Source organism: Kouleothrix sp. 19917, from assembly GCF_057073505.1.
Genome location: NZ_CP097100.1, coordinates 57,672 through 115,342, shown reverse-complemented (window position 1 = coordinate 115,342; position 57,671 = coordinate 57,672). Strand labels below are relative to the sequence as shown.

Here is a 57,671-nt window from a genome sequence, read left to right as displayed (position 1 = left end):
ATGTACTGGCGGACCTGGCCGTGGTTCCATTGCGACGCCCGGCCCCAACCTCGGCGCGCTGCACCGCCAGCTCTACCAGGCGCAGCTCGACGGTGAGATCACCACGCCGGAAGAGGCGCTCGCCTGGGCGCGCGCGCGTCGCGTAGGATCGTCACGAACAAGAGCGCGCTTTCGGCGCGCTCTCCAGCCGTCGCTGGTGTGCCAGGCGCTCCTACGCTTATGTCGAGCAAAATCATGCGTATTCGCCGCGTTACGCCGTTCCAACGGCCCAGATGTTGCGGCGATTGCGCAGTGTTTTCTGCTTGACGAGCGCGCCTATCACGGCATACTATGTATATATTCGACCACACAGAAGAAAGAGACCGCCTTGACCGCGACACCTATGTGGCCTCCGTCTGGCCAGAGCTGGCGTGATGCTGTGGCGCAAGAGCATGCGCTGGTCGGGGAGTGCCGTTTCAATGAGGCGCTGAAGGTCTGCGAGCGTATCTACGCCGCGGCTGAGGCCGCCGCCGCTCCGTCCGGGGTCCTCGCCATGTTATGGGCCCACCGCGGCGATATGCTGCGCCACCTCGAAGACCTCTCAGGCGCCGCGGACGCGTACGCCGAGTGCGTGCGCCGGCTCCTACCCATTGCCAAGCAGGCCGATTGTCCGCAGATCTTAATCATCCCGCTGCACACGTGGGCCGCCATCCAGTTGCGGCGGGGCCGCATCGATGATGCGCGCACCCTGCTGGACCAGGCCGACGAGGCGCTCGACCGTGCCGATCGGAGACTGAACCGCCGCCTTGTCCAGCTCCACACAACCCTGCTGCGTGCGTGGTCCGCGGTGGCAGCCGATGACCTCGCGTCGGCGCGCTATCTCTACATCCTGGCGCGCCAGAGTGCCGATCTCCTGCGGCTCACGCCCTCGCATCGGTTTCGCCAGGCGATCGATGACGGTTTTGGCTGGCTGGAGTGCCCGGCGGCGCTCCCACCCGATCCGTTCCTCTGGGATGAGCCGCATCTCGCGCGGCCGGCTCAGACGCTTCTTGCGCGCTGCGCCTGAACGTCGATAACAACAGAGCGGCCCGCGCAGAACGGCACAGGCGCCTGTGCCGTTCTGTTGTTGCAGCAGCATTTCTTCTGGCCTCCGTCAATTGTGGCCATCCGACAGCGCCTCAAACGTATTGGCTCTGTGTGCAAGCGCATCACGCCACGACGCACAACTGAGTCCAATGTGTTGGAATGACGCGTTGACGGCGTCAGAACACGTTGAATCGCATTTCTACCATCCTCATCACTTTTCTCCTTAATTTTCCTGGCTTCTAAGCTCACACAAAGTGCTCATGATATGCTACAATCTCCATCAGCAACTTATGTGTATCACACTGCCTCCAAACGTATCGGTCTTTGCACGCGAGCGCGCCATGCCGCTGCGCAGCAGAGTCCAATGTGTTGGAATTATGGGTTCACGGCGCCAGAACGCGGTGAACCACGAGTCAGGGTACGTTGAACGGCGCACACTATCGCGCCAAGAAAGGTACGGTGAACGATGCATGTTTATGCGATGGCGCTGGAGAAGGGTGGTGTTGGAAAGACATCGATCTCGGTCAATCTCGCGGCGGCGTTCGCGCGGCTGGATCTCCGCGTCCTGCTGATCGACCTGGATGCGCAGCGCCATGCCTCGCGCTGGCTCGGCGTCGACACAGAGGCGCTAACTGTTGAGGACAGCTTTTTAGGTGTCGCCGTGCAGCACCGGCAGCTTGCCGACTGTATCCGACCGACCGCCGAGGGGATAGATGTCGTCCCGGGCCATAAAGAATTGGTCGCGCTGCCCGACGTATTGAACCGCAGCATGGGCGGCGGGATCTACGTGCTGAAGAAGGCGCTTCAGGGGCTCGCCGAGACAGGCCGCGTCTACGACATTGTACTCCTGGATCTGGCGCCGGCGCGTGGCCCCGTGCTGGCAACGGCACTCGCCGCAGCGACTCGCTGTGTCGCCCCGGTGCAGGCCGCTGACCTGGTGCTACAGTCACTGCGCGATCTTGCCGAGTCCATCGTCCAGGCCCAGGAGTTCAACCCACAACTCCGCGGCCTCAGCGTGCTGCGCAACAACTACACGCCCCGCGCCGCGCTCGACCGGGTCTATGACCAGGCGCTCGGCGAGGGCTACTCCCCGGCGCTACTCCAGACTATTATTCCTCCGCGGGCGATCATCCGCCTGGCGAGTGGCGCGCAGCAGAGTGTGTTCTCCTACCGCGGGCCGGACGACACAGCGGTGCGCGAGGCGTTTCTCAAGGTCACCGAGGAGTTACTGGTGCTGGATGGGGTGCCGTCGTCATAGTCCTACCGGCATTCAGCCGAGGGCTTGTGGGACAATCCACAAGCCTGTCTATGACCAGACCATCCGCCTGAGCCGCAGGACACGGCGCTGACGGCGGAGCGTTGACCAGAGGTTCAAGACCGACGTTGGAATGCTGCTTCAGTTCCAACCTCTCGAAGCTCCGGTTGCAGACACCCTTCAGGGAAAGGACGAAACGAACCGGAGCGGGATGCCGCTGATCAACACGGTCGAGGAGAGCCGCCGAGGTACGTCCACCTCGGCGCGTCACCAGCCCCGTAAGGGGTTCCGTAAGGAAGGAACAGATGTGGTCTTTGTACTCGACAAACACAAGCGGCCGCTGATGCCCTGCACAGAGAAACGGGCGCGCCTGCTGCTTCGGCAGGCGCGAGCGGTGGTGCATCGCAGGGCGCCGTTCACTATCAGGCTCAAGGATCGCTCCGTCGCGGACAGCGCACTCCAGCCAGTTGTCCTCAAACTCGATCCGGGGTCGAAAACGACGGGCGTGGCCCTGGCGCGTGCTGCGGATACACCCGACGGTTCGGTTCACCACGCGCTGCATTTAGCCGAGATCACGCACAAAGGCGCGCTTATTGCCGAGCGGATGCGGAAGCGTGCGCAGGCCCGCCAGCGGCGGCGCACAGCCAATCTCCGCTACCGGGCTCCTCGATTCGACAATCGCCGCAGATCAGCGGGCTGGCTCACGCCGTCCATGCGCAGCCGCCTCGACAATCTGCTGACCTGGGCGCGGCGCTATGGTCGCTGGGCGCCGATACACAGCATTGAGCTGGAGCATGTGCGCTTCGATACGCAGTTGCTCCAGAACCCAGAAATCTCCGGCGCGGCGTACCAGCGCGGCGATCTCTACGACTACGAGCTGTGGCACTATCTGCTCGAAAAATGGGGCCGGGCGTGCGTGTACTGCGGTGCAACCAATCTGCCCCTGGAGCGCGATCACATCATCCCCCGCAGCAGGGGCGGCTCTGATCGGGCCTCTAATCTTACGGTCGCGTGCCGAAGGTGCAATCAGGACAAGGGCGACCGGACGGCGAGCGAGTATGGATACCCGGAGGTGCAGGCCCGTGCGCGAGTACCGCTCGCGGATGTGGCGGCGGTCAACACGCTGCGCTGGGCGCTGAGAAACCGATTGCAGGCGCTGGGTATTACCGTCGGCTGCTGGAGCGGCGGGCGCACCCACTGGAACAGGGTGCGGTTTGGCTTGCCCAAGACGCATGCCATCGACGCGCTGTGTGTGGGCAAGCTGGTGGGCGTGCGCGGGGATGATGTGCCTGTCCTGGGCGTGCGGGCGATGGGACGCGGGGCATATTGTCGCACCCGATACACCCGGTATGGGTTCCCGCGCGGCTACCTGCTGCGCCAGAAGCACGTTCACGGCTTCGCAACCGGCGATCTGGTGCGGGCCGAACTACCAGCCGGGAAGCATGCAGGGGTTCATATCGGACGAGTCGCTGTGCGAGCGAGCGGATCATTTCGTGTTGGCACCGTTGATGGGATCAGTTGGCGGCATTGCCGACTGCTCCAGCGGGCGGATGGCTACGAATATGCCTGGAAAGGAGGGGTGGCGCTGCCTCCCCAGCCGTGATCGGCGGGGTTTCTGCGCTACTAATTGAGATGAGCACAACAAAACGACAGCTCGATCAGATTGCCGCGATCAAAGCGCGCGTGGGGGGCCTCCCATCTGCTCCCCCCAAAGATGGGCAGCCGGCTGCTGCTTCGGCAACGGCCGCACAGCAGGAAAGCGAGATCGACCGGGCTGCACAGGCCCGCAGCCACTTCACCGGGCGGGTCGAGCACCTAGTGGCGAACCGGGCGATCGAGCACATCCCGACTGGCCACATCGCGCCCGACCTGCGGCCCGAGATGCGCCAACCGCGCATGGTGCCGCTCCCAGAGGAGCTGGTTGTGCGGGGCGCAGTGCCGCCAGCCTACCAGGAGTTGGTCGCCGAGCTGCGCGACCTTGGCGCTTCCCTCACGAGGCGACAGCTCCAACCGATCGTCGTTTACCCTGGCAGCAGCCAGCAATACCCCGCCGCGCGCTACCTGATTCTGATCGGGCAGCGGCGTTGGACCGCCGCGCACCTCGTCGGAATGCTGTCAATCGACGCGGTGGTCATCGATCCACCGTCGCCACTCGACCGGGTGAGCCTCCAGTATGCCGAGAATGAAGACCGCGAGGACTTCAGCGATATGGAGCGCGCCTGGGCTCTCCAACAGTTCCGGCAGGCGATGGGCGACGAACAGACGCCCATCACTGACGCGATGACGCACCTGGGCATCAAGCGATCGCGGGCCTACCAGCTCCTGCGGCTGCTGGCCTTCACGCCGGCACAGCAGCAGACGATCGCCTTGCTCCGCCTCCAGGAGCGGCAGATTTTGAGTCTGACCGACGCGTTCCACCAGGGGAAGCTGAGCCAGCCGCAGGTGAGCGAGATCCTGCAACGGCTGAGTGAGATCGCGGCCGAGCGGGCGCTTGCCAACACGACAGCCGCGGACCAGGAGACCACGCAGGTCGGGGAAGCGCCGCGGCGGAGCGGCATCGACGCGGCGACGGTGGCGCGACTTGTCGCGCGCATGATCGACCAGCAGACGCCGCCCTCGAACACCGTTATCCCGCGTTGGTACGCACCACTTCGGCAGAATGTCAGCGGCGCTACGCGCAATCTGCGCCGGGCATTCGATCGGGTGGACAAACTTGGGCCGCAGGAAGCCCGCGAGCTGCGCGACGATTTGCACAACCTCCAGATGCAGGTGGGGCGGCTGCTGGAGCGGGTCGGGCAGGTACAGACCGACAATGCCGAGAAAGAAGTAGCGAACGGATAGTTGCGAACGTTTCACGGCGACGGGCACCACGTATCTGCTACGCGATAGCCAGTCTGTCCCACGCCACCTCCAAAACACTAAGAGCGCCTGATACCAGGCGCTCTCGGTATGTCAGCAAGCCACCCCATCAACACGACATAACGTACATCAATCGAGCAGCAAGCGCGGATAGATTTCTACTCCGAGCGCGTCCCAGCGCACGCCCTGCCGATCGGGGGTCAGGCGCCAGCGGGCGCGCTCGTCGACCGGCGCCGCCATCAGCGGTTTCCAGCGCGCCAGGTAGGCGCTCACCGTCACGCCGTTCGTGAGGTCGAACGTCAGCCGCACATCGTCGAACCGCACGAACCGGACCGACCAGGTCGAATCGCGGAACGGAACCGTGTGGGCCAGGACGCCGGAGACATCGGTGTTCAGGACTGCGCAGACCGCCGCGAGCATCGGCAGATCAATCTGTGATGTTCCGGCCTTAACGCGATTCCACCTGCTCCACGAGATACCGGTCGCCTTTTCAAGCGCCGCCGGCGTGTACACCTGAAGACGCTCGGGGATGTTATTCGTCAGCGGGTAGACGTTGATCTGGCGTGGCGGGATCTCGTCCCGCCGGACCGCGTTCGGACTCAGGCGCGGCAGTGACTGGCCCGGCGCGCGATAGCGCAGCAGCTCGCCCGGCAGGCAGATGAACACGCTACAGAGGGCGGCGACGGTGCGCAGCGCAATGCGGCCCTGATACGGGACCAGCTCCGTTTCCGCCGCAGCACCCCCCAGCGCATGCGCCTGAACTCGCCGCGGCAGCAATTCGTTGATGGTCGAGCGGCTGAGGCCGCTGATACGCGCCAGTTCCTGCTGCGTGAGCGGTGTGCGCCAGCGCTCGGCCGCGACCAGCAGCAGCTCGTCGAGACCACAGATGACGTCGCCGATACTCTCCACAGCCTGCTCCCCATGCGTCGGTGATCGCGGCAAGACGCGTCGTCCAAGCCGTCCAGCCAGCCAACACCATATCAAGATCGCTATTTAGGCGACAAATTGTAGCACGTTTAGTGATTCTCCGCCGCCGGAGGAGCTTCCTGCGACCCGTTTTCTTACCTGTTTCACAACCTGTTTCACGGCTGTTTCACAGCACCCTGACGCCGTGAACATGCATCGCCAGAAAGTGTAAAACGCTTCTCGAAACCTCCGTTTGCGACTCATCCGGCCGCGATTGCCAAATAAGTGCATTGGGAAGCCGCAAAGGCGCATTTTGGCCGTCTCACGGCTATCGTCGAACTTCGGCTGCCGGCGGCCGTGTTTGCCGCATTGGGACGCGCTCTCCGCTTGTAACGTACAGGACGCCTCACGTGCAAGAGATATGTGCGAAGGCGCCGCGGCACCGCAGTCGCTGCATCGGCTATGCAGTGATAGCCGTTGTCATCGGTGGAGCTGCGCCAGCCTGGAGTGGCCAGAGTAGGTGCGCGGCAGGCCGCTCCGTCGGCTGCTCCGCCTGGCAGCGCTGCCACAGCGCGATCCGCGCATCCAGCTCGGCGCCCAGCAGCGTCAAGTGCCCACGGGAAAGCGCTGTCGCCTCTTCCTGCGGGAGATAACGGAGCGCCGCAGCTACACGCAACAGCGAGGAGATGATACCGCCGTCGACCTGGTCCAGTTCATACACCGCGCCGCTCATTGCGTCGAGGTAGACGAAATCAAGCGCATACTCCGAATCCCCCTGTGTCCCATCGCCCAGAAGATGCAGCACATAGCCCGTCCCAAACATATTCGGCAGCACGCGCGCCAGCATGCCCCTGATGACGCCGCCTGAACGCTCGATTGCGTCGAGCTGGACAACGGCATCTGCTTGCAGTTCGATTGGCTGCCGTGGTTGTTGGTTTGACATAATAAAACTCTGTTCCGGGTACCCGAGCCCGACGGCCGTCTTGACCGGTCTGGTATGACTCGGTATACTGACCATGGCCTGGTTCGCCAGGCTGAGCAACAGCGAGGAGGGACTGGGCAGTCCCCACCACAGCGTCCTTGTATCGGTTCGTGTTGCGGTGGCCATCCCCACGGATCGTTTCAAGGGCGTTGTGCTGTGTCCTCACCAATCCAACACTCAAGCGACGCCTCCCACCGCCCCAAACAATCCTGGCTTAGCGCAGCGGTGTCGGCCCAAATACCGCCGGCCAATCCTGCTGCGGGATCTGCTGTTTCACAAGCAACGCAAACGCAAAATACCAGTCCGGCTCACTCGCTAGGATTTTCGCCTGCTGCGCCAGGGCCATGCAATGGCGCATGCCAAGTCGTCCGATGATGCGTGGAATCTGCGCCGCTGCCGCGGGGTTCCTACATCGCAGCGTCGTGATGATCTGCCGGGTCGCAGATTGGAGGTCCCCCGCCGCGGCCGGCCGCATGGTTACCGGTTTCTCCGGCGCCCGCTGCGCAGCGAACGCAAGCGCATCCTGGAGTTCGCGGATGAGCGCCTGGTCGTCATCGCTGTAGCGGACGTGCTGGGTGTCCGGCAGGCGCTCCAGCAGCCAGGCGATCCGCGCGAGAGTCCGCGCAAGATCCGTGTCCGGCAGCGGCTGCTGCCCGGCGAGAATACCCGCCAGCAGCGCCGCGCGCTGTTCCTGCGCGGCCGCATCGTATTGGCGCTGGGCCTCCTCCGCTGCCTGGCGCGCCTGCTCGACCGCGACTTGTTCCGCCGCCAGGCGCTCCAACTCCGCGCGGTGACCCTCCTCAGCCAGTCGAGTCGCGTTCGACACGCGCGCCAGGGTTTCCGCATCCGGGGGTGCGTAGAGGTAGTCGCGCAGCGCGTCAACGATAGCCCACTCGCCCGACGTGTAGCTGAAGCTGTGGAGGTCCGGGAGCCGCAGCAAGAGCCGGTGAATGCTCCGCACCACAACACCGGCATCGACCGGATTCCATGGCTCGTCCTCCGTGAGTGCCGCTGCCTCCGCCTGGGCGATCGCGCGGCGCTCAGCTCGCTGCCGCCGGCGCGTCGCGGTCGTCTGGTCAGCGGGCTGCTGCGTGAGCCAGGCGCGCAAGTGTGCCCGCTCGGCGGCAAGGCGATCCAGCGCGCGTTGCGCCTCTTTCCGATCGCCGGCATCACCTTGCGGATCGCTGGCTCGCTGGTGAAGGAGCGTTGATGCCTGCTTAATCTCCTGAAGCCGCTCACGCGCCGCCACAGCCGATGCCGGCACCTCGAACACGGGCCGGACTGCAATGATGGGATCAGGGAACTGCGCCGGGGTGCCCACCAACACATCGCGAATCAGGTCGGTCAGAGCGTACTCGTCAGCGGAAAGCGTGACTCGGCTCGCCTTTGCCAGGCCCACAAGCAGACGGTAGGCCGCGCGCAGGAGGCTTTCCGAGTTGGTGCGATCGACTGGCTCGTCGTCGTTCAGGGCAGCGATCCGGGCCATCAGCGCCACGTGCTCTTGGCGGCGACTCTCGTTACGGGCCTGTCGTTCGCGCTCCTGGAGTGTCTGGAGCCACGGAACGAGCGCGTTTCGCTCCTCGGCCAGCGTCTCGATCGCCTGGCTGGCCCGGCGCCGCTCAAGGTAGGGTCGTTTGGTATCTGTCACGATGGCCTGGTGCTGCCGAATCAGCGCCCGGATCGCCTTGAGCCGTTGTTGGGTTTCGGCAAGCGTCGCCGGCCGTTCGATGACCCGGCGCGGCCGGCGACGCATGTTCGCTGGACGCAACCACTGCTGATCTTTGGGCGCTTGCGGCATACCATGCTCCTTCTCTGCGCGGCGGCATCGCCATGTGCTCAGCCGCACGATCAGCTCACAGGCGTTTCCCGAAAGGCTTTCCAATCCGGCCGGACGGCAAACGGGTCGTCCAGGCCGAGGATCAGGCGAAAGACAATATGGCTCAGCGTTGACTCTTCCAGCCGGCGATCCCGCCGGTATGATTTGACCGTCCACTCTTCTGTGAGCGCCCGATCGCCCATGCGCTCAAGGGCGCCGACCGCGGTGTTCGCGGCATGCTGCGGCGCAATCGGCTCGCGGCGTATCCGTGCGCCCGCGTCACGCGCGGCTCGCCAGATGAGGTTGTGGATCTGCCCGATTGTGAAGTGTTCCAGCAGCTTCGCAATGGTATGGTGTGTTTTTTCACCTGCATGAAACGGCAGGGCATGGTCCGCGAGCGCGAGTTCGAGGTAAGCCACACACTCCATCTGCGCCAGCCAGGCCCAGAGAAGTGGCAGCTCGACATACCACTGCTCGACCCACGGCCGCTGCGCCACGCGCTGCTCGATGGCCGCCATCAGGCGCTGCGGCGTGGGCGCGTCGGCAGGCAACACAAGCCGCCAGACAACCGAGTTGAGGTAGTGTGCGGTCGGGACGAGGCCATCCCAATCAAACGCGTCGATCGGCGAGCTTGCGTCAATGCGCAACCAGCCCCGCTGCCACAGCTCGGCGACCAACGCATCGTCCGCGTCCGCCAGCGGGGTCAGCCACAGCGTATGCTCGCGAATCGGGGCAATGACGTCGAGCGTCTCTCGGGGATTATTTCGCAACAACGCTAATACGAACAGGCACTCAGCTAAGCGCGCCGCCGCAACAGGGGGCGGCGCGACCTCTGCCAGGTCATAGCGCGCGATCGCGGCACGCCTCACGGCATCCCCGTTCCCCGGCGCCTCGTGGGCGCGGGCGTCCGGGGTGGGCGGTGGCGGTGTTCGCTCCGGCGCCATCCGAGCAGGCGGCGGGGAAGAGACTCGTTTCGATCGCTCGAAATAGTAAAAGCGCTCGATTGCCGTCTGGGCCGCTCCCTGTAACGCTGCGAGCGACCAGCGATCGGGAGCGCGCTTGGCCATTTCCGCCGGTCCTGACCGCGCGTACGCAGTAGCCTCCTCAGCGCTCCGGGCAGCGAAGGCCGCCAGGTAGATCCAGCGACCGGGGCGCCAGACGCGCAGCCAGAGTGGCGTCCCGTCCGCCGCCTGACGTCGCGTGGCGATAACCAGAATGAGGCCGTCGGCAAGCTGCTGCGCGATCGGGGCACTATGCTCATCCGTGATCTCGCTCAGCTCACACGCTAATACTGTGACGGTGCTTGTGTCTCGCACACCATCCCTTCGTGGCATGGCATCCTCTTTTGGCGTTGACGATCGGGCCAGACTTGACACCACTACCCGCTAGGCCGCGGGTGTCGGGTCTCCGCCTCCACGACGTCCGCGCAACACGGCAGGCGCCTGAGGAGAATCTCCACGATCAGGCGGGCGGCGAAGCCGCTCACGGAGCGCGTCTGGCATATCACTGACTTCAAGCATCAAATACTGGAGCAGCCGCGTGGCCGTAAACGGCTGGGGGTCGCCCGGTGGTGCAACAAGAAACCCCAGAAGTCCGGTTGCCTCTATCTGGCGCAGGAGCGCGTGACTTACGGGATCGTCGAGGCGAAAGATACACTCGACCGACCCGCGCGCCGGCTCCTGTATATCTACGACCAACCCCACGAATCCCCCCGGTGTGGGTGGCGGCGGCAGCCAGGCGCGCCAGGATGTTGTAATGTCCCCGGCTGTGCCCCCGGCTTGTGCCTGGGCCGAGCGCTGGCGGGCCAGCAGGGTTGTTTCAGGATCGAGCGGGAGCACGCACGCAGCGCGGCCGTGCAAGGGTGGACCGGCCAACTCAGAGGACAGCTCAAAGATCTGCCCTCCAGCAAGCCGCAAACTACGCTCATAGGCATCACGGAACGCCGGTGTCCCGCCCAACAGATATACCAGGTCATCCGGTACGCATGACCATGGTAGCGGCGTGATTGCTGAGGCGCGCGCGGCAGCCACATGCGCCGCCCACTGGCGCGTGGCGGGCAGTGTGGCCGGCGGCTCGGCCATCTGCTCCGTGACGGAGAGCGCTTCATCCGGCATGCCCAGCCGCAACAGAGCCTCGGCCAGTATCGCGCGCCGGCCGATCGTATCCGCGGGGTCGGGGTCAATGGCGAGTGCATAGCGCAGGAGGTCAACCGCACGCGCAAAATGCCGTTGTGCCAGCGCATGGCTGGCACTAAAGGTGCATAGCGCGGCAGTCGCCGCGTCGCTCCGCGCCCGCGACCATTGCAGGACTCGATCGATCTGTGGCCAGATTCTGTCCGGGATCTGGCCGGACGCGGGCTCGCGAGCGACCATGTGGAGAAGACTATGCTCCAGCGCCTGGCGCGCGGCTGCGAGAAATTCACCGGAGGTCGGCGCCTGGCGTGCCGTCTTCCGGTCGATGAGCACGAATGAACGATCGCTGCCTGGCCCAGCCCGCAACTGCCGGCGGGCAAGCAGCCAATCACGTGCCTGCTCCAGCTCGGAAACAGTAAGCGTATCCCCTCGTCCGTGCAGCGCACGCACAGCCCCGGCGAGCAACTGATGCGGAATCGGCGCGTCCGGCGCCAGGAGCATAGCACAGCCGAAATAGAGATCCACCAGCGTTGCGGCGGCCATGCGATGTTGCTTCGGCATCAGTCACTCCTCCTTGCTGGATCGGACTCAGGCGGGGCCTCTTGGCCTGCCTGCCGGGATTGTGCGCGTATGAACGCCGCCTCAATCAGCGCGCCGGCAACATCCTCGGCGGTCAGCTTGTCGTTGCCCATGGTGTGTAGGGCATGTGCGCGGAGATGCGGCGTGTTCTTCGCGGCCAGAGTGAGCAGCCAGCGATACTGCTCGCGCGTGATGACAACCGCAATCCGCATCAGTTCTTCATCAGGACCCGGAACCACAGGTCACTCCCCTCTACGGTGGCGTGAGCATGGCCACAGCCACCACTGCTCTAGCTAAGCAGTTGCTACTCCTCACTATCGGCAGGCTCGTCGCCGCGATGGCGTCGATAGATGCGATATGTTGCTCAACAGTAGTCACGCCGCGGCCCACTCCTCGGCCTCAAGCGCCGCGCGGTCGGTGATGTCGAACGCCTCAGCCACGACCATCGCGCAACTATGGATAAGCGCCATCTTGTTCTGAAACAATGCCGCCAGGTGTTGGACGTCTTCGCCCTCCGCAGCGCGGGCATACGCGCCAAGAAGCCCGCGGGCGAGGGCCGCGGCGCTGGCGTGCGCTGGGCCTATCTCCCCCGTGCAGACCTTGCCCATGCGGTATAGATCGCTCCAGAGCTGCGTACACACAATTCTGAGTGCCTGCTTCGGCATAATCGCCAGCCCATCCCTCTGCGTCAGGAGGCCGACAGGCGCCCCAATACCGCGGGCGACCATCGCGGCGATGACCTGCGCGCCGCCGCGTGCTGCCGTGAGCCCCCGATCCGGGCACGCTCCGGGATCGACACTGCACATCTGCCGGTGGTGTGTTACAAAATCTATCGTCTGGCATGCCGCGAGAGGAAGATCGCGCTCCAGCATAATTTCCAGTGTGTGGTTGCCATTGTAATAGTGCTGGTTCGTCGCCCTATCGTACCACCAGGGGCCGTCACGCTGCGTCGGATCGTATGGCGTTAAATCAGCGAGAACCGGATCATCGACAGCTCGATCGGTGAGCAGGATACGGCACGCTGGTACACGGTAGGGGATGACCTCGACCCAGTAGGCCCGCATGCCGGCAGTCAGGGTCGGCCAGTCGTAGGTATACTGAACATTGCCGTACCGAAAGCCGTTGGCCCAATAGTTGGGCGACAGCCAGGTGACACGGATGCGCGAGGTGTTCAGCCGGCTTTCGTCAAAGACCAGCCCCGCACGCAGCACGCCTTCGCGCATGATCGTGAGCGCAGGCTCTCGATGCGCGACATGGGACATCGTGGAGAATGGCGCACAATCCGGGGCAAACCTCGGCGGGCGCTCTGGGGCGCCGACCCGAAAGCGCACCCATTCAGGAGCGGGGCGATCCTCCATCAGCGCTTCTCTCCGGCGCGTGCGGCGCCAGCATCAGCCAGGACTGCGCGACAATAGACGTACATATCGTTGCGCCGCGTCATGCCTGTAAGCCGCAACAATTCATCGTGAACCAGCATGCGCTCACTGCTCAGGCGCTGCCACTCGTCGCTGTCAGCATACTGGCCACCACGCATGGCGTCGACATACGCGACATATTCTTCGGCCAGTGCTTGCAAACGAGAGGTCCGGCCATCCATAACACCACCGCGACTAGGGCAACATCTCCCGCCGACCGATCGCATCGCCAACCATGCGCAATCAGGCGGAAGCAGGGCCTTACAGCTTCACGAAGCCTCTTCAGATCCACGAGCTGCGCCGTCGTCAGGAACCTCGACGAATAGCACCTTGAAGGCATCTTCGTCCGTGACTCCCGCTGCCGCCGCATACACACGCGCGATACCCCACGCCTTGGAGCGGCGCAAATCGCCGCGGCGGTGCGGTTGCGTGGCCGGATTGAGCCAGCCAAAGTACGCCGATCGGCTGATTGGGGCCCGATCGATAATATCTTTGGGCTCCAGGCCGGCGCGTGCTATGAGATCCCGAAAGTTTTCAGCAGGGCGCAGCATATGTGCTTCACTCGACATCGCCACGGTATAATACTAAGTGAGACTACTATAGACCCACCCTGGCCAAAACGTCAAGCAACAGTCGGTCGAGGCGGGCATGAGCTTTCTTATCTGGGTGGCCCAGCGGCGTTGGCCGTGGTCGCCACAATGGTTCCAACAATGGCAGCATAAGCAGCGAATCCGCTGGCTGCAAGCGCGGCAGATACCAGCGATGCTGGCGGCACAGGAGGCCGGTGCCGGTCTCTCTGAAGCGTGGGCTGGAGCGGGTACCAGCAGTGATGAGATTCTGCAACTGAACGCCGTCGGCGCGGTCTTCGATGCTCCACTCACCGCGCCGTTTGGCGAGCATTACGGCACTGGATAGCCTCAGTGTTAACAATATCTGTGTTTCTGGTATTGTTTTGTAGTATTATAGCGCGCCGGCTTTACCATAACCCTTAACACCTTGATGAAACAACAAAACAATATACGCGCTCTATAGCATTATTATGCGGTAGAGCGCGTATGTGGGCTAGAACGGCGTTCTGTCACCCTGAAGCGAGACGAGATCGCGGCGACAGCGGCCCTAGCACCTGTCTGGCGCAGCCTCCGCGGCTGTTCTGTCTCCGCTGCGAAGATCGACCCGTGCGTAGACAACCCAGCCATGGCCGCCTGCCGCGAGGCGCGCCCGCTGGTCGATGACGGACTGCCGGCCAGCATTCGTACGGACAAACTCGGCCGCGCGCGCGGCCAGCTCCGGTGTGGCGGCGTGCATCGTCAGATAGACCAGGTCGCCCACAACCTGGTCGAGCGCGCGCCCGAGTGCGGTCGCGTCGCATCCGAACCGGCGAGCAATCAGCGCCAGGTCGCCGGCCCACTGCTCCGCGCGCGGCAGCCGGCAGAGCTTGATGCGCGCGAGCGCCGCGACGTCGCAGCGCAACAGAGCGGCCAAGCCGGCGTCGTCAAGGCCGGCCCGGCGCGGGGCTTCGCCCTTTGGCCTCGCGGGGAATGCATCCTATCGAGAGTGCTTTCTGCGCGGGCGAGTGCCGTCCGCAGGACCGCGCCGGCGATGAGTCCGGTGTCGCGCAGCTCGGCCGCCTGAACCAAGCGTTCCATCCGTGGGGATGCGCGATCGTTCATATCTGCCTCCTGCCATTGTCAACATACCCCTACTAAATATTCCCTCTCAGCAGGGCAAAGTGCGACATGTTTGGGGCGCGCAGTTGCGTGAGCCACACAATCACTGGCGGCAGAAAGGCAGAAAGACAGAAAGGCAGGAAGGCAGGAAGGCAGGGATGCGGTGATACGGCACACAACAGCGCGCGGCGCGCACGTCAAAACGTGCGCGCCGCGCGTTGCTCGTCTGTTGCTCTGCGGGCTTAGGCCGGGCGCTGGAGGCCCATCGCGGCGCACCAGGCGTCGCGGATCGGCTCATCCACACCTTCGAGCGCCCACATCCGCTCGACGTCCTCGCCCAGGTCGGCCGGGTCGCTCGCATTGCGGAGCCGGGTCAGCGGGAGAGGCAGGCTGACGGTCAGCGCCTGGCGGGTCGTCGGCAGCGCCGCATCCAGCTCGTTCCGGTAGACGAAGCTGCGCAGGTAGAAGGGGCGATCGAACGCCAGGTCGACGCCTAGCTGCTCGGCGTTCAGCATCGCGAGCAGGTGGCGCGCCAGGCCGACGCGCAGCGGGAAGTTGACCGGCTGCACGAAGTTCAACGGCATCGGCACATTGACCTGGATCGGGTCGCCCTCCGTGATTGTGTAGGGCATGCCCTCATCGTCATTGAACTGGACATAACCCATCAGCGTCGCGTCGTCCTGCTGGGCGGCGGGCGCGCTGAAACGCACCTGGCCGGTCCACCCGTCGCGGAACCACCAGGCGTTGACCTCCGGGAACACGTCGGCGAACATCAGGTTGTACCAGAAATCCCACGCGGACGGCGCCTGGTGCGGCCGCTCCACGCGCATCTCGCCCCCCATCCAGAGCCTCGCCACGCGCTGGGTCAGCTCAATCCCGGTGCCGAGTCGCGGCATGTACACGTGGCCGGGGGCCACGATCTCCTGTTTGCTTTGTTGAGACATAGTGCTTTACTCCAGATTATTGTTCTGGGGCGCGAGTATGACACGCGCCCCGCGGCTTGTCAAGGGTTATCGCTGCGCCAGCCGGTTGAACAGCGCCGCCAGACGCTGGCCGACCGCTTTGGGCATTTCGTCAAGTGAGTTGATCGCGGTCCAGTTGCCGGCTCCCCACAGCTCGTCCATCAGCTCCTTATTGGCGCCGTGGCCGAGGAAGATACCGAATGTCACGACGCCGCGCTTGCGCGCGTCTTTCAGCACGGCAGCCGTCTGCGCCTGATCTTCCACCTGGCCGTCGGACAAGCCGACGAACAGCCGGTTGGCCTCCTCGCCGCCGCGCAGCGCGGTGACCGCGAGGCCCGCCGTGCGCGAGAGCGACGTCCCGCCCAGGTTCACCTCAGTCAAGGCGGCCGCGCGCCCCGGGTCGAACGATGGCTCGTCCATCGCCTTGAACTGCGCGTCCGTCGAACCGAACCCGCGCGACTCGTATGGAATATCCAGCAGCTCAAACGTATCGCCGAGCACCATCATCGAGTCGTAGAGCGCGCCCGATTGGATGTGGTAGCCCATACTGCCCGAGAGGTCCACGGCCACCGACGCGCGGAACGATGTCTGCGGCAGGGTCTTGGATTGCGTGCGGACGTTCTGCTGGCCCGCCGCCGCGCGCACGATCCGCCGCCTATCGAGCTGCCCCTCCGGCAAATTGCGCAGGCGCCTCTCGACGTCGGCGCGAATCGCCTGGAGCACCGTAGCCATCTTCCCGGCGACCTTCTTGTGCTCGGGCCTGCGGCCCTTCCACTTGTTGACGGTCGTCGCACCGGCCCTGGGCATGCCGACTTGCACGCCCTCGATCCGGCCATCGACTGTCTTGTAGCGCTGCTTGGCCGAGCTGCGGTTGCCCAGCGGCTGGTGCAGCGCCGCGCCCAGCACCTCGACGCGCGATTCGACCCGGATACCCGAATCGAGCGCCGAGACCGCCTCGCGCTCCGCCGCGGCAAGCACGTCGGCGAGCTGGGCCTTGGTGAATGGCGCATTCGCGTCGCGGAACGGGCTGCCGCCCTGCCGGGTCGGCGCCTGGCCCCGGCCGCCGGCGCCGTTGCTCTGCCCGCTCTGCTGGCCTGCATCGCTCCCGATCGCGTCCTGCGCGCTGTCCGCGTTCCAGTCGCGCCAGTACCCCTCCATGTCGGCGTCTTCGACATCGCTGCCGTTGCCGCGCGCGCCCGGCTGCTGCCCACTCACATCGCCAGCGCCGTTCGCGCTCTGCTGGCCGGTACCGTCGCCATTGGCGTTCTGGCCCGGCTGGCGGCCCTGGCCGCTCTCGTCCTCACCCTGGCCCAGCCCCTTCCGCCAGCCCTTGCCGCGGCCGTTCGTGTCGTCGTCTTCACCCTGGCCCTGCTGGCCGCCACCACCGCCACCCTGCTGATCGCCCTGGCCCTGCTGACCTTGCTGGCCGCCCGCTCCGCCGCCCTGCTGATCGCCATGCTGGCCGGCCTGCTGGTACTGGCGATCGCCGCCGCCTCCGCCTCCGCCTTGCTGCCCCTGCTGGCCCTGTGCGCCCTGCTCGCCGCCTCCGCCTCCGCCTTGTTGGCCGCCCTGTTGGCCCTGCGGGCCAGACTGTCCGCTGCCGCTACCGCCACCTTGCTGGCCGGACTGCTCGCCCGACTGCCCCTGACCGCCGCCCTGCTGGCCGTTCTGTTGGCCCTGCTGGTTCTGCTGGCCGCGGTTCTGGGCCGGCTGATACTGCCGGCCGCGGTTTTGCTGCTCCTCCTCGTAGGTGACCCCACCGGAGAAGATGGTCTGGCCGCCGCCGCCCTGGCCGTCACCATCGGGCATCTGCCCCTTGACGGTCACATGGCCCTTGAACTCGACGTCCATGTCCATCCCGCCGCCACCACCGCCGCCGCCCTGCATCTGGCTGGCGTCGATGACCTGGTCGCCCTCGATGACGATCCGCGGCCGCCGCGCGTCCGTGCCGGGAGGCGGGTTGCCCGGGTCGGTGCCCTTGAAGCCATCGGGCATCTTGACGCCTTCCTGCTCCATGCGCGCGGCCATATAGACCGCGGCGGACCAGGCGTCCTCTGGCTTCCCGTTGACCGCGGCGCGGACGACGGGGGCCAGCTCATTGAATAGCGCCCTGGACTTGGCGTCCATCTTGGCGTAGGTCGAGGGCCGCACGTTGAAGAACGGCAGTGCCTCGTACAGGAGCGCCCAGGGCACCACGTCCTGGGGCGGCAGCGGCGTGCCGTCCGGCCGCCGCACGGTTTCGGGCCAGCGCGGATTGATCGCGGCGTCGGCCGCCAGGATCTCGCCGGCGCCGGCGTATCGGTCGTCGACGCGCCGCTCCATGCGCCCGTCCTCGACGATGTTGTAGGCGTCCTTGACGAAGGTGCGGCTCGTATCAAGGCGCACCGTCTGGACCCCAAGCCCGGCGAAGCGCATGTCGACCTCGACGTCCTGCGGCCCCTTGCTCTGCATGATGTCCAGGATGCCGGCCCACAGGTCCATCGGCGTGAACTGCTCGTGCCCCAGCTCGTGGTAGATACCCGCCTTGATGGCGACGAGCTGCTGCGCGTGCGGCGCGTCGGGGCCGAGCGGCTGCGGATCGGCAAAGATCTTGCCCTGCATATCGGTCGCGAAGCCGCTGCCGGGGTCCTTGAACACGACCCGCCGCGGCCGTCCGGCGATCTGGGTCGCGACGCGGCTGAAGGTCTCGGCGATATGCCGGTTGTTAATCGGGTCCTGTCCCTCGGCGAGGCCGTTGGCCACCACCTCAAGCGTCAGCGGCCGCGAGTTGCCGTCACGGTCGAACCCCTCTTTGTTGTACCCGCGCCGGTCGAAGCCGTCGTGGTCGTAGCCGAACCGATTGTAGCCCTCCTTGTTGTAGCCGGTGCGATCGAAACCGTTCTCGTCAAGCCCGCTGAAGTCGTAGCCCTCGGCGTCAAGCCAGCGGCGATAATCGTTCGGGTCCTGGGTGTAGCCCTGGCGGACGTTCTCCTGCGGCGGCCCGCTCGGCTCGACATAACTTGGGTTGTGCGGCGTCTGGAGCACGAGGTCATAGTCGCCGCCGCGCACCACGCCCGAGAAGTAGGCTTTGACGGTGCGATTGCCGAAATTCGGACACTCGTGCCCTTTGGGGTTCCCACCAGTGAAGCGCCCGCACTCCGGGCACCTGAGCGGCACGCCATCAACGACCGCCCTGGGGTTCTCGGCGAGGCGCTGCTCGCTGCGCAGCCAGCGATAGGCGACCGACCGCTTCCGGCCGCCCGCGATCAGCTTGTTGTACAGCTCGCGAACCTTGGTGTCGTCGTAGACGTAGCCCTTGTTAGGCTCGTAGCGCTGCTGCATCGGCGCGCCCTGCTTGAACGCGTCGAACGTCGGCGGTGTCCGCGGGTCATTTGGCGGCGGCAGCGGCGCGTAGCGCGCCCCCGGCACTACGCGCGGGGCCTGGTACCCTGTCCCGTTGTACCCCTTGTTCCACCCGAGGTAGCCGCCGGGCCGTTTGTCCCACTCCCACCCGATGTGCGGCACCCACTCGGCCGAATTGTTCGGGTTGACACACCGCTCTGTCGCCGCGTCGTACACCCAGCCGCAGTAGTTATACTGCCGCCCCTGGGCGTCGGGCGCGGTCAGGCCGGTCTTCTTGCTGAAGCCCCAGCGGTCATAGCCGAACTGGTCCCAGCCCGACTGGTTGTACTTCGCGGGCAGCGTCTTGCCGGTCTTGGGACTGACCGTGAGCATGCGCTCTTGCCCGTTCCGATCCTTTCCGTCGTTGTCATAGCCGGTGAAGGAGTAGCCATTCCGATCGAGGCCCAGATTGTTGTAGCCGGTGCGGTCGTAGCCGTCCGGCCCTATACCGCGCAGATAGCCGCCGCGGTCATTCCCGTTGGCGTCCAGGCCCTCGGCATTGAAGCCCCAGCGGTCGTAGCCGTATAGGCCGATGCCGTTCCGGTCGTAGCCGTACATGTCGCGGCCGTCGGCGGCGTAGCCGTCGAGGTCGAACCCGTCGGCGTTGAACCCATCGCCGTACAGGCCACGCGCGTCCGCGACGAAGAACGGGTGTGTCTCGCCCGCGGCATTCCGGCCGGTCTTGTCCCAGCCGTTGCGATCGTTCCCACTCGCGTCGAAGCCGTTTTTATCGTACCCCTCGGCGTCCAGGCCCTGGCGGTCATAGCCCTTCTCATCCCGCCCGTCCGCCGCATAGCCGTGGCCGTCGAAGCCGGCGTCGTTGTAGGAGTCCTTGCGGAACCCCTTGGAGTTGAAGCCGGCGCGGTTGTAGCCGTCTTTGTCCAGGCCCTGGCGATTGAACCCGCTCTCGTCCCAGCCGTCCTTGTTGTAGCCGTTCTTATCGAAGCCGCGGCGGTTGTAGCCCTCACGGTCATAGCCGTTCTGGTCATACACCTTGCCGTTGGCGCTGATGACGGCGCAGACATGCTCGGTCTTACCGATGAACTGGCCGCACTTGCCGCATTGCTGCACGCCAGCCGCGGCGCACAGCGCACCCGCCAGATCCGCCGCGTAGCGCGCCGGCTGCGCCTCGTAGTCGATGACGGCGTCGTTCAGGCCCTCGGAGAGATTGTCGCGCACGCTGAGCGCCGCGGCGGCCTCGTCCAGCGCGGCGCGGAGGCGCCCATCGTCGCCGCTGAAGGAGACCAGGCCGTTGGCCAGGTCGGGCAGATCCGGCGCGTCGCGCATCGCCCGCCAGGCCGTCACGCGGTTCTCGGACGGCATGCCCCACAGCCGCGGTTTCCGCCCGCGCGACAGGTCGTCGATGATGCTGGCCAGCAGCCGGGCATTGTCGATGTCGGGCCGCGCGTCGAACGCGTCGGCCGCGATGTACAGCGCGGTCGGGACCTGCGCGTTATCTGCGATGTTGCCGTCCAGGATGTCCCGCGCCGTCGGCAGCAGCGCGTCGATGATCGCCTGGTTACGCGCCTGGCGCTCCTCGCGCTCCTTCGCCCACCAGTCACGGCCCCGCCCCCCATCGCGATCGCGGTTCTCCCAGAACGTGGCCGCGCGGTCGGAGATACCGTACTCGTCCGTGTCGTCGCCGGCATCCTCATCGTCGAAGTCCTCGTCATCGTCGAACTCGTCTTCGTCGTCCGCGTCATCCTCATCGTCCGCGTCCCAGAGGCGTCGCTGGCCACTAGAGAAGCCGCGGCTCATCGAGCCGCCCTCTCCGCGCCCGCCCCAATCGTCCCAGCCGCCGCGCGCGCCCAGCGCGTTCCGCACCGCGTCGGTGCCGGCCAACGTTCCAAGCCAGTCAACCGTCGCCTCGTCAGTCGGCACCGCCGCCATCCTCGCCGGACACTCATGGCCCGCTGTCGCGCTCATGAACTGCCCGCAGTCGGGGCATTTCTGCGTGCCCGCGGCAATCGCGACGATCGCCGCGAACGCCTGCGCGTTGCGGTACGGCTGATCCAGGTACGCCTCGGCAATGCGCATCGCCTCTTCGCCCACGCCGCCGATCTCCTGCATATGCGTGGCGTAGGTTTCCAGCGCCCGGCGTTCCGTCGTGGCGTGCGGCCCGCTGCCAAGCGGCTTGGAGCCGCTCGCCAGCTCGGCGATGCCGGGCAGGCCGCGGACAAACTGCTCCGCGCGCCCACTCAGCTCGGCCGGGTAGCTCTCCAGCCACGCCGGCCGGCAGACGTGCGGCTCTCGCCCCATAAACTCGCCGCAGGTGCTGCATTTGAGCCCCTTGGCGTCCGCGTCGTCATCCCCATCGCCGCCGTCGCCGCCATTGCTCCCGCCGTTTCCACCGGGCGCAAGGCCCAGTGCGGTCAGCAACTCCTCAGGCGAGCGCGTCGGCATCGTTTGTGGCGCCGTCAGCCCCGCCGCGGCCTGGGCAAAGGTGCCCACCGGGGCAATCAGGCTGCCGTCGGGCGCCGTGATGCTGCCGTCGGGGTGCAGCGTGCCGCCGCCTAGGAACAGCGTGCGCATCTGGTCGTCCGAGAGAGGCTGGACGCCGCCCTGCAAAGCAGCCGCAGCGCCCGTGAGGTCGCCGCGCCCGAGCGCGTCTGCGGCCGCCTGGAACGCCGCCTGAAAGTTCGGGCCCAGCAGCGTGCCGCCAAACGCGCCGGCCAGAGTGTTTGGGTCGATCCCCAGCGCGGACGCTTGCGCGGCAGCCCGCTGATCGGCGACGTACTCGGACGGATTCCGTCCTGCCGCCAGCGCCGCCGCGAAGTCAGCGCCGGAGATCGGCTGCAAGACGCGCGGCGCGGCGGGAGTGGTTATTGGTGATACAGTTGGAGCCGCTGTGCTGTTAGTGTCCGGCACCGTGGTGACTACATCAGACGAGATGTTTTCCCTTAGTGCGCCTGCAACCGCGGGATGCATGCCCTGGATCGCCGCGGCTGCCGCGCTCGGATCGAACGCCCTGGCTGGGCAGACGTGACCGCTCTGCCCCACAAACTGGCCGCAGTCAGGGCACTGTGGCGTACCCGCCGCGAACGCGAGCGCGCGAGCGAACTCTGCGCGATTGCGGATGTGGTCATTGAGGTAGTCTTGCGCCGCCCCGCGCAACTCCGCCGGCGCGGCGGAGCCGGACCGGATTGTGTCCGCACATCGCGTGAGTTGCGCTACCTCGTCCGCGCCCTCGGGGGGTAGCGCCCCATTCGCAAGCGCGATCATGTCGGCGCTGCTGTCGACTACTCCCCGCGCGACTGCGCGCCATCCTGGATGCGTCTGCGCCGCCCACGCGGGCGGCTGGCCCACGACGATGCCGGCGCGGTTCGACTCGTCTTCCAGTGCGCGCACGAGCGCGGCCGTGTGCTCCTGGTCGGGCTCGCGCACCACCGCGGCAGCGGCGGCGCGGGTCTCGGCGGAGAGCGCGACGCCCTCCGGGAGGAGGTTCGCGGCGATTGCGCCAGCGGCTACAATAACGGTGCGCTGGGCATCGGCGCGCACCGATCCCTCAGCCAGCTCGCGCACGCCCTCTGCCGACAGAATCGCGTGCGCCCAGCCCGGTGCCGTGGTGCGCACGTGCGCCGCCGCTGCGCCGGGGATCGTCGCGGCGGGGCGATCCTGCCGCGCCACTGCGGATGGGGAGGCGATCGGCGTGGGATCTGGCGCTGTGCTTGCCGCCAGCAGGGCTTGCGCGAAGGTCTGCGCCGCTCCCTGATGGCGGGAGGCGATCCAGTCCCGCGCCGCCTGCTCCAACGCCGGCGATGCCGTGACGCCGATAGGCAGCGCTCCCCTGTCCACCGCAAGCGCGGCGCCGAACAGGGTATCGGCCGTCGCCTTCGGCCCCGGCTGTGAAACGTTGATGGTTGTCTGGCCGTTCGCGGCCTCGCGCACACCCGGAGTCATCGCGATCGCCTGCGCCCAGCCGTTCAGGCTCGTCGCCTGATGGGCACCCGGCGCGCCCGGGACGAATGGGCAGTTGTGCGCCGACTGGCCTTGAAACTGCCCGCAATTTGGACATTTTGACAGGCCGCCGGCCTCCGCCAGCGCCTGCGCGAACAGCCGCTGCGCGGCCGGGTTGTCAGGGTTGCCGTTGTAGGCACGGCCGGCCGTACGAAGGCCCGCCGATGTGCCGCTCGCCGCCAATACTTGTGCCGAGCACAGCGGGTCGAGCGCCGCACGGGCCTGGGAGCCCGTCGCGCCATTGGCAATCGCGGCGAGCGAATCCTGCATCTGCTGCGGGATGGCCAGCGTGGGCGCCGCGGGGGCGGCCTGGGGGATCGGCACGGTCTGCGTGCCAGGGGGCGGTGCCGCTTCGTCCACGGTCATTCCATAGCCGTGCAGCGCCTTCGCGACGTCGGCGCGCGAGCCGGGCACCACCCAGCGCTTGCCGCGCCCGTCACGGTCGGCGTTGAAGCACCTCCCGTCCACGCCGGGCAGCGCCTTGATCGCCGTCAGGATCGTCCCGAACTCGGAGCCGGTGATCGGGATCACCTGCCCCTCGACCTCGATCAGAATCGCTGGCGGGGTCTGCGGGCGGACGCCCCGGCGCGCCATGGAGAGCGTAGGCGTGGCGCCGCCGCCCCCATTCGCGCCGGTCTGCGCCTGCTGGGCCTGAAACACCTCGCCCGCCAGCGGCGAGAACCGCCCGCGGATCGCCTCCGCGCTCAGACCGGCCGCCTGGCCCTCAAGCGCCTGCCGCCGCAGGTCGCGAACTTCCTTCCAGCCGTACTGGGCCGGCCGCTTGGGGAGCGCAAATCCGTACTCCGGGTGCGGGTCTCCGTGCGCCGGCACGTCCATCCGCGGGCTCATCGCCCGCATTTCGCGGAATATCTCCACGGTGGCCTCCTCGGCCGCCGTGTCCGCGGCGCGGGCGGTGAGGACGGCCTGTCTGGCCGCTACTCCCTGCCCACCGCCTTCCCTGCGCGAGGCCAGCGCCTGCTCGGCCCGAGTCGCCCCCAGCTCGTGAACCTGGAGGAGCAACTCGGTTGCCTCGGCAGGCGAGACCCCCAGTGCCGGCGCGATCCGTGCGCCGGCCCGCTCGCAGTAGGCCCGAGTATTTCCATCACACGACATTGACGTGTGCTCCTCTCAGTCGACTATGGGTTCGATCGGGCGGCTCTGCGCGACGGCGCATTACCATCGGAACCAAAATGCGCCTCGAAGCGCTCCATGATCAGCCGCCACTGCTCGTCGAACTGGTCGTTCTGGTCGCAGCAGATGCGGAAGGTGTTCGCCGCCTCCTTCCAGCCGACGGTCTTGCCCAACACGATGTAGTTGCGGAGCTGCCGGTCGCCCGGACGTGTCGGCGTGCGGCTGTTGAGGCCGATCTGCCGGTCCATCGCGCCGCTCCCCGCCAGGCTCTCGATGTCCTGGACAAAGTTGACCGCTGCTTCCAGCTCGGGGTCGGAGATGTTGATCTCCTGCGGGATGTTGTAGCTCTTACGCAGGATCGTCTGCCGCATCTGCTCGCGCTCTGCATCGCGCTGCGCGTCCGTAGCCGCCGGCGCGGCGTCGGCTGGCTGGAACTGCTTCAAGAAGCCGCCCACGCGCGCCGCGCGCTCCTTGGCGGTCGCCTTTGGCAGCTCGAACGGCATAATGCGGGAGAGCGGCGCCGCCGCCGGGCGATCCGGGTCGCCTTCGTTGCCCGGGTTCCAGGTCATACACGTGATCGTGGCCGGGTGAACCGGGATACGGGTCATACCGGCTTCCGGGCTGCCAATAATGATCTCGCCGTCCTCCAGGATTGACTGGAGCGCGGTGGCCAGCTTCTCGTTGCGGGCGATTTCGTTGATACAGATCACGGAGCCCATCGCCGCCGCCAGGCCGATCTTGCCGAGCTTCACGCGCGAGCGCGTACCACCGTTGCCGTCCGGCTCCAACACCACCGTGCCGATCGCGTCCTCCAGCGTCGAGTCGGGAAGCACGTTATACTCGGTGTAGTTGAGGCCCTGCGAGACGTTGCCGGCTTTGTCGACCGTCTGGATCGACGCGGCGAGCTGGCGCGCCAGCGTGTTCTTGCCGGTGCCGGCGGGGCCGTACAGGCCGAACGCGCGTGACCAGAAGCTGCGCTTCGTGTCGCCCTTCTGGCCGGCCTGGATCGCCGCCGACATGGCGCGCAGGATGCGCTCGTTGGTCTCGCCGATCTCGTAGTTCGGGTCCAGGTCGGGAATGTACTCACTCAGCGGCTCACTTCGCTGGCCGCCCACGGTCGCGTCGACGTCCATCAGGTACGGGTCGGGAGCAGGCAGCGTTACGGGGCTCAGGATGTGCTCCTGCGCGGTCAGGGGCATGCCCTCAGGGCGGATGAGGCCGGTGCGCGGCGCCCGCACAACTGGCGCGTCCTGTGCTCTGTCAGCATTCCCCGCGGTCGGGGCGGGCGGCGCTGCGGCCTGCCCGCCCTGCGCGAGCCGCTCGGCGACTTCGCTCATCCGCGCTGCGGCCTGCGCCATCTGGACCATGGCCTGGGCCACGGCAGGGTCTGGCGCCGCGACCGCAATGGGCTGGCCGTCCGAGCTGGCAGGCGTAGCGATGGGCGCGACCGCCCCAACGTTGCCGTTCGCGACGCTGGCCAGCGTCGCCTGGAGCGCGGCGGTGAAGGCAGAGGTGTCCATCACGGGCGCCGGCATGGATTTCAGCGCCTCGGCCAGCGCGGCGGTGTCGAGTTGCACAGTGACCTGTGGCGCTTGCTGGCCGGCCATGCCCTTCTGGAGGGCGGCCGCCAGCGCCTCGGCGTCGAACTGTGCCGTCACGTTCTGCGGCATACCGGCCTTGATGGCGTTCGCCAGCGCCTCGGCGTCGAACTGCGCCGTCCCGGTCATCTGCTGCGGCAGGCCAGCGCGGAGCGCCGCCGCCAGCTTCTCTTCGTCGAGCTGAACCACGCCGCCGGGCGCCGCCGGCTGCGCGGCGCTGAGCGCCTGCTGGACGGCGCCGCCCAGCGCCGCTGCCAGCGCATCCGTGTCGATCTTGTTCTCCACGGTCACCTGGGGTGCCTCAACGGTGACCTGCGGGCTCACTGTGACTGGAGGCATCGCCACGACCGCCTCGGCGATCGTCGCGCGCAGCGCCTCCTGGTCGAATGGCGCCACGACGGGTACCAGCACTGGCGCGGCGGCCGCGGCCTTGTTCGGGCAGTTGTGCGGGCTTTTCAGGCTCATGTACTGGCCGCAGTCGGGGCACTGCTGCGCGCCGCCGTGCGCTGCCAACTCCCGCGCAAAGCCTGCGGCCGCCTGCGCCTCGGTAATGGCCGGGTCATTGGCGGTGCCGCTCCGCACCGCAATCCAGAGGTTCGCCGCGTCAGCCAGATCGACGGGAGCGCCTGTACCGCTCAACACCGCCGTCGCGGCACCGTCGAGGACGATGCCGTCTTCGGGCGCGCCCAAGCCATGGTTCGCGACCGCGACGATGTAGTCACCCTGCGCGCCTGCAACCACCGCGTTGGCCTGGGGCGCGAACACCGCGCCAGGCCGCAGCGAGATGCTCGGCGCACGCTCGGTGTTCGACTCATCGGCCGTGGCGGCGTTCCGACGGCGCTGCCGCGCTTGAAGTGCTCGGGCCGCGATAATAAGCTGCCGGGCAAAGCGATCGGAGTCCTGCTCGCCGGCCAGAACCCGCTCAGCCGCATCCCGCGCGCCCGGGGCGAGCGAGGTGTTCTGCATAAGCGAAGCGGCGAGCGCGCGCACGGCAGCGCGATCCTCATCCGATAGCTCTAGGGGCGACGCGCTCTCCGCATCGCTGACCAGCCCGGCGAGCGTTGGGCGCTGCATGACCGCCTCGAACGGCGTAGCAATTGCCGGCTGGCCGACCGGCCGCAGATCGGCGGGCAGGTCCTCGACCACCACGCCGCCCGTGCGCGGCTGTGCGGGCGCGGGCTGCTGGGCCGGTCCGGGACACGCGTGCGCATCGCCGGCGAAGCGGCCACAGGTCGGACACTTCTGCGTGCCGACCTGGCCGCCGAAGGAGACCTGGCCGCCGTTGGCGAACACGCCGTTCTTGGCGGCGATATACATCGCGTCCGAGGCGCGCCAGGCGTTACCAGTGCCGTTGTTCAGCGCCGCGAGGTCCGCGGCCAGCGCGACGTCGAAGCCATTCTGGGGATGCAGCGCGCGCCACGCCATCACCGCAGCCATCTGCTCGGCCGACATATTGGTCGAGCCGGCCGTGTCGCCGGCGGTGTTGGTCTTCGGATCGTACACCGCCATCAGGCTGCGCCGGTCGCGCGTGTAAATCTGGATCTGGCCGTCGGCGGTCTCGACCACCTCGCCGTCGTACAGCGCACCCACGGCGGCCATCAGCGTCCGGCCGACCGCCACCGAGCCGCCCTTAGGCAGCGGCTCCTTGCCATTCGTATCGTCGGTCTTCTGCGTCGCGCCGCTGACGTCGCGGGCGCTGCCGAAGTGCGCCGGGTCCTTGCTGCGCTGTCCGACGGCGTAAGTCATGTTGCCGACCCGGATCGAGGCGCCGTACGAGCCGCTCTTGCGGAACTCGGAGCCGATGAAGTGTCCGGTGTCGTACACCTGCCCGCCCCTGACGCTGGTCGTCGCGGCCTGCTGCACCTGCTGCATCCGCTGGACCGGCACGCCGGCTGGACCGCCGACCGTGGCGCCAGCCGGGATGGTCGTGCCGTAGGCCGCGGCCATCAAGCCGAGTGCGGTTCGCTGCCGTGGCAGCACGCTCAGATCGGTCGCGTCGAGCACAGGAACCACGCGGCCGTTACTCATCTGGGCGAGATTGAGGCTGCGCTCCTGCCTCCAGGAATCCGGGACGAAGCCGCCCGCCAGCGCCGAGGGCAGGCTGTCAAGCGACACCCGCACCTCCTCGCCGGTCAGGCCGTGGCGCATGATCACGTCGCCCTTCCGGGCCTGCGCGATCAGCGCGTCCAGCGCGCCGGCCGGGTAGGCCGAGCCGGGCACGCCGAGCCGGCGGATGAGCTTGCCGCCCAGTGCCTGGGCATTGGCGGTCATGGGGCAGGTGTGATCGGTGGGCTTGCGGTATTGGCCGCACTCGCCGCACCGGTAGTGGTTCTTGCCGCCGGCCTCGACGATCGAGGTCATCCGGCGCGTCGTCTGGGCGCCCGCGAGCACCTCCTGCGCGATCGCCGGCAGGGACTGCCGCCCGCGAACGGCATCGACCGTCTGCTGCACCGCCTGCCAGCCGTACTGGGTGGCCAGCTTCGGCAGCGCGACGCCGTAGCGCGCGTGCGCGTCGCCATGCGCCGGCACGGCCAACCCCGCCGCCTTGATCTCCTTGAACGCGACCACGGTGGCCTCGGCCGCGGCCGCGTCGGCGCCGCGGGCCTGGATCTTGGCCAGGCCCGCCAGTTGCCCGCGCTGCCCAATCGTGCGCTCCGCGCGGGTCGTCGCCAACTCGTGAATATTTAAGATTGCCTCTTTGGCAGCGGCGGGATCGCCGCCGCCGAGCGCCGCCGCGATCTGTGGGCTCGCGGCCAGGTTTGCCGCATGCGCTGCGGTGTTGCCGTCGCACGACATAAGTAACCCTTTCTTTAGCTGCTACGCGACTGGGACGCCCAGGGTCGCTAGTTCCTGATTCATTAAGTCCAGTGATTCGATCACAATTTCATTCCAGGGCGGGGGCATCTCGCCGATCGATTGTCCATTCAGCGCGGTGCGGAGCGTTGCGATCGCCTCGGTCAGGCTCCCGGCTACCTCCAGGAGCTTCATCGCCGCGTCCGACTGGTCTTTCCGGTCACCGCCGGGGGCCGCGCCACCAGGAGCAGCGCCCTGGCTGCCCCCGCTTGCGCCTGCTCCGGGCACGATGCCGTTGCCTGCATGCCCGCCATCTGTTTTTTCCATCTCGTCTTCGTCGTCCACGTCCCCGTCCGTGCCGCCCGTGCTCTGCGGCCCCATCCACACCTGGCCGCGCGCCTCGCTCAGCGCGCGCTCCAGGGGATAGCCGCGCTCGTTGACTTTCCGCGCGATGCGGCGAACTTTTGATGCCAGGCTCGGGTCCGCCTTGATCGCCATGATCAGCGCGCGCTGATCCTCCTCGCCAAGGGTTCCCAGCGCCCGCAGCGCCGCGGCGGTCAGGTCAGTCTGCCGCGCGATCGCCTTGACCTCTTCAGAGAGCGAGAGCAGGCGCATGAGCTTCTTCAGGCTGGCCTTGTTCATCGTCAGCCCGAGCCGCTTCAGCGTCGCCATCTGGGTCACCTTCGGGCGCGAGCGCGCCCAGCCGGCCTCTATCAGCAGCGCGGTGAGCTGGGTGATGGTCGCCGACTGCGGCTGGTCGATCGCCAGGATGTCCGCAGCGGCGTCGTGCAGGCCCAGCGCGCGGGCGTTATCCATCAGCCAGGCGATCCCGATCGCGTCCGCCTCGTCGAGCGGGTGAACGTCTTTGCGCTGGAGGTTCTCCAGCAGGCCGCGATCGTGCGCCGCCAGCGGGTCCAGGCGCACATACACATCGCAGGACACCATCGCCCAGCCGGCCAGCTTGACCGCGCGCACGCGGCGATCGCCGTAAATCACGATGTAATCGTCCGGGCCTACCTGCTGGACCGCCGGCGCCTGGACCAGATCCGGCTCGGGGGTCGACTCCAGGCTGGCGACCAGACCTTCGAGATCTTCCTCGTCGTCCGCGCCAATCCCGCGCGGGTTGCGCTGCGTGTGGCGGATGCACGCGACGGGTATGACCATGCGTTTCGGCGCCGGTACACTCAGGCCCTCCAGAACCAACTCCGTCTCTTTGTCGGTTTTACGCGCCATAGCGGGCCTCCATCCGTCGCCAGAGGGCGACGCGCCCCGCCGCCAGCAGCCCTGGGCGCACTGATGCTCCGGCTGCCGTCACGGCAGCCGGAGCATTGGCTAGGGCAAACGTCGCCGTGCGGCTCATACCAGCTCCGTCAGCCCGAACGCCGCGCAGCGCTCCGCGATCTCGCCCCACAGCGCGCCGGCTTCGCGGATCTGTGTCTCGCTCAGCGCGACCGCGCCGGACCGGTCCAGCACGGTGATGACCGCCTCCAGGGCGCCGGTGAACTGGATGAAGTCGTCCGCGCCCATCGTGCCGTGGCCCTCAGGCGGGGTCTTGCCGCGCTCAGGCGCGGGCCGATCGGTGACCAGCTTCTGCGCGTTGCCCGACGGACCGGTCAGGAACGCCAGCGACGGGTCCGGCTCGAAATTGTCGCCCTTGCCACTGCCGGCGCCGGCGATCGGGGTAATCGCAAGATCGTCGTCCTCATCCGCGCCATCGAGATCGTTCAGCGACCCAAATCCGCCGATCTGGGCACCTGTCCCAGATGCCGCGGGCAGCTCAGGCTGCGCGTCGAGGACGTCGCGGAGCGCCTTGCCGACGTTGCCGTCGTCGATCGCCGCGGAGCGGTGCGCGTCTTCGACAACCTGCCGCTGCTCGTCGCCCGGGAGCTTGCCCAGGTCGGTCAGCGCGCGCAGGGAGGCGCCGCTGCCGATCAGCGACTCCAGCACATCCGGCTCGATCTGCTTCACCGGGGTCAGGATCTTTTTAATCTGCTGCTCGGAGAGCCGGCTCATGCCGACGCGCTCCAGCACCGCCTTCATCGGCACGCGCACCCTGCCGCTGCCGAGGTAGTCTTGCAGCATGGCGACGCCTGCCAGGCGGCACATCTCGTCGCGCAGCGCGACCATGCGCTCGACCGGCTTCTGGCAGCGCTCGAACACCCCCTCGATGATCGGCCCGCCATCGCCGCCCTGCTCCATCGCCAGGATCAGGATCTGGTCGGAGAAATACTCGGTGTACAGCGCGACGCCGAAGTCGGCCGGGTCCAGATCGGCGCGGTTGGTGTTCTCCAGGAGCTGCGTGCGGTGGATTGCGCGAAGCGTCTTCGCGGTCGCCAGCACACAGGGGACCGTCTCCATCAGGGCGTTCTTAGCCGCGCGGTAGCGCCGCGCGCCCTTGACGATCTTCCATTTCTGCTGCTTGCCGTCCATCACCGGCAGCACTTCGAGCGGGACGTGGATGCCTTCTTTGGCGATGCTCTCGTTCAGCGCCGCCTGCTTCTCGTCGTCGAACTTCTGGCGCGGCTGCGTCAGGTCCTCGATAAACAGATCGATTGGGATCTCCACCGGTGTGCTCGGAGATAGCTTGGAACGTGCTGCCATGTCGAATGTCTCCTTAGGTTGTTGGTTGTCAGTCTGCGAACGAATGTATCCTCGCCGGGCGCTCAGGCCCGCTCAAGGCCCACTTTTTACGTCTTTTTTACCTTTTTTGGTATGCCGCCAGCCTTACCAGATCGGCACGAAAACGGCTGGGGGATCGCGTTCCCCCGGTCGGCATCACCCCGCTTTTTCGCTTTCTGGTGCGGAATTATTGATATGGTTCACCCCGAGCGCGGCGGCAAGCTCGGCCCGCGGCGTGTCATACCAATTCCTGGTCAGCTCGGGTGCCGCCGCCAGCAGCCGCGCGCGCTGCGCGGAATCGAGAAATGGCGTGGTCGCGATCACATCATCCGGCCGTGGCCAGCGCTTCTCGCCCGCGAAATCGCTCAAGATCTGCTCGGCAAACGCGTGCCGGTCGGCCGCATCCGCGTGCGGCAGCAGCCGCAGCAGCGCCGTGAAGCGCGGCATCTCGGTGTAGTGCGTGTCCGGCAGCGCGAGCGCGCGCCGCTTCGCCTCGGCGTACGCCTGGTCGCGCGCCGCTCCCTCCAGACTTGGAATGAGCCCGGTCAGCGCGCGCTCCTGCACCTCCTCCGCGCTGCGGCCCCAGCTATCGTCATACCGCGTCCCGCTGAGACCGCGCGCCAATTCGAGCAGGCGCCCGCGCTCGGCGGCGTCGACGTGCGGCGCGAGCGCCACGATTGCCTTGGCGGTCGCCGCGGCGGTCTCCTCCTGCCGGCCGTCCTGCGTCAGGGCCAGCACCTCGCGCGCGACGTCGCGGGCCGTCTGCCCGGAGAGCCGCGGCAGCGCCGCGCCGATCGCCTGGGCACGCTCCGTGTCGCGGTTGATGCCGATCGCCACGTCGGGAGCGCCAATCCGGCGCGCCGCGTCCACGAACGCCCCCAGCGATTCCGCGGGCAGGTCTCTCACGAGCGCGCGCGCGAGCTTGGCCTGGGTAAACTCGTTCTGCTGGCGGCTGAACGCCGCGACGGCGATGTCGCCGAGGCCGTCCTCGGCCGCGTCCTGGGCCACCCAGCCCAGTGCGTCGTCGGCATTCGGCGCGCGCGCGGCGATGTCCAGCCGCGCCTCGTAGAGCGGGCGCAGATCGGCGCCGTCCGGCAGCACGCGCCGGGCGTCGCGCAGCACGTGGCTGGCCCAGAACTCGTCTCTGGCCGACATGGCCACAAAGCGCGCGTCGTCGACGCCGCCGTCGAGGTATGCCCGCGCCGCCACGCGCGCCAGCGCGCGTATCTGGCGCGTCCGCCCGATTCCGCCATCCTCCACCTGGCGCGACCAGTAGACCGCTTCTTCGAGCAGCTTGCGCCTGAGCCGCCCCGCATCCTGCCGCATAGCCAAGTCGCTGACGGCCGCGGCGCGATCGAAGGGTTCCGGCGCGCTACGGGCGGCGTCGAGTGTGTGCTGCGTTGCCGCGTCCAGCTCGCCCGCATACAACTCCCAGCGCGGCTCATCGTCCGGCCGGTCCGGGGTCGTCGCGCGCATCACCTGCCAGGTGCGGTCGTCCTCGTCGTCGCCGAGATCCCAGAACACCCAGCCCTCCGCGCGATCCGAGTCCCCGTCATAATCGCGCGGCACCGCCAGCGTCACGAACCAGTTGTAGTTGTGGTACCCCTCCGGCCGCGGAATGCGCATGCAGACACGGCCGCTCTCGACATTGCGCACGATGGCCCAGATCGGCAGCTCGCCCGGCAGGACCGCTCGCCCCTGCGGCTTGCCCGAACCCTCCAGCACGTGTCTGCGGTTCAGCAGGTCGAGCACGGCCGCATACCCCGTCCAGGTCGCGGGAAATGTGACCTGACGCTCGCCGGCGTCGTCGGGCATCTCGCCGTCGGGATCGACCTCCACAAGATCCTGTGGAAGAGGCGCGCCGGCCCACTCAAAGATGTAGCGCATTGCCCGGCTTTTCATCAGCGGCTCGACGTGCGCGCGATCCTCGTCGGTCAGGCCGCGCATGTTGCGCAGAAAGGTCTGGCGCAGCCTCTCGGCCAGCGCCGCGTCATCGCCGACGAGCGTGGTTAAGAGCGCGTCCGGCAGCAGCTCGGCCATTCGCCCCTCAGCCTCCACCCGGTACGTGGCGTTGGATTTCAGGATCGCCGGGCAGCGGTGATCGCCCCAGCGGTTGCCGCCGCCGCAGCGGTCGCAGCGCCGGACATCGCCCGCGCTGAGCGCGTCGTAGATCGCCGCCCAGGCCGCCTGACGCTGCGGCGGGACCTGGCCGTGTGTGGGCCGTCCGATCCCCGCCGCGTCGAACCACTCGAACAGCTTCTCCATCCTGCCGCGCCACTGGAGTTGTGTGGCGCGCGGCGCGTTCTTGTCCGCACTCGCCAACGTGCGATCGTAGAGCGACTCCAGGTCGTCCGCGGACGGGCCTTGGCCGCCGGTTCCATAACTCGCATGCGCGAGAAACTTTTTGCGCTTGGAGTCGCAGGACATCACCAGTCCTCCTCATCCAGGGCGTCGGCCGTGGCCTGCGCGCGCGCCAGCTCGGCGATCTCCTCCAGCGCCGCCGCATGCGCAGCGTCACCGGCGCCAAGCGCGGCAGCTATCGCCGGCGCCTGGCCCGCCTGACGGGCAAATCGACTAAAGTTCGCGTCACAGCTCACTAAAATGTCCTTGTACGTTGGTGCTGCGCGGACCAATATGCGGCGCGCTACACCAGCACGCCGTCCTCCTCGACTACCTCGACCGGCTCGATTTGCACAGGGCCGGCATCGCGGGCGGTCTGCCCTCCGCGCCGCTTGGCCTTCAGCACCGCGTCGAGGTCGGGGGTGACAGGCAGCGCGATGTCGCCGAAGCCAGGGTAGCGCTCAAGCACCTCGGCCCATGTCATAGGCGCAAGTACGGCGCTCTGCATCGTGTCGACGACGATATACTGGTCCGCGCCGCGCTGAAACAGGTGGTGGGGACCATAGAATGAAAGGAGGGTGGCGTTCGCCGGGGCAAGCTCGCGGAGGCGAAAATTACGCTGAAAGCAGCCTGGCCACTCTGGGTATGATGGTATCATGAACGTTTCCAAGCGAGCTGAATGCTCCAAACACTATCTCCAGGTAAGCGTAGGCGTCTGTTTGCTCGTCAGGCAAGCAAATTGAGAGAGACACTGGTACGCTGTGATGAGCGGCGATGCGGCCGGCTCTGTGTACATGGTTGTCATCAACAATCTGCGAGCAGCGCAGCCAATGCTGCCTGGCTTACCAGTCACATTTGTAGTAACCTCGCTTAGTCTAGCAATCAACAGGAAGTTTGTATCGCCGCAACTGTGCCATTTTCGCGCCCCCCCCTCCTACCGCGAAGTAGGACCTTTGGATAACTGAGCTGTTCTTCCGCTACAGCATGCGAAGAAGCGCAGAGGATAAGCGAGGCTAAAAACGCGGGGAGGGGGGTCTCATGAGACCCCCCTCCCCGCTGTTCGAGCCGCGCTCAGCACGGGGCGTTCTTGGCGTTGTGGCGACCTAACGCGGCCACAACAAAAACCCGGCGATCACCGCGACCGCGGCCGCGATCGGCTCGCCATACGGCCGCAACGGCTTCGGCAACGAGTGAAAGTCGGCCTGGCTGAGCGGGTAAAATAGGGGCAAGCCGGCAGGCGTCGGAAGGTCACCAAGTCCGTGCAGCACAACGCCCCAGACCAGCGCGGCAGGGATGATTGCCCAGGGACGCAGGCCCGTAAACCACAGGCCAGCCGCCAGCACCGCCAGGGCAGCACACGGAACGAGGCTGTGCGTCAGCCGGCGGTGGCCGCCGGCACCAACGCGGACCAGCCGCACGATAACATGGCCGAGCAGCGGGCCGAAAAAGCCCAGGCCCACCAGCGCGCAGACGACGGCCGCCACGAGCGGCTGGGTATGAATGACGCCGCTGGAGGCCAGAAACCACCCGACCGCGCCGAGCAGCGGCGCGCACGCCAGCGCGATCGCCGTCTTCGCGCGGCGCGCTATAAAGGAGCCAGGCTCGTCGATGTCGCTCAAGAGCGCGAGAAAGGCAGACCCGGCGACCAGGCCGGCCGTGGTGAGCGAGGCGGTCGCGCCCGGCGGCACAATGCTCGCCGGCCCGAGCTGCGCGAACGGATTTTGACTGATCGCAGTGGCATGTGGAACCATGTCGAGCAGGCGGGCAAGGCCCAGGCCGCCGACGGCGCCAATCAAGGCGTGGGTTCGATACGAGGACATAGGAACTCCTGTGTGAATGGCCTTCGGCGGCTATGCCGCGCAAAGGCGGGCTGCAATGCGACATCGTGCGTTCATAACAATTGGTTTTGGCCTGCTGCTGGGTCTCCTTCTGCGCATGCTTGCGGCGCCGCTAGGCCCGCTCGTCGCCGCCGGTCCCCTCGCCGGCTGCCTACTCTACGTCGTCGCCGACATGCTCCGCCCCGCGCCGTCAGACGGGAGCCGGATCACCGGCGACCTGGTCACCTTCTTCGGCGGCATCGGGCTCCAGATCGTCGCGATCGGCGCGCTCGCCATTCTTTACCCGGAGTGGCGAGTATGGCTCGGCGCGGCGGGGCTGGTCATCTTCCCGCTGTACACAGCCATACGGGTTGTCCTGGAGCGCCGCGGCGCACGCTAATCCTCTTCCCCGGCGGCGACCTGCCGCGGCAGGGTGGACAGCGCCGCGGCCAGAACGCGCGGGCCGGAGCCGGCGCCTTTCGGCACGACAAGCGCGAACAACATGTCAAGGCTATGGCCGGCCAGCGCCGGGTTCTGGGCGACCAGCGCGCGCGGCGTGGCGGTGTAGAGCACGCGGTGCGTGTCCGCCAGGCGGGGCTGTGCCGCCATCCAGAGCGCAAGATCGACGCCGGTGTGCGCGCGCATCCGGTACTCCATCACAACGGCGTGCGGCGCCGGCTCGTTCAGCAGGCGCGCGATTGCTTCGTCGTACTCCTGGACCAGCTCGGCGGCTTCCGCGCCGCCGTAGCGCCGCACGTCGCGGGTGAGCCGCGCGCCGAGTTCAGGGTTGTCCTCGACAATCAGGATGAGACTGTTATTGTGCATCTCAATGCTCCTTGCCGGGATGATGTCCCGGCAGCCAGACGGTGACCGTCGTGCCGCATCCCGGCCCGGCGGAGGCATAGCTCAGGGTTCCGCCCTGCTGCTCGATGATGCCGCGACTGAGGTAAACGCCGATCCCCATACCCTTCGTCCCGCGCGCCGAGGCCAGGCGTGTGAACGGCTGCCCGACCAGCGCCAGCGCCGTGGCATCCATCCCCAGGCCCGTGTCGGCGATAGTGATCACGACGCCATCCCTGCGTGCGCTGAGCGCGACGTCGACGCGCCGGTCGCGGCGGCGCGCCTGCCGGGTATATTTGACGGCATTCCCGACCAGGTTGGCCAGCGCGCGTTCGATACGCCACGCGTCGGCCGCGACCGGCGGCAGGTCATCGCCGGCGCTGAGCGACACCTCACAGCCGTACTGCTGCGCCTGTGCCTCGATCTGCTCGACCACGTTTCGCGCGACAGCCGCGGCGTCGACCGCGCGAATCTCCAGCGCAAGCCTGGCGTGGTCCAGCAGTGTCACGGTGTTCATGTCGTCGATCAGGTTCCCGATCACCCGGAACGACGCCACGACCCGCCGCTCGATCGAAGTTCGCTTCTCGTCATTCACGCCCAGCTCGGCCATGTCGAGCAGCACATCGTCGACCACCGCCTGCGCGGCCGCCAGCGCGTTGTTGATGTCGTGCGCGACGGACGCCCACTCGGCTTGCTGGATGGCCTGCGTGCGGCGAAGATCCTCGGTCGCCGCCCGGACGCGCTGCTCCAGCTCAGCGGTCAGGCGCACCAGCTCGGCATTCGCGGCGGCCTGGCCGCGCAGCGCGTGCTCCTTCACCCGCAGCGCACGGCCAAACAGCCACGACAGGCCCATCAGTGGCAGCGTCATCTCGATCAGGTTGACCATACCTATCTTGCTGAACTCCAGCACATCAGACGCACTCGCCCCGGCTGTCCAGGCGCGCAGCGCCAGCGCCGCGATCGTTGCGGCGGCGGCCAGCACGCTTGCGGGTGGCGGGAGAGTGAGCGCGGCGAGCGCGATCGGAAACAGAAACAGCGCGTGAATGACGACCGGCGGCCCGACATAGGTCGCCGGGTCGAAGCCGACGCCCATGCCCGCCGCGATGATCAGCGTCATCGCCAGGGCTCCCAGCGAAGAACCTCGGCGGGTCGGGATGACGCACAGCGCAATGACGAGCAGGATAATCGCGCTTGGTAGCGACTGGAGATGCCAGCTAATCCAGACCCCGCCCAGCAGCATCGGCGGCACGATAAGCAGCAGCCCGCGCAGGCGCGTTTGCTGTACAGGATCGTCTGTCCGCACGTCCAGCCACCACCAGAGAGCGCGGGCCGCGGCGCTCACAAAGCTGCGGGCATCGGTGCGCGCGCTCTTTGCCACGGCCTGCACCGTCCACGCGCGGTTCGTGTTTGTTTCATGAGCCATGTGCATGTGTATCCTCATCCGGGAGCGCGACTGGAAGAACACGCTCCCCTGGTTTGCAAAAGGCCGCCAGGCGCGCAACTATGCGACGCGCCCGGTCATTTCGCGCCGGCGACGTGCCCGCCGCCGACATACCCACCATCTCGCCATCCCGAGCGACACCACTCGCTGCCGACATACCTCACCGCTCGTCCCACTCGCCGCCGCACCACACCCCGTCCGGCTGGTGGAACGCGTTCTCCCACCGACCGCCGATATACCCCGTCGGGACTCTCCGGCTTCCCGACCGTCGCCTGCCGCCCACTGCGGCCTGCGCTCGGCTCGGTCGCTCCCTGCGGTCGTCGCTAGGGCTCCTCCCTGGGTCGCTCCCGTCGCCTGCACTCCGGCCGCGCGCCGCTCGGGCGGCGCAGGGAGCAGCGCACCCCGCGCGGGGTGCGAGCGCTGCGGCGCGCTGAGTCTCACTGCGATTCACTGCGACTCGCCGCGCCGTGGGGCATCGACGGCCTGCGATGCCGACCGCCGATCCGCGGGGACTGAATCGCCGAGTGGCGAACGCTGCGAGCGAGCGCAAGGGGAGAAGAAGTCGGCGGGCGCACCTGCATTGGGCTGCCTCAGACGCGCCTGACGGTAACACCGTCGCGCCCCCATTGTGCCCCCATCGCGTCCGCTTCGCGCCACCGGTCTCGCACGGCATCGCGCCCATCGTCGCGCCGCGATCGCGCCAGCCGCTCGGCCAAAAAAATCATGCCGGCGCTCCCGGTCTCCAGCCAGCCGTCATCTGCGCCCACTGTTCGACCGATGGAACCAGCCCGCCCAGCAGCGTCGTCTGCTGCGCCGGCGTATCTTTGACGGTGTAGTAGGTCCCCCAGAGCGCGCCGTGCTGGGGATGCTGCACGCGGGCGGTCGACGACAGAATCGCCGGCGTCTCAGGCCAGCCCCTGGCCCACGCCGCGGCGACGATGGGCCCGCGATCGCCGGGGGGCGCCAGGATGACGGGGCGCGGCGCGCCGCCGAACACCGCGGTATAGACCCCGCCCTGGCTGAAACGCGTATAGAGCTGCGCCTGCTCGATGATGGCCGCGGACGCGGCGCGCCCGTTATCAACCTCCAGTGCCAAGCGAACGACCCGGTACCGATCCTTCACGGTCTCGCCGTCGAACCAGGGGATCTGCCAGCCGGGCCTCATGTAGGACCGCTGCTGGGGGTCGAAGATCAAGGTGAGCACCGCGCCGATCGTCTGGCGGAACTCGCCGGCGACAATCGTCGGGCGGGCCTGGCACGTGACGCCGACGAGCATCGGCGCTCGCCGCGCCTCGTCGATCACTGACGCGCACCAGGAGCTGATCAGCATATCCGCGACCAGCGTCGCGTCGGCGGGGAGCGGCGCGCGCCGATCGCGCGCGATCAGGCGCTCGAACTCGCCGCCCTGCGGCTCAAGCTGAAGCCGCTCCAGTTCCGCTTTCCCGTCGGCCGTGAGCCCATACACATCGGGGGTGCGGATCGGGTGCGTGTGGCCGTCGGGCCGCGCGGTCGGGAGGGCAAAACCCGCCCTGCGCCAGATCAGATTGCGCTGGAGCAGGCGATTGGTGTAGCGCTGCACCGAGCGGCGCGCCGCGTCGGCAAAGACGAGCGCGTGCAGGACCGGCGCGTGCAGCACGCCCATCCTGCCCAGCGCGCGCAGCACCGCGGTTTCTCGATCCGACATCGGGAGGATCGCCTGGGATACCACAATGCGCTGGGGTGTCTGTCGGGTTAGTGTCGTCATAGAACCTCTGACTATCGCGCGTGCAGCGCGCCTGGTTATGTATTGGCCGAAACGTGCGGGCCATTCTGACGGCGTCGGGATGGCCCTCCCTGGGCGCAGCTCGCGTCTCATCAGGACGTCACCGTCCTCCCTGGGCAGGCAGAGCGGGCGTCCAGTTTGCGGTCAGGCGGCGCCACTCATCGAGCGTTGCGCCGAGATCGGCGAGGAGCGTGATCTGGCGCGCCGGGTTTTCCGCCATGGTGTAATACACCCCCCAGAGCGCGCCATGCTGGGGATGCAGCGCCTTCTGGAAGGAGCTGACGACCCCCGCGCCAGAGGGCCAGCCGTCGGCCCACTCGCGCGCGATCTGCACGCCGCGCCGCCCCGGCGGCGCCACCACCACCGGCAGCACGGGGCCGCCGAGCGTCCGGTCGTAGTGCCCGGCGTGGGTGAGCTGCGCGTACGTAACTGCCTTTTCCATCAGCGTCGCCAGCTTCTCCGTGCCGCGGTCCAGCTCGCACGCGAAGCGCAGCGTGCGGCGCGTGGCGTCATCTGGCAGCACGCGGTCCTCCCAGGGGATCTGCCAGCCAGGGCGCGCCTGCCGCTCGGGCAGCGTCACATCAAAGGTCAGCGCGACAAGGGCGTCAAAGCGCTGATACGCCTGGCCGCGCTCGTCCTGGGCGCTCACGTACTCAAGCTGGCAGCGGATGCCGCTGACGAGCGGGCAGCGCCGGGCGTGGTCGATCACCGAGACGCACCAGTCCACGACCAGCAGGTCGTGCGCGAGCTGCGCGGGCTTGACCTCCGGGGCTTTGTGGTCACGAACGATGAATGTGTCGAGCACGGCCGGGTCCTCTTCCGCGTACTGCGCCCGAAGCCAGTCGCGGCCCGCCGCGGTCAGCCCGTAGATGCATGGCTGGATCTCGCTCGGCATGGCGCGCTGGGCGCGCGCCGTGCTGGGCAGCTTGCGCGCATCGACAGGCGCGCGCCAGATGAGCCGATCCGCGTGCAGCGCGTGGAGCGTGCGCCACGCGGTCATTCGGTGCGCGGCATCTGGAAAAATCAGGTCGCGCACCCAGTGGCTCCCGGCAAACTCCAGCCGCCCCAGGAGCCGCAGCACATCGACCCGGCGATCCAGCGCTGGGCGCTTCTGTCGCAGCGCGCCCAGCGATGCGATGTCAATGCGCGCCACCCCGCTCATAGCTCCATACCACGGCTATCGCCGTCCTCCTCGCGCCGCGCCCCGCGGTCGTTCAGCAGCGCCGCGCGCTCCTCACGCATCTCGGCCAGCGTCGGCACGCGTCTGGCGACCGGCCGTGGCTGCTCGGGGAGAGGATCGGTGCGCGGCGGTGCCGCGGCCAGCTTGCGGGCATGTTCCTCGGCCGCCGCCCCACCGCTCACCGCCGGGGCCTCCGCGACAATGACGCCCGCCCCGGGCGCCTTCTCCGCCTTGCCTCGGCTGCTCCCGCCGCCGCCGCCTTTCTTCGCACCCTTCTTAGCCTCGGCCTCGGCCGCCTCTCGTTCGGCGCGGCGCTCGGAGGCCACCCTGGTCTCGTACAGCAGCGCGAACTGCATCGCCTCGGTCTCCAGCTTGGGCACGCCCGAGCCCAGCGCCGAGAGGATGCGGATGCGGTTCTCCTTCTGCATGATCCGCGCTTTCTCACCGGGCAGGTCCGGGTCCATCGGGATGCAGCCGGGGTAGTTGATGATGAACTGCCGCTGTGCCTCTCTGTGGGCGCGCGTGCGGGCGCAGAAGGCATCGTAGGACGCTGGGTTCCGCATGCAGAGAACGCCCAGCCGCTGCACGGCCTCGTCCCAGTTGACCCGCGCCAGCTCTTTGAAGCGGTCGATCGCGGCGTCGATCTCCTTATCGCGCCCGGAGGTCGCCGGCGCCCGCACGGTCTTCCAGTTCACATAGACCGGATCGGGCGGGTTCTCCTCCAGCGGCTTGGCCAGTGGCAGCATGCGCGCCGCGAACAGATTCCCCGCGCCATAGAGCTTGATGTACTGCTGCTTGAAGCGCGGCATGTTGACGAAATCGCTCTTACTCAGCCCGAGCGCGCCGTAGTCCGAGCCGTACTTGGTCGCGTCCATCAGCTCGGCGCCGAGAATGACTCTGTTTTGGGCATTACCGGCGAGCACTGGCATGATGTTGGCGAGCTGGTCGAGGTTCTGGTGGATGACCACCTGGCCGATACGGAACGCGCGGAGCTGGCTGAACATGATCGGCGCCATGCCCGGGTTCTGCCCGAACACGATCTGCGCCTCGTCGATAATCACCGGCCAGTCGGGGCGCTGCTCCTCGGGCACGTTCGAGCGCGAGAGCGCAGCCAGCACCATCTGCGTTAAGAGCAGCGTCGCCGCAATACTGGCGATCTGCCCCTCGGTCGCGCGGATGCCTGCGAGCAGAATGCCGCGGTTATCCATCAGCTTGCGCATATCAATCGAGCACCCGGGCGCGACAAGCATCGCCGACAGCTCCGGGAAGGTCAGCAACTGGTCGAGGCGGCGCTCGAACGAGGCGAGCGACGACTTCTGGCCCTCGGGCATCTCGGGGAAGCGCCGGTCCCAGAAGTCCTTGACCTGCATGGTCTTGATGCGCGAGCACACCTCGGCCCGGTAGTCCTCGTCGCCAAAGAAGCGGATCAGGTGCATCATGGTTGCGCGCGGCTCGCCCTCCAGGAGCGCTAAGACTCCCATGTTGGCGAACTGCTTGATACCGACCGCCTCGTCGAACTTGCTATCCAGCGTCGAGAAGATGCCCAGCACCGTCGAGGCGAGCTGCGAGGCGCGCAGCCCCAGACTGCGGCCGAAGGCCGGGCTGACCAGGTTCATCGAGGCGCGCAGATCCTCGCCGGTCAGGGTTGTCCCGCCCAGGTCGAGGATGGTCACGTCTTTCTCGCGGTTGAGCGGTATCAAGGGAAGGGTGGTGTTGACCAAATCCGTGCCCTTGCAGTCGACGGCCATAAATCCCGCGTTCGCCTTGAACAGCCCGGCGAGCAGGCTCGACTTGATCCATTCCGACTTGCCGCGACCCATTGGGGCGGTGATATGCATGACGTAGCGCAGGTCGGCATAATCGATGCCGATCGGCGCCCAGGTCCCGTCCGAGCGCTTGCCGAGCCCGAAGATCAGATTGCGCGGGTCGTCCGGGTTAACAAACGATTTGCTGGGCGCGTCGATCCAGCGGGCCATCACCCGCTCGATCCGGTCGCCGGTCGCCTCGGTCGGCGGGCTCCAGAGAGTAGCAATTTCTGCGGCGCTGAGCTTCATATCATTATCCCTAATACGTTTTTTCGTTGCCCTGCTGCCCGAAACAGCGTGTCGAGCATCCGCGGAGGGGGGGTCTTATGCGCCCCCCACGCGCGCCGCAACGGTCCCAATGCAGCGTTCTTGAACAGCGGTCGCTCCTGGCGGCATCAGCGCGCCCGGCTCAGCGGCGGCCTGCCGCGCCGGGCCGCCACGGGTGAGTGCGCCCGGAGCATGCGGCGGGCGGAAAACAGATAGACACGGACATCGTCCGCCGTACAGCGCAGCACAAACACCGTCTCCATGCGCGAGAAGCCGTGCATCTGGAGAACGAGCGCGATCCGCCAGCGAGCGGGCAAATCGTCCAGCAGCGCGGCCTCCTGCGGCGGGTCCGTCCAGCGCCCGGCGGGGTCGTCCACGACATGGCAGCCCGAGAGCGGCGCCTGTCGCGCTTCCCGGCGCCCTCTCAGCGCCTGTTCGCCAAGCTGCCGCGCCATGTGGTAGAGATGGCGCACCGGCGTCCCCACAGGCAGGATCGCTCTCGCCGCTGAGCACGCTCACAAACGCGTCCTGGCACACATCTTCGGCCATGTCCGTATCGCCGGTGATGGCCGTCACCATGCGCACAAGCGCGGGGCGATGAGTCGTGTAGAGCGCGGAAAGGGAGGCGGAAAGGGATGAGGTCAAGGGCTGAACGGCCCTCGTTTCGCTCGCGCCATCCTTTGTCAACGTCGCTTGATCCATCATGCCCATCTTTCAGCCCTGGTATCTTACATATAACGAGAACGGATCGAGTATGCTAGACCCGAACTCGTTGGAGGCGAGTCGAGCGTAGAGAAGCTGCTTCCGCCCTGTGGCTGTGAGCCTGTGGATGAGATTGTGCTCCTACGCTCGCCATGCCCCTCCTGAGGCCGAACGGTATCGAGTGGCCAGCTCGAGAGCGAGCAGAGCCCGCATGCACCAGGTCGGCCCAAGTGGCGCCACTCGCACCCATACAGCAAGGAGGAGTCTGATGCCTGCCTTTGTTGGAATTGATGTCGCCAAGCATACACTCGCCGTTGCCCTGCTTGGCCCCAAGACTCCCCGCAAGACAACCGTGCCGAACACGCCTGCCGGTTATGCTCGCCTCGTGCAATGGCTTGCCAACCAGCATGTCGTCGACGTTCAAGTGTGTATGGAAGCGACTGGCGGCTATAGTGATGATGTCGCCCAAGCGCTGCACGACGCCCAATATCGCGTCTATTTGGTCAACCCGGCTCGCATCGCCGCCTACGCCAAATCTCAACTCTCCCGCAACAAGACCGATGCTGCCGATGCCGTGCTGATCGCGCGCTTTGTTCAGGCAGAAGCGGCCACGCTGACACCCTGGACCCCACCCGACCCGGCGCTGCGCGAACTGCGCGCGCTGGTCCGCCATCTCGATGTGCTGCACCAGCAGCGCCAGGCCGAGCTCAACCGCCAAGCCGCGCCCGGCCATCCAGAGGCCGTGGCGCAGGCGCTGGCGGCACACATCGCGTTTCTGGACAAGCAGAGTGCAGAAGTCGTGCGTCAAATCAGCGACCACCTGGATGGCCATCCCGAGCTGCGAAAACAACACGAGCTTTTGAGCAGCATTCCGGGGATTGGCACTACGACTGCGGTGCGTATTCTGGCGGAAGCGGGCGATCTGACGCGCTTCGCCAACGCGCGAGCGGTGGCAGCCTACGCCGGCTTGACCCCGCGCCAGTATTCGTCGGGAACGAGTGTGCAGCGGCGGACACGCTTGTCGAAGATCGGGAATGCCGCGTTGCGCCGTGCGTTGTTCTTTCCTGCGATTGTGGCCAAACAGCATAATGTCGTACTCCAGGCGTTCTGTGCGCGGCTTGCCAGCCGTGGATTAGCGCCCAAAGCGATTGTAGGTGCGGCGATGCGCAAATTGCTGCAGCTGGCCTACGGTGTGCTCGCCAGCGGGCGCCCATTCGATGCCGCACTCGCGCTTGGACACATGACCGTAAAAGGGGCTTGACAATCAAGACGGTATCTCATCCCTCACCCCTATCCGTTCCGCCTGAGCCACGGCGACCAGATTGGGACAATGTTCGGATTCGTGGGCTCCATGACCGACTTCACGACGCTGAGCAGCCGCTCGGGCGCGTCGGCATTCGTTTGCTTGCGCCAGCGCGCGGCCATGGCCAGCACAGGCAGCGGCAGCATGAGTGCGGGCAGCAGCCAGATCTGGAGACCGCGAGCGCTCAGGTGCAGCGCCATGATGAGCGCCAGGCAGAGCACGGCGAGCCCCACACCTGCCGCGAGGCCGGTGAGCCGCTGCTGCGAAGGCATCGGCGGCGGCGGCGGGGTAACGGCGGGGAGCACCTGCACGGGGCCGCAGATGAGGCGCTGCTGCGCCGTCGCGATGCCCTGGGCTGAGGAGGACAGCGCGTTACCCATCGTCTTGACCATCTGCGCGCCCGCCTCCGGCTTTTCCGCGATCGCGATCAGCCGGACCGCGACCTCAAACGCCGGGCCGGCCGCTTTCTGCTCCATCACGCGGCGCTCAGCCGCGCCGGCATCGACCTTGAGGCTCTCCAGACGTGAGAGCACCGCGGTGCGCCACGAGCGATCCGGGACCGGGCGCAGAATGATCTGCATATCACCCAGGATGACGCCTGACTGCGGGGCCATGGCGGGCAGCAGCGCGTCTTGCAGCGGGCTCGGCCCGCTCGGGATCGCGATCGGCAGATCATCCGGCGCCTGAAGCCGCGCGTCGGCCCAGCAGAGGTAGCGCCCGCCTTTCAGCTCCTTGATGATTGGGTCGTCGGCTATATCAGCCTCAGTGCCCTTGCCAAGGCCCTCCAGCGTCTTCTGGATGCTGACGACCAGGTCGGCTGAACCCAGCACGCTCACCCCCTGCTTGATGGGCTGCTCGGGCATCCCGGTCCAGCGCAGGACCAGCGGCGATGGAGCGCCGAGCTTGAGATTGGCCGGCGGCAGCACCCCGTGCAGGGTGCGGATGAGTCCGATGCCCTCGTCGGGCTTGGTGTTGATGCTCAGTGGAACCGCCAGGCTGATGAAGGTGCGATCCTGGCTGAGCGGCGCGATCCGCTGCGCGTAGAGGGACTGGAGGTGCTGGATCAACATAAAGATAAACCACACACCCACCCCCGCCATCGCGCGGTACAGCCAGACCAGCATCGGGGCGTTCAACCACGCGGGCAGCGTCGGGTCGTTCGGAAACGTCGCCAGCAGCATGGGCGCGAAGGGCGCCCAGAGCGGGCCTTTCCAGTCGAACCCGAAGATCGGTGAGGGCAGGCGGGGGACAATAAAGATTGCCAGCACGCCCGCCAGCGCGCCCAGGCGCGTGAGTTCCTCGCGCTGCTTGCGCTGCGCGTAGCCCACGGCCTGGGAGACCGGCTTCGGGGGAGCGGCGGCTTGTGTGCGACGTTGTGCTGCCATGAGCGCTCTCGCTCACTCCTTCAGTATTAGGCGGCGGTGTGGGCGTACGCCCGCGCCTCGCGCATCGATGCGATCAGACGCGCGATCGTCTTATCGCGGATGACGCCCGTCACCGGGCCCGCCTGGCGGTTCATCCGCTTGAGCAACTCGTCGAGCTGCGGGACCTGCGAGCGTAGTGGCTGGCGACCGTCGAGCAGCCGCGTGACCAGCACATCGGCGTCCAGCTCCGCCACGATGCGGGGCACCACGACGCGGTACACCCGGTCGCGCGCCTCATCCGCCGCGCGGCCGCGGGTGTAGCCGCACAGCGCGCGGATGATGTCGGTCAGCTCCTCGCCCGCCGTCCAGCGCGTCCAGACCTGCTCGTCGCCGAACAGATCGTCGGCGTCCGGCAGCGGCGTGGCCATGTCGAGCGAGGCCGGAGTTGGGCTTTGGAACGCGCTCATATCGTGCTGATCAAGCACCGGCAGCGGTGACGCAGTAATGGCGGACACCATGGGGGTGCTGAGCGGCGCTGTATCGTTCGCCACGAGCAGGGGAACTGTGTCCTCCAGTGCCCGATCGGGTAGCGCCGTCGCGGCAGGCATGTCGGGTGTTGAGATAGGCGTGAGTGGGTCGTGCGCAGCCGTGTCCAGCGTCGCAAACGATGCCTGTGGGGCGTGCGCAGCCGTGTCCAGCGCCGTTTGCGGCGTCTGTGGGGCGTGCGCAGCCGTGTCCAGCACACCCGCTTCATCGCTCAGCATGGCTGCCGTCCAGGAATTAGCGCCCGTGAACTGTGCCGTGGCCGGCATCCTTCCATTGGTGGGCGTGTCAAGCACCGTTTGCGGCGTTTGTAGGGCGTGCGCAGGCGTGTCCAGCGCCGAAACAGGCGCGAGTGGGGCGTGCCCAGCCGTATCCAGCGTCGTTTGCGGCGTTTGTGGGGCGCGCACAGCCGTGTCCAGCGTCGCGCCTTGAGCGCTCCATGCCGCCACGGCCGGCGTATTCGTGCTCCACAGCGGCGTGACCAGCGCCGCCGGCAGGGTCGCCCCGGCCGCCGTGCGCGTGTCCAGCAGCGCGCGGATGGCGCGCCGGATGAGCGACCGATCCGCTGTTGGGTTGGCGCGCGCGACCAGCTCGATCAGCTCGGCCATACCCGCGCCAGCGCGCCACGCCGCGTAGACCGCGTTGTCATCAAAGGCCAGGGCGGCCGGCGCGGCTGCGGGCGCCGTAACGCGCGACATCACCGCATACAGCGCCGGGAACGCCGGTGGGGCAATTGGCGACGCCACAGGCGCGCGCTGCTCGGCCGGCGTGGGGGCAGCCGGCTGATCCACCGGGGCCGTTTGCTCCGGCGCGGCCATCGGCGCGCCGGCGTCTGCCGCCGCGGCGGCTGGCGCCTCATCGCTCGCGGCCACTTCATTACCAGAGATCAGGAGCCCCTCGTCCGAGGTGTTCAGGGCAAATGCGCCCGGCAGATCGAGGCTGGTGGGCAGGGCCGGCGCCTGATCGCCGGTGCCCGCCCCCTCCAGAGAAGCCAAGAACCAGTCTGGGAGACGCGTGTCCAGCGTTTCTAGCTCATCGTCGACTGGCGTAGGCAGCGCCGCGGCCTGCGTGAGGGCGAGCGCGGGCTGGTCCTGCTCCAGCACGGGCAGCGTATCGCCAAAAGACGCGAAGTCAAAGGCACCGGTCTGGTCCAAAGCCGTTCCCGGCTCGCTGTCCTGCGCGTCAGGTTGCCGCAGCGCGTCAGCCGCGACAGGCGCCTGATCGCCAGTCCAGAGCTGGAACCCATCAGTTGCCACGACCTCAGCGGCGGCGTCCATCGGCGGGAAAGTACCAGCCGCAGCAGGCGCCTGATCGCCAGTCCAGAGCTGGAACCCATCAGTTGCCACGACCTCAGCGGCGGCGTCCATCGGCGGGAAAGTACCAGCCGCAGCAGGCGCCTGATCGCCAGTCCAGAGCTGGGACCCATCAGTTGCCGCGATCGTGGCGTCGACCGGCGGGAGCGCAAACTCCGGCCCATCGAATGACGGGGCGCTGGTGAGATCGAGATCTCCCTGGGCCAGCGCCAGCGTCAGATCGTCCGGTGGCAGATCGTCCTCGTCGCCCGGCTGTGTGGTGAGGGCAAGCTCTGGCGCGACAGGCGTGAGATCCACGCCCGGTACATCCTCGCCGGGGCGCTCGGCCGGCTCCTCAGCCGCCGCCGCTTCGTCATACGAGGCGTTCGCCTCGATCGTCGCGCGGTTGGCCGGGCGCCAGAGACGGCGGTGGCGGCGCGCTGTCCAGTGGCGGAATGGCGCTCGCGGCTGGCTGGCGCTTGCGGCCGTCTCCGCGGCCGCTCCCTCGCCCAGAGGCTCAACCACCGCAGCGGGCTCCTCAACTGGCGCAGCGGCCTCCTCAGCCGCGCTTGCGGCTGGCTCGACCGTATCCGCGGCAGGCGCTCGTGCGGCGGTGTCCGTCTCCTCGACGCCAAGCCAGGGAGCGCTGGTCCAGGATGCCATCGCGTCCGGCGCGGCCTGCCATCCCTGGAAGTCAGCGGGAACGATCTGCACGTCCGGCATCTCAGGAGGCGCGGCCGCCTCGGCGTTGGTCGGCAGGTAGAACACGCCGCCCACATCAGCGCTGTCGCCCGCCATCCCAGTGCCCCAGATCTGCTCTTGCGCGAGATCAGCGGCCGGCATGGCTGGCGGCACATCGAATGAAGCGCCCAGGCCCCACGGCTCCTCCGCGCTGAGCGTTGGGAAGATGCTGCCGGCAGATGAGAGGTCAATCCCGGAAACAAACGGTTGCGCCGAGGTATTGCCGTCCGCGGCGGTCGCGGGCGTGCCGCCAAAATCCAGCGGTGTCGCGAACATATCGAAGCCCAGATCATCCCCGCCAAACGGGGTCGCCGGCGCCGCAGCATCGGCCGTGGTCGCGGGCGTGCCGCCAAAATCCAGCGGCGTCGCGAACATATCGAAGCCCAGATCATCGCCGCCAGACGCGGTCGCCGGGCTCGTGACGTCCGCGGCGGCCGCGCCGTCCTGCCAGGGCGCGGGGGTAAGACCGTCGAGCGGCTGCGCAAAGATGTCGCCGAACGCTCCGTCATCCGCGGCTGGAGCAGCGGCGGGCGAGCCGTAGGAGGGGGCGAAGTCGCCAAGGCCCACTGGCGCGCTCGCAGCAAAGCTCAGGTCATCGTGAGCGGTCGTGCCGCCCAGATCGGTTGCGTGCGCCTCTGGCGCCAGCGTGGTATCCGCATCCAGCGACATATCAAAGAAGGAGTTGAAGGCGCCTGCGTCGGCTGCGGGCTGGGGCGCTGGCGGCGCGGCGGGCGCGCTATCGAACGCAAACAGGTCATTACCCGGAGTCCGAGCCGCCGCCGGCACCGCCTGCCCAAACGGGCTTGACAGGTTCAGCGACCCGGTAAACAGATCGTCTTCAGCGGGGGCGGACTGAGCAGGCGGCGCGGAAGTGGCGAACGGCGTGGCGAACAGGTCGTCGCCGTCATCGTCCAACAGACCGTTCGCGGGCGTGCTGATCAGCGGCTGCGCGTCAGCCTGGCCACTGGATCGCTCCTCCGTTTTGCCGTCCAGGGTATTCATGAGCGTTCCGTAGCTGCTCTCGTCCAGGGCACTCGGCGGCCGGTCTAGATCCGCGTCCAGCTCGGTCGCGGGGCTGCCGTCGACATGGGTCAGCCGCCAGGAATCGCTGAGCGCGCGCAGCGTGCCGAGCGCCGCGGCATCCTCGCCGAAGACGACCTGGATCGCGCGCTGGGCCAGCGCGGCCGGCACCCCGACCTGCGCGGGGCGGATGATCAGCATGCGGCGGTCGATCGGCGCTCCGGTGGCCAGCAGCGCGAACAGCAGCGTGGCGAGCAGGCGCCCGCCTGGCGTCGAATCGTCGACCAGGAGCACGCCGCCGCCGGCCTCAACCACGCCGCGCAGATCGTCGCCCTCGGGCGCGGTCAGCGCCAGGACCGACTCGGTGCAATACTGATCGCCGCCCGGGACGCTGGACAAAAATTCGCCAAAGGTTGCCGGCAGCGGTGCGGACGGTGGCGTCTGGACACCCGCGGCGCTGAGCGCCTCGTGCAGCAGCAGCGGATCGATCAGATGCCAGGGAATAGCGTGGCTTTCCCACAGATTGCGCGGATCGAGCGTGCGAACACGCGCCGACCAGGCCGCGAGCTGGCGGCTGCTGATAAGCGACTGCGGGACGACGGCGATCAGGCCCAGATCGTGCTGGGTCGCGCGTGTAATCAGCGTCAGTGTGAGGTCGCGCTGGCGGTCCTCAGGCGCGACCACCGACAGCAGCAGCGCGTGCCAGGCGAGCTTGACAGCCTGGCCGTCGAGCGTCGTGCCAAGCGGGAAACCGTCAGCGCCGCTCGGCGCCAGGACGGTGCCGATGCCGCTCGGGCGCGCGGGCGCCGTTTTGCGCGGCGCGCCGCCCGTGGAGCCGGGTTGAAAGACCGACTCCTGAGGTTCGCTAAAGAGGCTTGTTGGGATCATACTCTTTCCTCCAGACGTCGGGGCGAGTGCAGATTGCGGTGTAGGTGTGACGAGCGGCTTGCCCAGGAACGGCTGGTGGGTGACCCGGCTCATCCAGGTAGGCGTCAGGCGCGCGGCGGCGAGCGCATCCACCGCTTTCGCGGGCACGGGGCGCGCTTTCCAGCCGTGCGAGGCCAGCGCGGCCACGCGCGCCGCATCGCCCTCGCAGTAGTGGATGATGCCGACGCAGCGGCCCATACGCCAGTGCAGGTGCAGACATGCCGACGACCAGCCCTCGAAGAGGGACTCGACCAGCGGCTGCGCCCCTTTCCGCGGCACAAGCAGCGCATGCTTTGTCCACTCGTCCCGCATGGTCACCGCGAGCAGCGGCTCGAACTGGCCGCTCGGGCCGAGGATGACCTCCAGCACGCGGGTGGCCATCTGTGCAAACGGGTCGGGGACTTCGAGCACCGTCGCCGTCATCGGGAGCCGCTTGTGCGGTGGCCCGACCACGACCAGGCTGGTCGTCAATCGCTTGGCGTTCTTGAGCAGGCGGTCCAGCTCCTCGGTCACTTTCCCGGGGCCGACCGTCGGCAGTGTCGTTAATCGATAGCGCATACAACAACTCACTCTGTGTTACAGCGGCCAGCAGACGGCGCGCTTAGGTTCCGGCAAAGGCGCGGAGTTCGGCGTCGTTAGGCTCGACCCGCCCGACGAACACCTCATTATGGCGGGCGCCCACACCGTCGCCCTCCCACACCAGCACCAGCTCTCCGCGTCCCTGGCGCTTGATTTGATTGACGTGCGCCGCGTGCAGCCCCTCGATTTTGTTGCCAAGCCGGGCTGCATCCGCGGCGTCCTGCTTGAGAATGGCCTTGATCGGCGCGTTGAGAAACACCGACAGCATCGCGGGGTCGGGGTTCCCGTTTTCTGTGCCGAGATACGTGTGCGCGTCCTGGTCGAGGGTCCAGAGATGCGCGTTGAACGTGCGCCAGGTCTTGGCTGCCATGGCCGCGAAGCCGGCCAGCGACGGAACCTGTGCCATGTACGCGAACTCGTCGATGATTGCCACGGTCGTGCGCCGCCGGTCACGGATCGGCGAGCGCACGAAGCGGTTGAGCGCGCCGAACGCCTGGCCATAATAGAAGGTGCGCACCGTGCCCTCCGGGACGCCGGAGAAGTCGTAGGCGGTGAGGTCGTGGGTGAAGTCCCAGTCGATCGTGGTTCGCTGGTTGAAGGTCGCGCCGCGCGACCCTTGCACCAGCCGCAGCCCGATCTCGTAGGCCAGGCGCTTGGCCTCGTCGCTGCCAATGTCAGACAGCGCGTCGCAGAGATCGGCGACGATTGGCGTGTGATCCGGCTCAAGGTTCTCCAGGTTGAGCCCGTGATACAGCTTTTGCAGCGCGAGATCCAGCAGGCCCTGCTCCAGGCTCTCCCAGATCCGCGGCCGGAACGCCGTCTTGCCGTCCGCCGTCGGCACATTGGTGCCCATGAGGACGGAGATCTGCGTGACGACGTGGTCGATCTGCGTGGCGATCGACGGCGCGTTGCCCGCCTCGTCGCGGGTCGCGACGATGTCCAGCACATTCACCTTCTGGCGCATATCGAGCACGTAGCGCGCCCCGCCGCGCCCCTCGCCGGACGCCTCGATCAGGCGGCGCGAGTGGCCCTGCGGCTCGTACATCACGATCTGGTAGCCCATCGCCGCGAGCCGCATGGCCCAGCAGTTAATCGCAAAGGTCTTGCCGCTGCCGGTCTTGCCCAGCACCACCGCATGCGCGGCGCGCCGGTCGGCGAACGGGTCGAACATGATCGGCGTGTCGCCCTGGAGCATCCAGAGCAGGCCGTCCGTGCGATCCGGCTTGCGCAGGCCGAACGGGACATACTGCGTGACCGCCATCGAGCGCTGGCGGCGCGGCCGCGTGAGAGCGTCGATCTGCCCGGTTGGGGTGGCGCCGAAGAATTTCGTGAGCGGGCCCTGGCCGCCGATCGGCCGCATGAGCTTCAGGGTCGCGCCACCAGCCGTCTCGACCTTGCGCACGTTCGCGTTCAGCTCCTCCAGGTCGCGGCCCTGCACGGCAAGGACCATCCGCACGTCGTGCAGGGACTCGGTGTCCAGCACCTCTTGCAGCTCATACGCCGCCTTGAGCTGGCGCTCGGCGCGCACGTCACGCGGGCCCGAGCCGCTGCGGAGCTGCGTCATGCGGTTATTGACCGTGAAGTCGGCAAGCATCTCGGCCTTGGTGCGGCTCACAACGCCGACGTCGATCGACAGCGCCAGATCGAGATCCAAGCCCAGGATGCGGTGCAGCGTGGAGATCGTCCAGGTGCCCTTGAAGTCGTAGCTGGTGAGCAGCGCGAACAGTGGGAGATGCGACTCCTGCGGGGCCAGGTGGTCAGGGTATTCGGTGTACATCCCCGGCAGCAGCGCGGGAAGATCTGCGCGCGCCGCGCCGGTGTCGAACACGTGCTCGACGGTGTTAATCATATCCTCGGGGCGCATCCCATCGGGCAGCCAGGCCAGCAGGTAGTGATGGAGACCGCGCAGTGCGACCTGGGTCATCAACATCTCATACATCTGCCGGTAGGCTTTCAGCCAGCGCCGCCGCCAGAGTGGGCGGCCGAGCTTGTCCATGGTGCGCTGCCATGCCTCAACCCCGACCCCGCCGACCGACTCGAACGCGAGCAGCACCTCGCGCGCGAGCTGCGGCGAGAGTTGCCCCAAAATAGTGTCGATCTGGGCGGGCGTCCGGGCGTCATCCCAGGCCCGCACGGCCTCGGCCAGCGGGGCAAAGGCTTTTGCCCGCACGTCCAGCGGGCGGGCGCGCGTCTCCATGACCTGCTGGGGGACGCGCAGATTAAAGCGTTCGGTGCGCGAGATAATACGGAGCGGGCCTTCGAGGCGGGCAAAGAAGGGCATCCACTGCTCGTCCAGCAACTCGACCTCGGCCCGCATCTCCTGCGGAAATGCGACCACCTCAAGAATAGTAGGCTCCGACACGGTCTCTCTCCGCTTTTCTTACACGTCCTCTGCGGACGGGCTATAGGGGCGCGCGACCACGCGACCCTCGCGATATAACGTCAGCATCCCCCGCTGGTCCGGCGACGAGGCGGGCGCTTCGGGGGTCAGAATATGGTCGCCGGCGACCTGGCGCATCTGATAGCCGATGCGAAGCTGAATCCGATCCAGCAGCGATAGGCCGCCCCAACGGGTCGTGAGCACGACCCCGGCTACGGCGCCGAGCACAATCAGGATGGTCTGGGCCACCCAACGCGCGCTGAGCCACGGACCGGTGATACCGATCAGGCCACTCGCCTGCCACGTAACGAGCGCGACGATCGCGCCGCCGCCGATATTTGCGGTCGTCAGGATCGAGATCTGGCGATCCTGCCCGACGCCGCCGATGTCCTCTTGCTGCTGGAATGGCATGTGTTTCTCGATTCTTTCCAAACAAGCCGGCTGTAGTACGTGTGTGATACACGTGTTGTACGCCTGTACTACGCCCGTCGTACACCTGTACTACATCTGTAATACACCCGGACTGGAGGGGTCCTGCGTCGCGGATCGCCCAAGCGGTCCGCGGTCCCGGAATGTGGACCGCCCGGGTTCCACACCGTGTGCGATCCGCCCCGGTACGATGCGGGTCCAGGGCGCTAGAATGCCCTGGACCCGCATCGCCAACGTCGCGCGAGCGCGACGCGCACCCTTCTACGAGCCGTTGGCCTGGCTGATGATGAACTGGATCACCACGCCGAAGGCGACCATCAGCAGCGCACCGTTCCGCAGATAGTCGCGGTACTGCTGGAAGAAGGACGGGACGATCCCCTGGGCGAAGTAGGCCAGGAGGTACGAGCAGAAGCCCAGGCCGGCGGCGATCCAGACCCAGAAGCGCAGGCTGGTGAGCACCGAGACCGCGGTGCTGCGGGCGCCGGCGTCGGCGAAGGGATTGCTGCCGCCCTCCTGCGCGAAGGCGAAGGCCGGGTTGCTGACGAGCGTGAGCACGCCGGCGAGCAGCATGACCACGCAGATGCGGAACGCGAGCGCGAACCGCGGATTCTCGAATGCCTTGGTGACGGTTTGTGCGACGGTGTTCATTGGTGTTCTTCTCCAGTGTAGTGTGATGATTGGTACGACGGACAACCTACGATGACGACAAGTGCGGATCTTCGGCGATCGCCTGGTGGAGCGCGGGCCCCTTTGGTCGGCGGAAGATATACCATCAACTAAACTCCTCAGCCGGCGCCTCGGCGCCGCAGCACAGCAACAAATGCGCGATTCGGCACAGTCACAGCGTCGTGTCTCTCACACTCAGCTTATCAGTTAAAAACGGGTTTGTATCGCCGCGACTGTGCCACTTTCGCGCCCCCCCGTCCTACTCACAGGTGGTACTATCGTCTTACCAGCGCAGCCGCGCGTGCCAGGCGCCGATGGCGGCTTCCATGGATGATCCGGCGTCTTGCAGCGGAATAACGATGCGAACGGTCACGGCTTTCCCCGGCTCCAGCGCCGGCGGCTGCCACTCCGGCGCGCGGCCGTTGCCTACACGCTTGAGAACCAGGTCGCTCGGAAGCAGGGTGATCGGCGCCGCGTCGCTCGCCAGCGTGACGCTGAGCGAGAGCGTCAGGATCGAGCTGCCGTTGCGCGTCGATACGTCCGCGCCGCTCGCGCGCACCGTCAGGTTTTGCCGCAGCAGCGCGGCGCGGGCAGCAGGCGCCGGAATGGTGAGCGTCAGCCGCCCGGGCAGCCCGCTCCCCCCACTCACTTCCCACCCGGCCACCTGCGATGCGGTCGCCGAGGGCACCAGGTAGGTAAGCTGCGTGCTTTTCTCGCCTGGGGTGCTGGAGGCGGGCGACCAGCGTGTGCCGTCGGGAAGAACCAGGGTTCCCTGTGGCGCATCAGGGAGCGCCACTGTCAGATCGACGCGCATGCGATCGGCAGGGATATTGGCCGGGTCAGTGTCCGATCCGGTCGTCGTCACCTGTGTGATGAGCCCCTCACGCAGGGGCTTCGTCGTCTCCGCCGACTGCAATGCCGCGCTGGCCAGCAGCTTCGGCGGCTTCTGGCCACAATTGGCGACGATCAGGTCGCGGGGCGTCGCGGTCGCGTTGTCATGCAGGATGTAGGAGCGCACGCTCGTCGTGCCGGTCAGTACGACCGTCTCACCTGGCTTCAGCGCGTCGATCTGCTTGTCGGTCAGGCACACGAGCGTCGGGTATCCGAGCGCCGCGCCGCTCACGCGGCCGCCGACCCCGCCAACAGCCAGGGATTGGATGTCCCAGAGCGGTGCGGACTGCGCCGCGACCGATCCGAGGGTTGGGCCGCTCGTCGTAGCAGTCTCGCCGCCGCCGAAGGCGTTAATCGCCAGGAGCGCCGCGCCAAGGAAGAACGCCGCCGCAATGCCGATGATAACCATGCGTCGCTTGCGCTCCGCCGCCGGATCAACGCCGCTGGCCGCCAGGTAATCGTCGTCGGTCGTGCCGGACGAGACGGTGCGGTAGTCGAACTCCACGAGCTGGCCCTCGAACCACACCAGCGCGTTTCCGTTCGCGAGGATGCGACCGTTCAGCTCCTCGTCGATGCGCTGAACGAGCCGCTCCATCACCTGCTCGACATCCGGCGGGGTCGCGCCTGCCTGGCGGGCCGCCGCCTCGGCGTCGCGCTGGGCGGCCTGACGGCGCTGCTCCAAAATAAGCGCCAGCTCCTGGCGCGTCGAAGCGTTGAGCTTGGCTTTGCGTATCGCCGGCGTGGCGTTGAGCGGCATCGTCAAATCGTCGATGCCGGCCTCGTCGGCCTGGCGCTGCGTCAGCTCATCTTTTTTCTCGGCGATGAAGGCGCGCCAGTTGCGCCAGGTGGTCTCCAGCGCGCGCAGAATCTGCGCCTGCGCCAGCTTGGTCGCGGATCGTGATCCCGCTGCACGTGTCATTGGCTTCCTCCCAGGGTTGCGGGCACGCGCACCGGTAGTTCCGTCGCGTCATTCGCAATATCAGTCTGTACTCCCAGCGCCGGGATACTCAGCACAAGCCGGGTTCCCGACGGAACGCTCGTCGACAGGGTCACCTTGCCCTCGGCATCGGTCACACCCTGAACCTGGACCGCCAGCGTCGCTGCCAGGCGGATCTCGACGCGCAGCGAGGCGAGCGGGGTTCCGCACGCGCGCTGATCCTTCGGAACCGCGGTGCATAGCTCGATCCGCAGGGCCCGCGCGACCGGACGTTCCGGCGTGTCCGCAGCCAGCGGTTCGGGATCGAGCTGTTCGATCGTCGCCGCGCGGTTGCCGGGAACCGCTGTTGGGTCGTTCCCGCTGCCGGCGTTCGCCGCTGGCGTCGCGCTGGTCGCGGCCCCACTGTTTACAGGACCGGTCCCGGTGGGAGTCGGACCGGCCGGCGTATTCAAGCCGCCGGCGACCTCAACCGCTTTGAGCGACGGCCCCCACATCCAGCCGAGCATCACTGCGCCTTCGGGTTGTACCTTGACCCAGCCACGGAAACTCTGGCCGAGCAATTTGACTTTGGTACCAGCCTCGTAGCTGGTCAGCTTGTCGCTGGGCTGCGGCGGCACCGCACCATACAGGTCGGTTTTTTGGGTCAGCTCGGCAATGCCGGTCACCGACGACTCAGGCGCGCCGGACGCAGCGGGCGCAGCGGCTGCGGCGGGCGCGGCCGTCGGGGCGGCTGCGGCCCCACCCCCACCAGCGGGCTCGCCGCCCTCCGGTGCCGGTGTTGGCGAGGGCATATCGCCCTGCGCGGCCATGACCGCGGCAACTGCCTTCATCTCAGGAGGTCCGACGATCAGGCGGTAACGGCCGGGCCGGCTGTCCGCGGGGGCGGGCGGGAGATCCTGGCGCGACGACGGCGCGACGACGATCAGGAGATCGCCATTCCAGTCCGGGGTCACGCGGACCTGGCTGCGCAGCGTCTGGCCCGCGACGAAATCATCGTTCGCGGCGATCGCGCGCCAGCCGGGCAGGACGCCCGGCGACTCCTGGGTCTGGGTGGGATCTGGTTTATATAAGGTTAAAACGGTGTCGACGCCGGCGCCCAGATCGTAGGTCAGCGCGGCCAGTGGGATACCGGCCTTGACGTTGACCAGCAGGAAGGTATGCCGGCCGGCGTAGCACGCGCCCGGGCGCTGGTCCGGGCAGATCATCGACATATCATAGGGCGCGGCCCAGACGATCCGCGCGGCGTGCGCGACATCGTAGGCATTGCCGATCACATCATCCTCGGTTGCGGTGGACGCCGAGCCGGCGCCCGAGGGTGTGGAGACGTT

At 67.4% G+C, this 57,671-nt stretch carries 40 protein-coding genes and 1 pseudogene (2 of these 41 cut by a window edge); 7 read left to right on the top strand and 34 right to left on the bottom strand.

Annotated features, from left to right (window positions below; all coding sequences use genetic code 11):
* Positions 1 to 30, bottom strand: partial view of a zinc ribbon domain-containing protein gene (locus tag M1P90_RS35220; protein ID WP_483705647.1) — the beginning only. Its footprint begins 171 nt before the window's first position; only the first 30 of its 201 coding nucleotides appear in the window; it begins with the start codon at positions 28 to 30; its stop codon lies beyond the left edge, outside the window.
* Between the two features lie 388 nt (positions 31 to 418).
* Between M1P90_RS35220 and M1P90_RS35215 the strand changes: the two genes are divergently transcribed.
* The 4 genes from M1P90_RS35215 to M1P90_RS35200 all read left to right on the top strand — a co-directional run bounded on the left by M1P90_RS35215 (position 419) and on the right by M1P90_RS35200 (position 5,161).
* On the top strand, positions 419 to 1,045 hold the full coding sequence (locus M1P90_RS35215; protein ID WP_483705645.1) for a hypothetical protein: 627 nt from the start codon (positions 419 to 421) through the stop codon (positions 1,043 to 1,045).
* A 486-nt stretch (positions 1,046 to 1,531) separates the two neighbouring features.
* Positions 1,532 to 2,323, top strand: coding sequence for a ParA family protein (locus M1P90_RS35210; RefSeq protein WP_483705643.1), 792 nt, complete (start codon positions 1,532 to 1,534; stop codon positions 2,321 to 2,323).
* Between the two features lie 208 nt (positions 2,324 to 2,531).
* A complete protein-coding gene (iscB, locus tag M1P90_RS35205; RefSeq protein WP_483705641.1) occupies positions 2,532 to 3,923 on the top strand; it encodes an RNA-guided endonuclease IscB in 1,392 nt (463 codons plus the stop codon).
* A 29-nt stretch (positions 3,924 to 3,952) separates the two neighbouring features.
* Positions 3,953 to 5,161, top strand: a complete 1,209-nt coding sequence (locus M1P90_RS35200; RefSeq protein ID WP_483705639.1) for a ParB/RepB/Spo0J family partition protein — start codon at positions 3,953 to 3,955, stop codon at positions 5,159 to 5,161.
* Between the two features lie 147 nt (positions 5,162 to 5,308).
* Here the strand turns inward: M1P90_RS35200 and M1P90_RS35195 are convergent, their stop codons facing one another.
* From M1P90_RS35195 to M1P90_RS35155, 9 genes are all read right to left on the bottom strand, one after another.
* Positions 5,309 to 6,088: a helix-turn-helix domain-containing protein gene (locus M1P90_RS35195; RefSeq protein ID WP_483705637.1), complete on the bottom strand. Its 780-nt coding sequence runs from the start codon at positions 6,086 to 6,088 to the stop codon at positions 5,309 to 5,311.
* 457 nt (positions 6,089 to 6,545) lie between these two features.
* A complete protein-coding gene (locus tag M1P90_RS35190) occupies positions 6,546 to 7,028 on the bottom strand; it encodes a hypothetical protein (RefSeq protein ID WP_483705635.1) in 483 nt (160 codons plus the stop codon).
* Positions 7,029 to 7,281: 253 nt separating this feature from the next.
* Positions 7,282 to 8,865, bottom strand: a complete 1,584-nt coding sequence (locus M1P90_RS35185; protein WP_483705633.1) for a hypothetical protein — start codon at positions 8,863 to 8,865, stop codon at positions 7,282 to 7,284.
* A gap of 50 nt (positions 8,866 to 8,915) precedes the next feature.
* A complete protein-coding gene (locus M1P90_RS35180; protein WP_483705631.1) occupies positions 8,916 to 10,199 on the bottom strand; it encodes a hypothetical protein in 1,284 nt (427 codons plus the stop codon).
* A gap of 69 nt (positions 10,200 to 10,268) precedes the next feature.
* Positions 10,269 to 11,576, bottom strand: coding sequence for a hypothetical protein (locus M1P90_RS35175; RefSeq protein WP_483705629.1), 1,308 nt, complete (start codon positions 11,574 to 11,576; stop codon positions 10,269 to 10,271).
* Positions 11,576 to 11,806, bottom strand: a complete 231-nt coding sequence (locus M1P90_RS35170) for a hypothetical protein (RefSeq protein WP_483705627.1) — start codon at positions 11,804 to 11,806, stop codon at positions 11,576 to 11,578. The genes M1P90_RS35175 and M1P90_RS35170 overlap by 1 nt, the downstream gene beginning before the upstream one ends.
* Positions 11,807 to 11,968: 162 nt before the next feature.
* Positions 11,969 to 12,952, bottom strand: coding sequence for a hypothetical protein (locus M1P90_RS35165; RefSeq protein WP_483705626.1), 984 nt, complete (start codon positions 12,950 to 12,952; stop codon positions 11,969 to 11,971).
* Positions 12,952 to 13,191, bottom strand: coding sequence for a hypothetical protein (locus M1P90_RS35160; RefSeq protein WP_483705624.1), 240 nt, complete (start codon positions 13,189 to 13,191; stop codon positions 12,952 to 12,954). Before M1P90_RS35160 ends, M1P90_RS35165 begins: the two co-directional genes overlap by 1 nt.
* An 87-nt stretch (positions 13,192 to 13,278) precedes the next feature.
* Positions 13,279 to 13,560: a hypothetical protein gene (locus M1P90_RS35155; protein WP_483705622.1), complete on the bottom strand. Its 282-nt coding sequence runs from the start codon at positions 13,558 to 13,560 to the stop codon at positions 13,279 to 13,281.
* A gap of 97 nt (positions 13,561 to 13,657) precedes the next feature.
* Here M1P90_RS35155 and M1P90_RS35150 point away from each other — a divergent pair, with 97 nt between their 5' ends.
* A complete protein-coding gene (locus M1P90_RS35150; protein ID WP_483705620.1) occupies positions 13,658 to 13,924 on the top strand; it encodes a hypothetical protein in 267 nt (88 codons plus the stop codon).
* Positions 13,925 to 14,125: 201 nt separating this feature from the next.
* On the opposite strand, the gene M1P90_RS35145 is transcribed toward M1P90_RS35150, so the two are convergent.
* The 10 genes from M1P90_RS35145 to M1P90_RS35100 all read right to left on the bottom strand — a co-directional run bounded on the left by M1P90_RS35145 (position 14,126) and on the right by M1P90_RS35100 (position 35,277).
* Entirely contained in the window at positions 14,126 to 14,491 is a 366-nt protein-coding gene (locus M1P90_RS35145; RefSeq protein WP_483705618.1) for a hypothetical protein, read from the bottom strand.
* Positions 14,492 to 14,918: 427 nt separating this feature from the next.
* Positions 14,919 to 15,620 carry a hypothetical protein gene (locus M1P90_RS35140; RefSeq protein ID WP_483705616.1) on the bottom strand — a complete coding sequence of 234 codons (702 nt, stop codon included), beginning with the start codon at positions 15,618 to 15,620 and terminating at the stop codon, positions 14,919 to 14,921.
* 66 nt (positions 15,621 to 15,686) lie between these two features.
* Complete coding sequence (locus M1P90_RS35135; protein ID WP_483705615.1) at positions 15,687 to 24,089, bottom strand: hypothetical protein; 8,403 nt, start codon at positions 24,087 to 24,089, stop codon at positions 15,687 to 15,689.
* Positions 24,090 to 24,112: 23 nt separating this feature from the next.
* Positions 24,113 to 28,501 (bottom strand): AAA family ATPase, encoded by a 4,389-nt coding sequence (locus tag M1P90_RS35130; RefSeq protein WP_483705614.1) that lies wholly within the window; start codon positions 28,499 to 28,501, stop codon positions 24,113 to 24,115.
* Between the two features lie 21 nt (positions 28,502 to 28,522).
* Positions 28,523 to 29,731 (bottom strand): ParB/RepB/Spo0J family partition protein, encoded by a 1,209-nt coding sequence (locus M1P90_RS35125; protein ID WP_483705612.1) that lies wholly within the window; start codon positions 29,729 to 29,731, stop codon positions 28,523 to 28,525.
* A 123-nt stretch (positions 29,732 to 29,854) separates the two neighbouring features.
* Positions 29,855 to 31,099 carry a ParB/RepB/Spo0J family partition protein gene (locus M1P90_RS35120; RefSeq protein WP_483705610.1) on the bottom strand — a complete coding sequence of 415 codons (1,245 nt, stop codon included), beginning with the start codon at positions 31,097 to 31,099 and terminating at the stop codon, positions 29,855 to 29,857.
* Between the two features lie 174 nt (positions 31,100 to 31,273).
* Positions 31,274 to 33,544, bottom strand: coding sequence for a hypothetical protein (locus tag M1P90_RS35115; protein ID WP_483705608.1), 2,271 nt, complete (start codon positions 33,542 to 33,544; stop codon positions 31,274 to 31,276).
* Positions 33,544 to 33,714 carry a hypothetical protein gene (locus tag M1P90_RS35110; protein WP_483705606.1) on the bottom strand — a complete coding sequence of 57 codons (171 nt, stop codon included), beginning with the start codon at positions 33,712 to 33,714 and terminating at the stop codon, positions 33,544 to 33,546. The genes M1P90_RS35115 and M1P90_RS35110 overlap by 1 nt, the downstream gene beginning before the upstream one ends.
* Before the next feature lie 47 nt (positions 33,715 to 33,761).
* Positions 33,762 to 34,115, bottom strand: coding sequence for a hypothetical protein (locus M1P90_RS35105; RefSeq protein WP_483705604.1), 354 nt, complete (start codon positions 34,113 to 34,115; stop codon positions 33,762 to 33,764).
* A 445-nt stretch (positions 34,116 to 34,560) separates the two neighbouring features.
* A complete protein-coding gene (locus M1P90_RS35100) occupies positions 34,561 to 35,277 on the bottom strand; it encodes a metal-dependent hydrolase (RefSeq protein ID WP_483705602.1) in 717 nt (238 codons plus the stop codon).
* A gap of 55 nt (positions 35,278 to 35,332) precedes the next feature.
* On the opposite strand from M1P90_RS35100, the gene M1P90_RS35095 reads away from it, so the two are divergent.
* Positions 35,333 to 35,674 carry a hypothetical protein gene (locus M1P90_RS35095; RefSeq protein ID WP_483705600.1) on the top strand — a complete coding sequence of 114 codons (342 nt, stop codon included), beginning with the start codon at positions 35,333 to 35,335 and terminating at the stop codon, positions 35,672 to 35,674.
* On the opposite strand, the gene M1P90_RS35090 is transcribed toward M1P90_RS35095, so the two are convergent.
* From M1P90_RS35090 to M1P90_RS35060, 7 genes and pseudogenes are all read right to left on the bottom strand, one after another.
* Positions 35,671 to 36,099 carry a response regulator gene (locus M1P90_RS35090; protein ID WP_483705598.1) on the bottom strand — a complete coding sequence of 143 codons (429 nt, stop codon included), beginning with the start codon at positions 36,097 to 36,099 and terminating at the stop codon, positions 35,671 to 35,673. The two genes, M1P90_RS35095 and M1P90_RS35090, sit on opposite strands and share 4 nt — an antisense overlap.
* Before the next feature lies 1 nt (position 36,100).
* Positions 36,101 to 37,537, bottom strand: coding sequence for a sensor histidine kinase (locus M1P90_RS35085; protein WP_483705596.1), 1,437 nt, complete (start codon positions 37,535 to 37,537; stop codon positions 36,101 to 36,103).
* A 739-nt stretch (positions 37,538 to 38,276) separates the two neighbouring features.
* Complete coding sequence (locus tag M1P90_RS35080; protein WP_483705594.1) at positions 38,277 to 39,299, bottom strand: hypothetical protein; 1,023 nt, start codon at positions 39,297 to 39,299, stop codon at positions 38,277 to 38,279.
* A 118-nt stretch (positions 39,300 to 39,417) separates the two neighbouring features.
* The gene (locus M1P90_RS35075; protein ID WP_483705592.1) at positions 39,418 to 40,479 is read right to left on the bottom strand and encodes a replication-relaxation family protein; all 1,062 of its coding nucleotides are present in this window, start codon (positions 40,477 to 40,479) and stop codon (positions 39,418 to 39,420) included.
* A complete protein-coding gene (locus tag M1P90_RS35070) occupies positions 40,476 to 42,551 on the bottom strand; it encodes a type IV secretory system conjugative DNA transfer family protein (protein ID WP_483705590.1) in 2,076 nt (691 codons plus the stop codon). The genes M1P90_RS35075 and M1P90_RS35070 overlap by 4 nt, the downstream gene beginning before the upstream one ends.
* A gap of 146 nt (positions 42,552 to 42,697) precedes the next feature.
* A complete protein-coding gene (locus M1P90_RS35065) occupies positions 42,698 to 43,042 on the bottom strand; it encodes a hypothetical protein (protein ID WP_483706092.1) in 345 nt (114 codons plus the stop codon).
* Between the two features lie 43 nt (positions 43,043 to 43,085).
* Positions 43,086 to 43,271, bottom strand: a pseudogene (locus M1P90_RS35060) (sigma factor); the annotation flags it as partial.
* 268 nt (positions 43,272 to 43,539) lie between these two features.
* On the opposite strand from M1P90_RS35060, the gene M1P90_RS35055 reads away from it, so the two are divergent.
* The gene (locus tag M1P90_RS35055; protein WP_483705588.1) at positions 43,540 to 44,532 is read left to right on the top strand and encodes an IS110 family transposase; all 993 of its coding nucleotides are present in this window, start codon (positions 43,540 to 43,542) and stop codon (positions 44,530 to 44,532) included.
* Between the two features lie 29 nt (positions 44,533 to 44,561).
* Here the strand turns inward: M1P90_RS35055 and M1P90_RS35050 are convergent, their stop codons facing one another.
* The 7 genes from M1P90_RS35050 to M1P90_RS35020 form a co-directional block, all read right to left on the bottom strand.
* Entirely contained in the window at positions 44,562 to 45,959 is a 1,398-nt protein-coding gene (locus tag M1P90_RS35050; protein ID WP_483705586.1) for a hypothetical protein, read from the bottom strand.
* Positions 45,960 to 45,985: 26 nt separating this feature from the next.
* The gene (locus M1P90_RS35045; protein ID WP_483705584.1) at positions 45,986 to 51,019 is read right to left on the bottom strand and encodes a hypothetical protein; all 5,034 of its coding nucleotides are present in this window, start codon (positions 51,017 to 51,019) and stop codon (positions 45,986 to 45,988) included.
* 43 nt (positions 51,020 to 51,062) lie between these two features.
* Positions 51,063 to 53,402, bottom strand: coding sequence for a VirB4 family type IV secretion system protein (locus M1P90_RS35040; protein WP_483705582.1), 2,340 nt, complete (start codon positions 53,400 to 53,402; stop codon positions 51,063 to 51,065).
* An 18-nt stretch (positions 53,403 to 53,420) separates the two neighbouring features.
* Positions 53,421 to 53,831 (bottom strand): hypothetical protein, encoded by a 411-nt coding sequence (locus M1P90_RS35035; protein WP_483705580.1) that lies wholly within the window; start codon positions 53,829 to 53,831, stop codon positions 53,421 to 53,423.
* Positions 53,832 to 54,110: 279 nt separating this feature from the next.
* Positions 54,111 to 54,497, bottom strand: a complete 387-nt coding sequence (locus M1P90_RS35030; protein WP_483705578.1) for a hypothetical protein — start codon at positions 54,495 to 54,497, stop codon at positions 54,111 to 54,113.
* A 301-nt stretch (positions 54,498 to 54,798) separates the two neighbouring features.
* Positions 54,799 to 56,325, bottom strand: a complete 1,527-nt coding sequence (locus tag M1P90_RS35025; protein ID WP_483705576.1) for a hypothetical protein — start codon at positions 56,323 to 56,325, stop codon at positions 54,799 to 54,801.
* On the bottom strand, positions 56,322 to 57,671 hold the 3' portion of the coding sequence (locus tag M1P90_RS35020; RefSeq protein WP_483705574.1) for a hypothetical protein. It continues 687 nt past the right edge of the window; 1,350 of the gene's 2,037 nt are visible here — the last part of the coding sequence; its start codon lies beyond the right edge, outside the window; its stop codon occupies positions 56,322 to 56,324. The genes M1P90_RS35025 and M1P90_RS35020 overlap by 4 nt, the downstream gene beginning before the upstream one ends.

Coding starts and splice junctions, on each gene's coding strand:
- M1P90_RS35155 (WP_483705622.1), bottom strand. CDS start 13,560: ATGCTGCGCCCTGCTGAAAACTTTCGGGATCTCATAGCACGCGCCGGC.
- M1P90_RS35090 (WP_483705598.1), bottom strand. CDS start 36,099: ATGCACAATAACAGTCTCATCCTGATTGTCGAGGACAACCCTGAACTC.
- M1P90_RS35130 (WP_483705614.1), bottom strand. CDS start 28,501: ATGTCGTGCGACGGCAACACCGCAGCGCATGCGGCAAACCTGGCCGCG.
- M1P90_RS35125 (WP_483705612.1), bottom strand. CDS start 29,731: ATGGCGCGTAAAACCGACAAAGAGACGGAGTTGGTTCTGGAGGGCCTG.
- M1P90_RS35030 (WP_483705578.1), bottom strand. CDS start 54,497: ATGAACACCGTCGCACAAACCGTCACCAAGGCATTCGAGAATCCGCGG.
- M1P90_RS35025 (WP_483705576.1), bottom strand. CDS start 56,325: ATGACACGTGCAGCGGGATCACGATCCGCGACCAAGCTGGCGCAGGCG.
- M1P90_RS35115 (WP_483705608.1), bottom strand. CDS start 33,544: ATGTCCTGCGACTCCAAGCGCAAAAAGTTTCTCGCGCATGCGAGTTAT.
- M1P90_RS35105 (WP_483705604.1), bottom strand. CDS start 34,115: ATGATACCATCATACCCAGAGTGGCCAGGCTGCTTTCAGCGTAATTTT.
- M1P90_RS35200 (WP_483705639.1), top strand. CDS start 3,953: ATGAGCACAACAAAACGACAGCTCGATCAGATTGCCGCGATCAAAGCG.
- M1P90_RS35035 (WP_483705580.1), bottom strand. CDS start 53,831: ATGCCATTCCAGCAGCAAGAGGACATCGGCGGCGTCGGGCAGGATCGC.
- M1P90_RS35085 (WP_483705596.1), bottom strand. CDS start 37,537: ATGGCTCATGAAACAAACACGAACCGCGCGTGGACGGTGCAGGCCGTG.
- M1P90_RS35165 (WP_483705626.1), bottom strand. CDS start 12,952: ATGGAGGATCGCCCCGCTCCTGAATGGGTGCGCTTTCGGGTCGGCGCC.
- M1P90_RS35080 (WP_483705594.1), bottom strand. CDS start 39,299: ATGACGACACTAACCCGACAGACACCCCAGCGCATTGTGGTATCCCAG.
- M1P90_RS35170 (WP_483705627.1), bottom strand. CDS start 11,806: ATGCGGATTGCGGTTGTCATCACGCGCGAGCAGTATCGCTGGCTGCTC.
- M1P90_RS35050 (WP_483705586.1), bottom strand. CDS start 45,959: ATGGCAGCACAACGTCGCACACAAGCCGCCGCTCCCCCGAAGCCGGTC.
- M1P90_RS35055 (WP_483705588.1), top strand. CDS start 43,540: ATGCCTGCCTTTGTTGGAATTGATGTCGCCAAGCATACACTCGCCGTT.
- M1P90_RS35100 (WP_483705602.1), bottom strand. CDS start 35,277: ATGTCCTCGTATCGAACCCACGCCTTGATTGGCGCCGTCGGCGGCCTG.
- M1P90_RS35070 (WP_483705590.1), bottom strand. CDS start 42,551: ATGAAGCTCAGCGCCGCAGAAATTGCTACTCTCTGGAGCCCGCCGACC.
- M1P90_RS35045 (WP_483705584.1), bottom strand. CDS start 51,019: ATGCGCTATCGATTAACGACACTGCCGACGGTCGGCCCCGGGAAAGTG.
- M1P90_RS35190 (WP_483705635.1), bottom strand. CDS start 7,028: ATGTCAAACCAACAACCACGGCAGCCAATCGAACTGCAAGCAGATGCC.
- M1P90_RS35095 (WP_483705600.1), top strand. CDS start 35,333: ATGCGACATCGTGCGTTCATAACAATTGGTTTTGGCCTGCTGCTGGGT.
- M1P90_RS35120 (WP_483705610.1), bottom strand. CDS start 31,099: ATGGCAGCACGTTCCAAGCTATCTCCGAGCACACCGGTGGAGATCCCA.
- M1P90_RS35175 (WP_483705629.1), bottom strand. CDS start 11,576: ATGCCGAAGCAACATCGCATGGCCGCCGCAACGCTGGTGGATCTCTAT.
- M1P90_RS35150 (WP_483705620.1), top strand. CDS start 13,658: ATGAGCTTTCTTATCTGGGTGGCCCAGCGGCGTTGGCCGTGGTCGCCA.
- iscB (WP_483705641.1), top strand. CDS start 2,532: ATGCCGCTGATCAACACGGTCGAGGAGAGCCGCCGAGGTACGTCCACC.
- M1P90_RS35140 (WP_483705616.1), bottom strand. CDS start 15,620: ATGTCTCAACAAAGCAAACAGGAGATCGTGGCCCCCGGCCACGTGTAC.
- M1P90_RS35185 (WP_483705633.1), bottom strand. CDS start 8,865: ATGCCGCAAGCGCCCAAAGATCAGCAGTGGTTGCGTCCAGCGAACATG.
- M1P90_RS35210 (WP_483705643.1), top strand. CDS start 1,532: ATGCATGTTTATGCGATGGCGCTGGAGAAGGGTGGTGTTGGAAAGACA.
- M1P90_RS35075 (WP_483705592.1), bottom strand. CDS start 40,479: ATGAGCGGGGTGGCGCGCATTGACATCGCATCGCTGGGCGCGCTGCGA.
- M1P90_RS35135 (WP_483705615.1), bottom strand. CDS start 24,089: ATGTCGTGTGATGGAAATACTCGGGCCTACTGCGAGCGGGCCGGCGCA.
- M1P90_RS35160 (WP_483705624.1), bottom strand. CDS start 13,191: ATGGATGGCCGGACCTCTCGTTTGCAAGCACTGGCCGAAGAATATGTC.